This is a genomic window from Glycomyces harbinensis (assembly GCF_900101745.1).
GTDB lineage: Bacteria > Actinomycetota > Actinomycetes > Mycobacteriales > Micromonosporaceae > Glycomyces > Glycomyces harbinensis.
Map to the genome: position 1 here is coordinate 1 of NZ_FNAD01000005.1, position 55,334 is coordinate 55,334.

The 55,334-nt window shown below is 69.5% G+C and carries 57 protein-coding genes, 1 tRNA gene and 1 pseudogene (1 of these 59 running past the window's edge); 26 read left to right on the forward strand and 33 right to left on the reverse strand.

Annotated features, from left to right (window positions below):
• The first annotated feature begins 887 nt into the window (after positions 1–887).
• Positions 888–1,187, forward strand: coding sequence for a hypothetical protein (locus BLQ63_RS09910; RefSeq protein WP_091032814.1), 300 nt, complete (start codon positions 888–890; stop codon positions 1,185–1,187).
• 105 nt (positions 1,188–1,292) lie between these two features.
• A complete protein-coding gene (locus tag BLQ63_RS09915) occupies positions 1,293–2,372 on the forward strand; it encodes an NAD-dependent epimerase/dehydratase family protein (protein WP_091032817.1) in 1,080 nt (359 codons plus the stop codon).
• Between the two features lie 90 nt (positions 2,373–2,462).
• Here the strand turns inward: BLQ63_RS09915 and BLQ63_RS09920 are convergent, their stop codons facing one another.
• Both BLQ63_RS09920 and BLQ63_RS09925 read right to left on the reverse strand, forming a co-directional pair.
• Positions 2,463–4,676, reverse strand: coding sequence for a tyrosine-type recombinase/integrase (locus BLQ63_RS09920; protein WP_218125183.1), 2,214 nt, complete (start codon positions 4,674–4,676; stop codon positions 2,463–2,465).
• Between the two features lie 238 nt (positions 4,677–4,914).
• The gene (locus BLQ63_RS09925) at positions 4,915–6,132 is read right to left on the reverse strand and encodes a tyrosine-type recombinase/integrase (RefSeq protein ID WP_205327064.1); all 1,218 of its coding nucleotides are present in this window, start codon (positions 6,130–6,132) and stop codon (positions 4,915–4,917) included.
• Positions 6,133–6,200: 68 nt separating this feature from the next.
• On the opposite strand from BLQ63_RS09925, the gene BLQ63_RS09930 reads away from it, so the two are divergent.
• A complete protein-coding gene (locus BLQ63_RS09930; protein ID WP_218125184.1) occupies positions 6,201–6,620 on the forward strand; it encodes an HNH endonuclease family protein in 420 nt (139 codons plus the stop codon).
• A gap of 145 nt (positions 6,621–6,765) precedes the next feature.
• Complete coding sequence (locus BLQ63_RS09935; protein WP_143014832.1) at positions 6,766–8,238, forward strand: pentapeptide repeat-containing protein; 1,473 nt, start codon at positions 6,766–6,768, stop codon at positions 8,236–8,238.
• Here the strand turns inward: BLQ63_RS09935 and BLQ63_RS29615 are convergent.
• The 3 genes from BLQ63_RS29615 to BLQ63_RS09945 form a co-directional block, all read right to left on the reverse strand.
• On the reverse strand, positions 8,235–8,540 hold the full coding sequence (locus BLQ63_RS29615; RefSeq protein ID WP_091032824.1) for a S1 RNA-binding domain-containing protein: 306 nt from the start codon (positions 8,538–8,540) through the stop codon (positions 8,235–8,237). The genes BLQ63_RS09935 and BLQ63_RS29615 overlap by 4 nt on opposite strands.
• Positions 8,541–9,119: 579 nt before the next feature.
• Positions 9,120–9,266, reverse strand: a complete 147-nt coding sequence (locus BLQ63_RS28335) for a hypothetical protein (RefSeq protein WP_177154862.1) — start codon at positions 9,264–9,266, stop codon at positions 9,120–9,122.
• Between the two features lie 484 nt (positions 9,267–9,750).
• A complete protein-coding gene (locus BLQ63_RS09945) occupies positions 9,751–11,970 on the reverse strand; it encodes a BTAD domain-containing putative transcriptional regulator (protein WP_091032825.1) in 2,220 nt (739 codons plus the stop codon).
• A 396-nt stretch (positions 11,971–12,366) separates the two neighbouring features.
• Here BLQ63_RS09945 and BLQ63_RS09950 point away from each other — a divergent pair, with 396 nt between their 5' ends.
• Together BLQ63_RS09950 and BLQ63_RS09955 are read left to right on the forward strand one after the other, a co-directional pair.
• Entirely contained in the window at positions 12,367–12,828 is a 462-nt protein-coding gene (locus tag BLQ63_RS09950; protein WP_143014833.1) for a hypothetical protein, read from the forward strand.
• A 155-nt stretch (positions 12,829–12,983) separates the two neighbouring features.
• Positions 12,984–13,232: a hypothetical protein gene (locus BLQ63_RS09955; RefSeq protein ID WP_091032827.1), complete on the forward strand. Its 249-nt coding sequence runs from the start codon at positions 12,984–12,986 to the stop codon at positions 13,230–13,232.
• A 292-nt stretch (positions 13,233–13,524) separates the two neighbouring features.
• On the opposite strand, the pseudogene BLQ63_RS09960 reads toward BLQ63_RS09955, so the two are convergent.
• The 6 genes and pseudogenes from BLQ63_RS09960 to BLQ63_RS28800 form a co-directional block, all read right to left on the reverse strand.
• Positions 13,525–13,917 (reverse strand): annotated as a pseudogene (locus BLQ63_RS09960) (HNH endonuclease family protein); the annotation flags it as partial.
• Positions 13,918–14,336: 419 nt separating this feature from the next.
• Positions 14,337–14,810, reverse strand: coding sequence for a hypothetical protein (locus tag BLQ63_RS09965; protein WP_091032828.1), 474 nt, complete (start codon positions 14,808–14,810; stop codon positions 14,337–14,339).
• A gap of 351 nt (positions 14,811–15,161) precedes the next feature.
• Positions 15,162–15,317 (reverse strand): hypothetical protein, encoded by a 156-nt coding sequence (locus BLQ63_RS28340; protein ID WP_177154863.1) that lies wholly within the window; start codon positions 15,315–15,317, stop codon positions 15,162–15,164.
• Between the two features lie 134 nt (positions 15,318–15,451).
• Positions 15,452–15,895, reverse strand: coding sequence for a hypothetical protein (locus BLQ63_RS09970; protein WP_091032829.1), 444 nt, complete (start codon positions 15,893–15,895; stop codon positions 15,452–15,454).
• A 251-nt stretch (positions 15,896–16,146) separates the two neighbouring features.
• Positions 16,147–17,312 (reverse strand): IS3 family transposase gene (locus BLQ63_RS09975; protein ID WP_091032830.1). Its coding sequence is split into 2 segments (ribosomal slippage): positions 16,147–17,060 and positions 17,060–17,312, totalling 1,167 coding nucleotides; the frame shifts between segments, so codons are not numbered across the junction.
• A gap of 121 nt (positions 17,313–17,433) precedes the next feature.
• On the reverse strand, positions 17,434–17,823 hold the full coding sequence (locus tag BLQ63_RS28800; RefSeq protein WP_218125186.1) for a hypothetical protein: 390 nt from the start codon (positions 17,821–17,823) through the stop codon (positions 17,434–17,436).
• 9 nt (positions 17,824–17,832) lie between these two features.
• Between BLQ63_RS28800 and BLQ63_RS28805 the strand changes: the two genes are divergently transcribed.
• Positions 17,833–18,102 carry an HNH endonuclease family protein gene (locus BLQ63_RS28805; RefSeq protein ID WP_218125187.1) on the forward strand — a complete coding sequence of 90 codons (270 nt, stop codon included), beginning with the start codon at positions 17,833–17,835 and terminating at the stop codon, positions 18,100–18,102.
• Positions 18,103–18,404: 302 nt separating this feature from the next.
• Here the strand turns inward: BLQ63_RS28805 and BLQ63_RS28350 are convergent, their stop codons facing one another.
• The 6 genes from BLQ63_RS28350 to BLQ63_RS10015 all read right to left on the reverse strand — a co-directional run bounded on the left by BLQ63_RS28350 (position 18,405) and on the right by BLQ63_RS10015 (position 23,267).
• Positions 18,405–18,557 (reverse strand): hypothetical protein, encoded by a 153-nt coding sequence (locus tag BLQ63_RS28350; protein WP_177154864.1) that lies wholly within the window; start codon positions 18,555–18,557, stop codon positions 18,405–18,407.
• A gap of 101 nt (positions 18,558–18,658) precedes the next feature.
• Positions 18,659–19,069: a hypothetical protein gene (locus BLQ63_RS09990; protein ID WP_091032833.1), complete on the reverse strand. Its 411-nt coding sequence runs from the start codon at positions 19,067–19,069 to the stop codon at positions 18,659–18,661.
• A gap of 300 nt (positions 19,070–19,369) precedes the next feature.
• On the reverse strand, positions 19,370–19,801 hold the full coding sequence (locus tag BLQ63_RS09995) for a sigma-70 RNA polymerase sigma factor region 4 domain-containing protein (protein ID WP_091032834.1): 432 nt from the start codon (positions 19,799–19,801) through the stop codon (positions 19,370–19,372).
• 1,144 nt (positions 19,802–20,945) lie between these two features.
• Positions 20,946–21,695, reverse strand: a complete 750-nt coding sequence (locus BLQ63_RS10005) for an alpha/beta hydrolase (RefSeq protein ID WP_091032839.1) — start codon at positions 21,693–21,695, stop codon at positions 20,946–20,948.
• A 471-nt stretch (positions 21,696–22,166) separates the two neighbouring features.
• Positions 22,167–22,243 (reverse strand) — tRNA-Pro (locus BLQ63_RS10010).
• A gap of 127 nt (positions 22,244–22,370) precedes the next feature.
• A complete protein-coding gene (locus tag BLQ63_RS10015; protein WP_091032842.1) occupies positions 22,371–23,267 on the reverse strand; it encodes a metallophosphoesterase in 897 nt (298 codons plus the stop codon).
• Positions 23,268–23,292: 25 nt separating this feature from the next.
• On the opposite strand from BLQ63_RS10015, the gene BLQ63_RS10020 reads away from it, so the two are divergent.
• From BLQ63_RS10020 to BLQ63_RS10065, 10 genes are all read left to right on the forward strand, one after another.
• Positions 23,293–23,748 carry a GatB/YqeY domain-containing protein gene (locus tag BLQ63_RS10020; protein WP_091032846.1) on the forward strand — a complete coding sequence of 152 codons (456 nt, stop codon included), beginning with the start codon at positions 23,293–23,295 and terminating at the stop codon, positions 23,746–23,748.
• A gap of 283 nt (positions 23,749–24,031) precedes the next feature.
• Positions 24,032–25,693 carry a peptide chain release factor 3 gene (locus tag BLQ63_RS10025; protein WP_091032850.1) on the forward strand — a complete coding sequence of 554 codons (1,662 nt, stop codon included), beginning with the start codon at positions 24,032–24,034 and terminating at the stop codon, positions 25,691–25,693.
• Positions 25,693–26,562: a 16S rRNA (adenine(1518)-N(6)/adenine(1519)-N(6))-dimethyltransferase RsmA gene (gene rsmA / locus BLQ63_RS10030; protein ID WP_091032856.1), complete on the forward strand. Its 870-nt coding sequence runs from the start codon at positions 25,693–25,695 to the stop codon at positions 26,560–26,562. Before BLQ63_RS10025 ends, rsmA begins: the two co-directional genes overlap by 1 nt.
• Positions 26,563–27,495 (forward strand): 4-(cytidine 5'-diphospho)-2-C-methyl-D-erythritol kinase, encoded by a 933-nt coding sequence (locus BLQ63_RS10035; protein WP_091032861.1) that lies wholly within the window; start codon positions 26,563–26,565, stop codon positions 27,493–27,495. It begins immediately after the preceding gene.
• A gap of 254 nt (positions 27,496–27,749) precedes the next feature.
• Positions 27,750–28,175 (forward strand): YbaB/EbfC family nucleoid-associated protein, encoded by a 426-nt coding sequence (locus BLQ63_RS10040; RefSeq protein WP_177154865.1) that lies wholly within the window; start codon positions 27,750–27,752, stop codon positions 28,173–28,175.
• Positions 28,172–28,504 (forward strand): hypothetical protein, encoded by a 333-nt coding sequence (locus BLQ63_RS10045; RefSeq protein ID WP_091032867.1) that lies wholly within the window; start codon positions 28,172–28,174, stop codon positions 28,502–28,504. Before BLQ63_RS10040 ends, BLQ63_RS10045 begins: the two co-directional genes overlap by 4 nt.
• Positions 28,501–30,210 (forward strand): methyl-accepting chemotaxis protein, encoded by a 1,710-nt coding sequence (locus tag BLQ63_RS28355; protein WP_091032871.1) that lies wholly within the window; start codon positions 28,501–28,503, stop codon positions 30,208–30,210. Before BLQ63_RS10045 ends, BLQ63_RS28355 begins: the two co-directional genes overlap by 4 nt.
• Positions 30,211–30,430: 220 nt before the next feature.
• A complete protein-coding gene (locus tag BLQ63_RS10055; RefSeq protein ID WP_177154866.1) occupies positions 30,431–30,757 on the forward strand; it encodes a YbaB/EbfC family nucleoid-associated protein in 327 nt (108 codons plus the stop codon).
• A 4-nt stretch (positions 30,758–30,761) separates the two neighbouring features.
• Positions 30,762–31,094, forward strand: coding sequence for a hypothetical protein (locus BLQ63_RS10060; RefSeq protein ID WP_091032879.1), 333 nt, complete (start codon positions 30,762–30,764; stop codon positions 31,092–31,094).
• A complete protein-coding gene (locus tag BLQ63_RS10065; RefSeq protein ID WP_091032884.1) occupies positions 31,091–32,227 on the forward strand; it encodes a hypothetical protein in 1,137 nt (378 codons plus the stop codon). The genes BLQ63_RS10060 and BLQ63_RS10065 overlap by 4 nt, the downstream gene beginning before the upstream one ends.
• Positions 32,228–32,256: 29 nt before the next feature.
• Here the strand turns inward: BLQ63_RS10065 and BLQ63_RS10070 are convergent, their stop codons facing one another.
• The 7 genes from BLQ63_RS10070 to BLQ63_RS10100 all read right to left on the reverse strand — a co-directional run bounded on the left by BLQ63_RS10070 (position 32,257) and on the right by BLQ63_RS10100 (position 39,561).
• A complete protein-coding gene (locus BLQ63_RS10070) occupies positions 32,257–33,018 on the reverse strand; it encodes a type III pantothenate kinase (protein WP_091032888.1) in 762 nt (253 codons plus the stop codon).
• Positions 33,019–33,020: 2 nt separating this feature from the next.
• Complete coding sequence (gene nadC / locus BLQ63_RS10075; protein ID WP_091032891.1) at positions 33,021–33,920, reverse strand: carboxylating nicotinate-nucleotide diphosphorylase; 900 nt, start codon at positions 33,918–33,920, stop codon at positions 33,021–33,023.
• Positions 33,917–35,710 carry an L-aspartate oxidase gene (locus BLQ63_RS29200; protein ID WP_143014836.1) on the reverse strand — a complete coding sequence of 598 codons (1,794 nt, stop codon included), beginning with the start codon at positions 35,708–35,710 and terminating at the stop codon, positions 33,917–33,919. Before BLQ63_RS29200 ends, nadC begins: the two co-directional genes overlap by 4 nt.
• A 200-nt stretch (positions 35,711–35,910) precedes the next feature.
• On the reverse strand, positions 35,911–37,392 hold the full coding sequence (locus BLQ63_RS10085; RefSeq protein ID WP_091032895.1) for a S10 family peptidase: 1,482 nt from the start codon (positions 37,390–37,392) through the stop codon (positions 35,911–35,913).
• An 11-nt stretch (positions 37,393–37,403) separates the two neighbouring features.
• A complete protein-coding gene (panD, locus tag BLQ63_RS10090) occupies positions 37,404–37,826 on the reverse strand; it encodes an aspartate 1-decarboxylase (RefSeq protein WP_091032898.1) in 423 nt (140 codons plus the stop codon).
• Positions 37,823–38,665, reverse strand: coding sequence for a pantoate--beta-alanine ligase (gene panC / locus BLQ63_RS10095; protein WP_091032901.1), 843 nt, complete (start codon positions 38,663–38,665; stop codon positions 37,823–37,825). The genes panD and panC overlap by 4 nt, the downstream gene beginning before the upstream one ends.
• Entirely contained in the window at positions 38,662–39,561 is a 900-nt protein-coding gene (locus tag BLQ63_RS10100) for a Rossmann-like and DUF2520 domain-containing protein (protein WP_091032907.1), read from the reverse strand. Before BLQ63_RS10100 ends, panC begins: the two co-directional genes overlap by 4 nt.
• A 127-nt stretch (positions 39,562–39,688) precedes the next feature.
• Here BLQ63_RS10100 and BLQ63_RS10105 point away from each other — a divergent pair, with 127 nt between their 5' ends.
• A complete protein-coding gene (locus BLQ63_RS10105; protein ID WP_091032911.1) occupies positions 39,689–40,615 on the forward strand; it encodes an SAM-dependent methyltransferase in 927 nt (308 codons plus the stop codon).
• Here the strand turns inward: BLQ63_RS10105 and BLQ63_RS10110 are convergent, their stop codons facing one another.
• Entirely contained in the window at positions 40,616–41,479 is an 864-nt protein-coding gene (locus BLQ63_RS10110; protein WP_143014837.1) for a hypothetical protein, read from the reverse strand. It lies immediately after the preceding gene.
• 62 nt (positions 41,480–41,541) lie between these two features.
• Positions 41,542–42,477 carry an AraC family transcriptional regulator gene (locus BLQ63_RS10115; RefSeq protein ID WP_091032919.1) on the reverse strand — a complete coding sequence of 312 codons (936 nt, stop codon included), beginning with the start codon at positions 42,475–42,477 and terminating at the stop codon, positions 41,542–41,544.
• Between the two features lie 108 nt (positions 42,478–42,585).
• Here BLQ63_RS10115 and BLQ63_RS10120 point away from each other — a divergent pair, with 108 nt between their 5' ends.
• Complete coding sequence (locus tag BLQ63_RS10120) at positions 42,586–43,236, forward strand: NAD(P)H oxidoreductase (protein ID WP_091032924.1); 651 nt, start codon at positions 42,586–42,588, stop codon at positions 43,234–43,236.
• Positions 43,237–43,281: 45 nt separating this feature from the next.
• On the opposite strand, the gene BLQ63_RS28360 is transcribed toward BLQ63_RS10120, so the two are convergent.
• Complete coding sequence (locus BLQ63_RS28360) at positions 43,282–43,437, reverse strand: hypothetical protein (RefSeq protein ID WP_177154867.1); 156 nt, start codon at positions 43,435–43,437, stop codon at positions 43,282–43,284.
• An 85-nt stretch (positions 43,438–43,522) separates the two neighbouring features.
• Here BLQ63_RS28360 and BLQ63_RS10125 point away from each other — a divergent pair, with 85 nt between their 5' ends.
• Positions 43,523–45,166: an ABC-F family ATP-binding cassette domain-containing protein gene (locus BLQ63_RS10125; protein ID WP_091032927.1), complete on the forward strand. Its 1,644-nt coding sequence runs from the start codon at positions 43,523–43,525 to the stop codon at positions 45,164–45,166.
• 12 nt (positions 45,167–45,178) lie between these two features.
• Here the strand turns inward: BLQ63_RS10125 and BLQ63_RS10130 are convergent, their stop codons facing one another.
• From BLQ63_RS10130 to BLQ63_RS10145, 4 genes are all read right to left on the reverse strand, one after another.
• Complete coding sequence (locus BLQ63_RS10130; protein WP_091032929.1) at positions 45,179–45,367, reverse strand: ferredoxin; 189 nt, start codon at positions 45,365–45,367, stop codon at positions 45,179–45,181.
• A gap of 11 nt (positions 45,368–45,378) precedes the next feature.
• Complete coding sequence (locus BLQ63_RS10135; protein WP_091032933.1) at positions 45,379–46,599, reverse strand: cytochrome P450; 1,221 nt, start codon at positions 46,597–46,599, stop codon at positions 45,379–45,381.
• A gap of 140 nt (positions 46,600–46,739) precedes the next feature.
• Complete coding sequence (locus BLQ63_RS10140) at positions 46,740–47,567, reverse strand: HAD family hydrolase (RefSeq protein ID WP_091032941.1); 828 nt, start codon at positions 47,565–47,567, stop codon at positions 46,740–46,742.
• A 55-nt stretch (positions 47,568–47,622) separates the two neighbouring features.
• Positions 47,623–48,477 carry an HAD family hydrolase gene (locus BLQ63_RS10145; protein ID WP_091032946.1) on the reverse strand — a complete coding sequence of 285 codons (855 nt, stop codon included), beginning with the start codon at positions 48,475–48,477 and terminating at the stop codon, positions 47,623–47,625.
• Between the two features lie 130 nt (positions 48,478–48,607).
• On the opposite strand from BLQ63_RS10145, the gene BLQ63_RS10150 reads away from it, so the two are divergent.
• Entirely contained in the window at positions 48,608–48,973 is a 366-nt protein-coding gene (locus BLQ63_RS10150; RefSeq protein ID WP_091032949.1) for a DUF488 domain-containing protein, read from the forward strand.
• Between the two features lie 297 nt (positions 48,974–49,270).
• Here the strand turns inward: BLQ63_RS10150 and serS are convergent, their stop codons facing one another.
• Entirely contained in the window at positions 49,271–50,533 is a 1,263-nt protein-coding gene (serS, locus tag BLQ63_RS10155) for a serine--tRNA ligase (protein ID WP_091033860.1), read from the reverse strand.
• A gap of 66 nt (positions 50,534–50,599) precedes the next feature.
• Between serS and BLQ63_RS10160 the strand changes: the two genes are divergently transcribed.
• The 5 genes from BLQ63_RS10160 (at position 50,600) to BLQ63_RS10180 (ending at position 54,412) form a co-directional block, all read left to right on the forward strand.
• Complete coding sequence (locus BLQ63_RS10160) at positions 50,600–50,941, forward strand: metallopeptidase family protein (RefSeq protein WP_091032952.1); 342 nt, start codon at positions 50,600–50,602, stop codon at positions 50,939–50,941.
• A gap of 345 nt (positions 50,942–51,286) precedes the next feature.
• Positions 51,287–51,676 (forward strand): TOBE domain-containing protein, encoded by a 390-nt coding sequence (locus tag BLQ63_RS10165; protein ID WP_091032957.1) that lies wholly within the window; start codon positions 51,287–51,289, stop codon positions 51,674–51,676.
• Between the two features lie 25 nt (positions 51,677–51,701).
• Positions 51,702–52,460, forward strand: a complete 759-nt coding sequence (modA, locus tag BLQ63_RS10170) for a molybdate ABC transporter substrate-binding protein (protein ID WP_091032961.1) — start codon at positions 51,702–51,704, stop codon at positions 52,458–52,460.
• A gap of 15 nt (positions 52,461–52,475) precedes the next feature.
• The gene (locus tag BLQ63_RS10175; RefSeq protein WP_218125188.1) at positions 52,476–53,306 is read left to right on the forward strand and encodes an ABC transporter permease; all 831 of its coding nucleotides are present in this window, start codon (positions 52,476–52,478) and stop codon (positions 53,304–53,306) included.
• Positions 53,303–54,412, forward strand: a complete 1,110-nt coding sequence (locus tag BLQ63_RS10180) for an ABC transporter ATP-binding protein (protein ID WP_091032968.1) — start codon at positions 53,303–53,305, stop codon at positions 54,410–54,412. Before BLQ63_RS10175 ends, BLQ63_RS10180 begins: the two co-directional genes overlap by 4 nt.
• 398 nt (positions 54,413–54,810) lie before the next feature.
• Here BLQ63_RS10180 and BLQ63_RS10190 read toward each other — a convergent pair whose 3' ends face one another.
• A protein-coding gene (locus tag BLQ63_RS10190) for an MFS transporter (protein WP_091032972.1) crosses the window boundary here: on the reverse strand, positions 54,811–55,334 show its end. The gene runs 772 nt beyond the window's last position; the window shows 524 of its 1,296 coding nt (coding positions 773–1,296); its start codon lies off the right edge, out of view; it ends in the stop codon at positions 54,811–54,813.

Here is a 55,334-nt window from a genome sequence, read left to right on the forward strand (position 1 = left end):
TGCCTGAATTCCCCACCCGTGCGGGGGTGGACCGGCTCGCGCCGACGCGGTCCTCGCCTCGGATGCGAATTCCCCGCCCATGCGGGGGTGGACCGGTCCAGCCCGAGTCGCTGTGCGATTGTCGTTTGAATTCCCCGCCCATGCGGGGGTGGACCGATCGACTTTCTACCTGTTCAGCCGTGGACGGTGAATTCCCCGCCCATGCGGGGGTGGACCGTCGCGGCCGCAGTTCTCGCCTGCCGCAAGTCCCAATTCCCCGCCCATGCGGGGGTGGACCGGACACGAACCTGATGGAGTTGACTGCGGCTGCGAATTCCCCGCCCATGCGGGGGCTTCTCGCAACCTCGGCGCACAACCGGAGCCTGTAGCAAGCTGGTGCCCCTCAGTGTAGGGACACATGACCCCGATCCGGTTTGTGAGCCGCCATCGCCGTGGAAGGGCCACTTCCACATTTCCATCCCGGCGCGAATCTCCCCATCGATCGCCATGGTGCGGTGGTGATTGATGGAACGGTTCATTGGATGCTCCCTTGGCTGGTGTTGCCGGGGACGGGCCCCGGAGTGCCGCCGTCCGTGCTGCGGGACGGGTCGACACCTGTACGGGTCCAGTGAATTCGTTCAAGGCGCTGCAGTGAAGTTCTGGTTGGGATCGGTAGAAAACCATGCCTGCCCTGGGATCGGACTTGCCCCGGAAGAGACGACCATCCAGGGGCCTCCTTTGAGAAGGCGCCCGGCTGGGTCGACCCGGCATCGCCCTGCGTCCTCGGCTGAGCCGTCGACGCTTTCAACATATTCGTACATAGTGGATGGTTTCTGGTTAGGGTCGGTGCCGAATCGGCGGCCCGCGCGGGAGCGGGCCGCCGCACCCGCACTACCGCGAGGAGCGCCGTGACCCGTACTCATCTGCCCCACCGTCTGATTCGCGCCTTCGGCGTCATCGCTACCGCAGCGCTCGCCGCCGGCCTGGCCGCGCCGGGCGCCGTCCACGCCGAGCCCACCACCGGACCGACCCTCACCGAGGCGCTCGCCGCGCTACCGGTAGCGGCCGAACACCGGGACGGCTACGACCGGGACCTGTTCCACCACTGGATCGACCAGGATAAGGACTCCTGCTCGACCCGGCAAGAGGTCCTGATCGCCGAGGCTTCTCTGCACTTGTCAAGTCCCGCCTGCATTCCTTGTTGCTGAGAGCGCTGTGGCGAACTCTCACTGTTGCCTTCCACTCCGAGCAGGCCGGGCTGCTGTGGGCTAACGCTCCTTGCGAGCTGTCTGGTTGGCGGCCATGCTAAGTGGATGAGCACACAACCGAAGCGGGTCCTCGTCCTCGGCGGGACCGCCTATCTCTCCCGGACCATCGCGAGGACGGCGGTCGAGCGTGGCCACCGCGTCACCGTCGCGGCGCGCGGCACCAGCGGTGAGCCGCCCGAAGGCGTCGAGTTCGTCAAGATCGACCGCAGCTCACCGGAGGGGGTGGAGGCGCTGCGGGGCAGGGAGTTCGACGCGGTCTTCGACGTCGCACGCATCCCCGCGCATGTCGGGCCGGTCCTGGACGTCCTCGCCGAGGGCGCCGGGTACTGGTCGTTCATCTCCTCGATCTCGGTGTACGCCAAGAACGACGTCGTCTCGGACGAGGTGCACGAGCCGACCGCGCCCGACTCGACGGACCCGTCGGGGAAGGTCTACGGCGTGAGCAAGGTCGCCTGCGAGAACCTCGTGCGCGAGCGCCTTGGCGATAGGGCGCTGGTTACCCGGCCCGGGCTGATTGTGGGCCCCGGGGACACGAGCGATCGGCTCGGCTACTGGCCGCTGCGTTTCAGCGAGGGTGGCGAGATCCTGGCACCGGGTGCGAAGGACCGGCCGGTGCAGTGGATCGACGTGCAGGACTACGCGAACTGGCTGCTCGACGCGGCGGACGCGAAGCTCACCGGGACGTTCGACGCGATCGGCGACCACGTCGGCATGGGCGCGTTCCTCGACGGGATTGCCGAAGCGCTCCTGGAGGAGGGAGTCATCGATGAGCTGCCGCGGTTGACGTGGGTGTCGCAGGAGCTCCTGCTCGAACAAAAGGTGGCCCCGTGGACGGGGCATGAATCGCTCGGTTTCTGGGTGGTCTCGCCCGATTACGACGGGCACGGCTGTCGGCCGGCGGGCCCGGCCGTCGCGGCGGGGCTGCGCCTGTCTTCGCTGCAGGAGACGGTGAAGCGGTGGTGGCGGGCGAACGCGGCGTCGCCGATGCTGCGGGCGGGCCTGAGCCGGGTGCGGGAGGGCGAGGTGCTGGCGGCCTGGCACGGGACCGAGCCGGATCCTGAGCTGGCGCGGTACGACCGCGAGCGGGCCTTCAGGGTGCCGCCGGCGACGGCGTCTCCCGCTTAAGAACGCGACGGGCGGCCCCGCCCGGAGGTGGGGCCGGTCGTGCAGCGCGGGGCGCTACGCACCTGGCCCGCCCAGCCAAGCAGCGCCCGGTTACCGGCCGTCCGCGCCCTTTCGGGACTGCCTGATGGTGGGCAGGCCGAGGTTGATGGCGCGGCGGGCCTGGTGGCGTTTGCTGCGCAGGAAGGTCAGGGTCAGGTCGATGCCCTCGATCTCGCCGCGCCAGTGCTCCTCAACTGCGCGACGGCGTCGGTCCAGGAGATCATCCTCAAGCTCATCGAGGCGGGGCAGCATTTTGGGGTCGATCGAGAGCATCGGACAGCGGACGCAAGCGTGCTCATGGGCGCAAGGCGTCCCGTACGGGCGGCCGCAAGAGCCCAACTCGACGCGGCGCTTGTCGAAGTGCTCTTGGAAGTCAGCCCATTCCTCCGTCGTTGGATCGCGGTACTCGTCCTGCGGGCGAAGTTCCCGGCGCCGGTCGAGGAATTGCTGGTAGTGGGTGACGACGTCCTCGTCGAATACGGCAACATATCCGCGGGTAGTCTGTATGTTCATGTGCCCCAGCAGCTTCGCACCGATGTGGATGGGTAGTCCGCTGTTGACCACTTCGGTGGCGAACAGGCGTCGGAAGTCGTGCGGGGAGAACGTGATCCCCTCCAGCTTTGGTTGGGTCTTGGCCAGATCGGCGACTGCCTTGTTGATCGTCCGGTTGATCGTGGTCGCCGACAAGGCACGCCGACTGCCGACGTGACCGCCTTGGAACAGGTAGGGAAGTTCGGGGCTCCAAACCTTCTCGAGCAGGTCGTAGCGGGCGCACACCGGGACGGTGCCGTGCTGGTCAATGTGGCGGCGGATCACCTGGGCGATCACGTGGAACAACTCAGCTGACATGGGGACAACCCGCTCGCGGTCGGTCTTAGAAGGGCTGATGACCAGCAGGGCCACAACTTCGCCGTTCGGCCGCCGATAGTTGCGGACGCTCAAGTGGGTCAGCTCGACGAGTTCTTCGCAGCGGACACCGGACAGCCGCAAGGTTTCGATGAGCGCCCATCGCCAGAACGCCAGGTTTTCCTGGTTGGTGATCGCGATGATCTCACCGGTCAGACAGTTCTGCACCCGGACCGGGGCGTGCCGGCTCTGGTACCAAGTGGCGTTCCGGGCGCTGATGAGTCGCTTCCACGTCCGGCCGTGCAGTTCGAACTCCTCGCCCCTGCCGCGAGCACTCGCGGCCTTCAGCAGCTCTCGGTGCCAATGCCACCGCTCGGTGACGTGATCGACCAGCAGCGGCAGGATCGGCTGGAGTTCTCTGGTACGCCCATCCATCCGCTCTTTGACCCGCTTACGCAAGACCTTGGCCCATCGCAGGTCCGCGTCACGGATCGGGCAGGGCACCGCCCAGTGGCCCCACCGTGCGGGCTCGGCGACCGCCCACGACTGGAGGTCCAAGTAGAGCGCTCGAACGCTGAGGAGCTCGCGCTCAAGGTCCTTCCGGGGTGTGCCGTCGGGTCGAGTGGCCGCGCGTCGCTTCCATTCGGTGACCGTCGCCTCGTCGAGCCGCAGGTCTTCCTGGTCGGGACTGATCGCCTCGATGGCCTGCCAGAAGTGCTTGGCCAACGATACGGTGAGCCCGTTGACGCTCGAGTAGTCCAAGCTGACCGCTCGCCGCTGGATGTAGTTGATGAGCAGCTCGCGGACCGCAGCGTTGCGGATCGGGTAGCGGTCGACCAGCTCGGGGATGCTGCGTTGCCCTTTGACCACGGCCGCTCGTAGTGTCTTCGGCGCCGAGGCCGGGAAGATGCCCATCTCGTAGAGCACCGGCCAGACTCCGATTGCGGCGTAGCAGCCATCTCGGCCCCGGCTGCCGCGGGACGCTCCGAGTTGACGGGAAGCAACCGAGTAGTGCAGGAGGGCTTCGGGAGTCATTTCGGCGATGTCGATGCCAAAGACGGTCAAGGCGACGGCCAGGTCAGATCGAGCAAGATTTCGTCGGCTCGGAGGGATCGTCGGGTCTTGGAGCCGACGGAAGTACTCATGCAGTTGCGGATCGTCGCTGACCTGTTCGAACGAGGCCGCATACTTGTTGAAACGGTAGGAGCGGAACGCCGCGAGCGACGGCTGCACCACCCGCATCGCGAACAGGCGTCCCAGCCCCGCGTTGAGCGAGTAGTAGGCGGCCGACTTGTCCTCGACCGCATCCAGCAGCGGTGTCGATCCGCTGTTACTGCCCGACGCCTGCCACCGCTCCTGCCACGTCTCACCGTCGAAAACGGCAAGCGCCTTGAGCGCCTGGTGGACGCCTTCAGCCATCCGAACATGCAGGCTCGTATTCCTGATACCAAAGGTGCGACAAGCGATGTCGACGATGACTTCAGCGTCAGTGCCTCCCAGTTCCCCCAGCGGCCGTGGGGGTTTGGCCGGTGGTGGGGGCGGCGCAGGTGTCACCGCGGTGGGTTCGAAGAACACAGTCGGAGCGGTCTGCTCCAGTGCATGACGGCGGACGCGACTGGTCGTGGAGCTTTGGAAGCTGGCGTTCTTGCCAGGAGGGCTACTGGGCACCGAACACCGCCTCGATATCGGCCGGGTCGTAGCTCGGATTCCACCGGGTTTCGGGGGCCGGACGCTGGTAGTGCTCGGCAAGTTTATCGATCAGGTCGTCCAGGCCGACCGCGGTATAGAGGGCAGTAGTCGTGATGTGAGCGTGCCGCAGGATCGTCTGGACTTCGACCAGCGTCATATTCGGATCCCGCGCCATGCGCTGTGCGGCGGTATGGCGGAAGTCGTGGAGCGTCCAATTGGTGCCCAGAAGTTCCTGGGCGCGTTGCAGGATGCGGCGGGCCGCCCAATAGGTCAGCGGCCGGGGGGCGCCACGGCGAGTACGCCAGATCGGGCCGACGTCAGGGACACCAGCCTCGTCCAAGTAGCCGGCGAGCCAAGCCAGAGCTTCCGGTGCGACCGGGACCGGCTGACGATTCCTGCTTCCCTTGGAGATCACCCAGAGTTGCCCCTTCATCCAATCGACGTCCCCAGCCTCGATTCCCAGTAGCTCCGAGGCGCGCGCCCCGGAAGACACGTAGCAGGCCAGCAGCGCCCGGTCGCGGTTGCAGCGCATCTGAGCGAAAAGCTCGCTCCAGTGGTCGTCCGGGATCGCCCGCAGCCGCCGATCCTGCAGCTTCGGTCGCAGCCGCGCTCTGGCGAACTGCTGCCGCTGCTCGATCGGCGAGCGATGGGCCAATGCCTTGCGGCGGGCTTTATTCTCGGGAACCGGGTTGACCAGTGGACCGCGGCCGAAGTGCAGATGGAAGTCGTAGAAGCCGTGAACCACGGACAGGTTGTGCGCAACCGTTGCCGACGCGTAGCCCGAGGCCAGCACCGCCTTACCAGTCTTCGGATTGACAGTGCCAGCAGGAAAGCCTTCCGAAGTGCTCCGGCGCCGCTGCGGGTTCCGGGCGTTCCGAAACCAGCCGACCAGGGCCGCCGCCTCCGCCTCGGTGGCCTCCTCCCAGCCAACATCGACCGTCCACAGCAGTCGAAACCATCGCAGCAGGTCATATGCATAGCTGCGGCAGGTCAGCGGGCTGACATCGCCCAGAAGCCGATCCCTCAAGTAGTTCGAGACGGCCTCGACCTCACGGTCCACCCCGTCGAACACGACCCACGGCAGCGTCACCTCGTCACCGGCAACTACCGAGCCCAGACCCGAAAGAGCACAACGACCCTCGATCACATCCCGAAAGGCACGCGAGACCTCATGCGAAACATCCACGCACCGATCATCAACAACCAGGTCGCGAAATGCAAACTCAGGCGCCTGTTAGTGCAGTCAACGGTGCCGTGGTCGCGCCGACGGTTGATGAGGACTGCAAGGTCACCGGCGGCAGGTGGTACTCCTACTACGACGACACCTATGTCGACAGCGCCCGAGCGATCGACATCGACCACATGGTCCCTCTGGCCGAGGCCTGGGATTCTGGCGCGCGCGACTGGGACAGTGCCAGGCGGGAGTCCTACGCCAACGACCTCGGCGCGGATGCCCCGCTGATCGCGGTCACCGCGAAGGCGAACCGGTCGAAGTCCGACCAGGACCCGGCCGAGTGGATGCCGCCGAACGCCAGTGCCGCATGCCGATACGCGTACGAGTGGGTCAGCGTGAAGACTCGCTGGGATCTCACGGTCGACCAGGACGAAGCTGATGCGCTGAGGGCGATCGTCGCCGATTGCCCCGACGCGATCGTCGACATCGAAACGCCCTAACCGGTCCCCGGGCCGCGCCCGCAAGCGCGGCCCGGGCGTCATCTGCGGCAGTGCAATGGGGACGCGTCGCCTCGATCAAAAACTGCATGCGCATAAAGGGCACCCGGTACCGTGGCTGTGAGTGATCTCAGCGAGACTGTTTCTCATGAAGGAGGAGCAGGGCGCAGCGTGGCCGCGCTGGCGCCGATGGATCGGTGCCGGGGCCGGGTTCGTCGCTGCCTGCGGTGTGCTCGTGTTCGCGGTGCTGCTACCCCCCGCATGGGGCGACCCCCTCGCCCGCACCGAAGCGATCAAGACCGCATGGACCGTCACCGGAGGTATCGCCACGCTGGTGGGCAGCACCCTGTTCATTTTCAAGCTGCGCCTGGACCGCGAAGTCCATGACCACCAGGTCGAGAAGGACGTCTTCGACCAGCTCGACAAAGCCATCGCGCAGCTCGACGGCGACACCTCCGCCTCCCAGACCACCGGGCTGCGCGCGCTCGACCGACTCGGCACCGCCCACCCCGAACTGCGCGAACAGGTCGCCGAAACCTGGTGCAACTTCCTGCGCAGCCCTCTCGCCGACCCGGATGGGCACCACGACGCCCGTGCACTCGCGCAGCGCCTGCTCCTGGACCACCTGCGCGTCCCTTACGAGTCGGGGCCGCCCTCCGCACACGTGCGAGTACCCGAGGACGCTGACCACTACTGGGACCTGCGTCGCCTCGACCTCCGCACGGCCGTCCTGATCGATGCGGACTTCACCGACTGCCTCCTGCCGGCCTTCGACGCCCAAGCGGCGGTCTTCCACGGCCACACCCGGTTCACCAGGGCCCGGTTCCTCGGCTCGGCAACCTTCGCCCGCGCCGACGTCAAAGGACCGCTCGACTGCTCGGACACCTTCTTCGCCGCCGAATGCAACCTGGACCGCCTCACGGCCGCAGGCGCCGCCGACTTCACCCGCGCGAACTTCCGCGGCCCGCTCGAGTGCCAGTCCGCCGACTTCAGCGACGCTGCCAGTTTCACGTCCGCGCTCTTCGAGGCCCCGGTGCGCTTCTGGCAGAGCCGGTTCGCCGGCACCGCCGACTTCTCCGGTGCAACCTGGATCTTCGAGGCCGGATTCACCCTGGCCGTCTTCGAAGGCTTCGCCGGATTCGCGAAGACCCGGTTCCTGCGCCGGGCCGTGTTCGGACGAGCAACGTTCGGCGGCCAGGCCTCCTTCGAAAGCGTCCAGTTCGGTCACAGAGCGACCTTTACCGGGGTGACATTCTGCGATGCTGCGCTCTTCGCCGACGGCTACTTCGATCAGGACGTCGCCTTCGACGACGCCGCGTTCGGGTCCATCGCCCGATTCCGCGAAGCGCAGTTCCACGGGCAGGTCACCTGCTGCGGCGCACGCTTCGAAGCACTGCTGAGCTTCCAAGGCGCCCAGTTCAAAGACCGGGCCGACTTCTCCATGACCGTGCTGACCGGGGACGCGGTAGTCGACTGCACCGACGCCACAGCCACCGTGGGCGAGTTCGCGCCATCGGACCGCATCTGGCCCCGCGGCTGGACCGCCCTCCGCCACCGGAGCGAGCTGCGCCTCGTCCCTATCCCGGACATGTCTATCGAGTTCCAGATCCCACCGAACTAGACCAGCCCTCCAGACAGCGCGAGCCGGATCCGACGCTGGACCAGGTCCACCGCCACCAGGCGAACCCGCACCTGCCGGCCTGCCTCGAACGCCTGCGACGCATCGGCCTCGGATTCGACCTGCAGAGCTTCGAGAGCGATCAGCCCTTCCACGCAGTCGCTGATGCGCACGAACACGCCGAACGGGGTCACCCTCGTGACCGTCCCCGTGCGGGCTTGCCCGACGGCATCGGCATAGGACGGCCAATCGGCCGGATGGTGCGCCCAGGCCTCGAGTTGTGTTACCCCCGATTTTCCGGACAGTGTTTACGCGGGCCATTCCCGACCAGGAATGGGACGCGCTGTTCGCGGGTCTGCACTGCGACCGGGACCGGGCGCTGAGGGCGCCGCCGATCAGTGCGAGTGCGGTCATCCGCTTGCGTCGCATGGGACCTCCAAGATGACGATGGTCTGGTGCCGCCGGTGATGACGGTCTGCGACGAGTGCGGACCGGGGGCTGCACGGATGCTGCAGGGCCCCGGCACGCCGTGGAGGACCTGTCTGCAGCCCGGCCGCATTCCCCCGGGGTGGGGACGTGCTGGCGAGGCGGCAACCGCGCCCGCTGGCGCCCTGCTCGCGGTTCGCGGCGTGACCGACGCCGACACCGTGCCCCCCTCTTTGGAACCCTCCCCCGGTCGGCCGCGGCAGGGACGTGCAAGCCGGCCCGCGAGCGGCCCGTCCGGGCTGGTTGTTCCCCGGGCCCGGTGGCGGTGCCTGGCCTGCGGTGCTGTCCCGTCGACGGGGGACGCCGATGCCCCCGGCCCACAGGTTGCGTCCGTGGTCCGAGGGCATCCCGGTCCCGCCCGCCGGCAATGCAGTGCCCGAGGCAGGCCATTGCCTTGATCAGCCGCTGCCCCTGGGCCAGGGCTCTTCCCCGTTGGTGGTGTAGCCGGCGGGTGCGGCGGTGTGGGCGCTGGCGGGTGCGGCCGCGAGGGCGGCCAGCAGGGCGCCGCCGATCAGCGCGAGCGCAGTGATCCGCTTCAATCGCATGGAAACCTCCATTCCTGATGCTTGGAACTCATGTCGCCAGTGCTGGCGACCTACGGCGAGCGTGACGCCGGGCTGCACGAATCCTGCACGGATTCGGCACGGGCACCGAGACCGATGCGCATGAGGAAGCGGCACCGCGCCGCCGCACTCACGGCTATGACGCGTTCGAGCACCAGATGCGCGAAGCAGGTGTCCGCCCGCGGGGCCACCGCAGCTATCCACAGGCCTGGAGGTTCTTCAGGGTCTCGGGCGTTTTCAGGGGTAGAACGGAGGGATGGACATCGACTTGCTCTCTCACCCTGGGAACAAGCGACTCACCCACAGTCGCTATTGCCGCACTGGTAGCTGACGTGTTGCCCGCCTCCGCAGGCGGGCCGTGCTCCTGCTCGCTCTGGCCGCACTCGTCACCGCACGCATGCCTTGGCGCCGAACGCCTCAGGCAGCCAGCACCGGCCGTGCTGAGGCCGAGGAGCGCTGATGTCGGCTAGAACTCGGCCCACAGGTCGATCGGCCAGATCTGCAACCTGCCGTTGTACCTGATCACCACGGCGTAGTCGTCGATGAACTCCAGTGAACCAGAGAGGCAGATCGAGTCGCCTGAGTGGAAGTCGTAGCTGATGAGGCCGCCGCAGTCCGCGTCGATCGCCGACTCGTCCATCACCCAGAGCGTCGAGCCGTGCGCCCACATCTGCTCACCATCGTGAGCAGACCAGAGTTTCTCGTGCGTTTCCATGCTCCATATGTCGATGCCGCCCGACCTCTCGTCACCGGTCACCACCAGGTCGCCATGGACGAGAAGGGCTGAGGAGGGTTCCGGGGCGCTCCATCGGATCTCGCCGCTCGGTATCCAGAGCAGGGCAGCTGTCTGCCCGATCGTGGCAGGGTAGTGGTAGCCCGAACCTTGCAGCGAGGGGAACGGCCGGCACTGTTCGATGTTCTTCGGCGTCGTCACTGCTTGGCTCCATTGCCGCACGCCTGTATCGAGCCGGTAGGTCTCGATGGTCGCCTCGCAGCGGTCGTCGGCGATGACGGTGGTCTGCTTCCGGACCATGAGGTAGTCGCCGTTGACCTGGTAGTCCTCGACATCGGTGTAGTCGAAATCGCTCAGCACCGCACCGGAGCCGATATCGAATGCGACCAGTCTGGGCCTCGCGTCGCCCGCGGTGCCGAAATCCGCACGGACCAGCAGGTAATCGGTCGGGAGGTTCTGCCTCCAGGGATTGTCGTAGCGGTCCGAGGGCTTCGCCGGCAACACCTGGAAGTCGAGTTCGACCTGCCAGCGCACTGACCTTTTCGTTGGTCGAACGGACGTCATTGTGCAGGTCGCCGCTTCACCGCTGTCCTTGCAGCCGACGGTGATGACCGTGTTGTCGACGATCCCCATCAGCCATTGGTTTTCGGCTCGCCAGAGCTCGACTCCCGTGTTGAGGTCGATGCCCATGACCGTGCCGGTGCTCGGTGACCGGTCGCCGGGGTCGTTGAAGGAGAGAATGATCGTCTCGCCTGCGAGTGCTGCGTCCGGTATCGATTGGAAATCGAGGCGCTTCGCCCAGATCTCCACATTCTGTGATTCAAGGCGGAGGCTGCCCTGGTCGAGAATGAGGGCGCTGGCGCCGAACAGTTTTATTGACGCCTCGCCCTCGAGCGTCGGGTAGCTCAAGTCCGAGTTGCCGGGGTCGCGGATCCAATCGATCGCAGTGGGCTCGCTTGGCTTCTCCATCGGTTCAAGGCGGCCGGTGCCGTCGCTTGCGGTCGCCCATGCGATGAGCAGCACCGCTATTGTCAGGGCCAGTCTGCGAGCCCTGTGGGGCCGAGCTGGTCTCGGCGGTTCGTCGTTGCCGGTCTCGGTCGGCGCGGTCAGGCTGGCAGCCGTGAGAGGTTCGACCTCCTCCGGCGGCGGCGTGGCTTTTTTCAGGTCGAGGCTCGGGTCTTCGCGGAGGATGGCGACGTATAGGTCTCGCAGCTGGCGGTCCGGTTCGATGCCGAGTTCTTCGCCCAATCGGGCGCCGAGATCGTTGTAGGCCTGGAGTGCCCTCGCGCTGTTGCCTGACCGGTAGAACGCGAGCATCAACTGGCCGGCCAGGCGGCGCCGGTACGGGTGCTCGGCGGCGAGCGCCCCGACCTCACCCAGGATCTCCTGGTGCAGGCCCAGGGCGATTGCCGTCTCGTAGTAGTCCTCGCAGGCGGCCAGGCGCTGCTCCTCCATACGCACGAGGGCCGGGCCGATCAGCGCGCAGTCGAGTCCGGCCAGGACCGGTCCCCGCCACCGCTGGAGCGCCTGGTGCAGGAGGCGGTGCGCCACCGCATCTGCGCCGGCGGCCTCGGCCTTGGCGACCTCGGCGCGGAAGTCGTGCCAGTCGGTCGCTTCCGTAGTAAGCCGGTAGCCGTCTCCGGAGCGCTCGATCGGGTCGTCCTCGGCCAGGCTCCGCCGCAGGGCCGCGACGATGTTGCGTACTTGGCGCCGGGCCGTGGCCGGAGGCTCACCCTCCCAGAGTGCCTCGATGAGCCGCTGCACCGACACCGTGCGGCCTGCGTCGAGCAGCAGGATCGCCAGTGCTTTGCGCTGGTGCGCGCCGCGGATGGGCACCTCGCTGCCCTCGTGTCGTACTTCGAGGGCACCCAGGATGTGAAACTCCACAGTGATCCCTTCGAAGGATTGGGGCGCAACGGTTTCTGATGCCAGGGTATCGAAGGTCGCGCGCATGGAGGTCCCGCGCGTTCGGGACCCGACCGATGATCGGGGTTTTTCGCAAGGTGGCGGCCAGGGCGGGTTCGATGCAGCGAAGGAGCCTCGGCGTCACATCCGCACCGAAGGGGAGCACTCCGTGCGCTGCAAGGTCGGCGGTGAGGCTCCACCGGCCAGTGGGCAACCAAGGAGGGCCGCTGACTGCACTAGCTCGGAAGAAGGAGCGCCGTGCATGATCCGTGCACCATCCGTGCAAGCGCACGAGAGGCTTTGGCGCAGCGAGGCTCACGCGCTGAGCGGGCAAGGTCGCGACATCGAGGCGGCCCCACTCCAGTGCGAACCCGCTGCAAGCCAGACAGCCAGACTGGTGAAGTGCGCCCCTGGCTGGACACCGATCGTCATCTCGGAGGATGCATGAGACCAACCGCAATATCCAGAATTCTGCGCCGCGCGCTCGCACTCGCTGCGGTGCTGACCCTCGCCGCCGGTTTCACCGGCCTGATGAGCTCGCCCGCCCAAGCCGCCGCATGGCTGTGCCACTCCGGGTTCAGGGACGACAACGGCGACGCGAACAGCCGCGACATCGATGCCGTCTGCTACACCGCGGGAAGCACCGACGACAACGAGGTCTACGCCGACTTCCGCGCACTGGGCGAGCACTTCATCGTCTGCGACCACTTCCCCAACGGGCACGCCACATTCGCCCAACTGACCGTCGAGGGCAACGGCACCGCAACGTTCTACACCGCCGGAGGCGGCGATCCCTGCGACGACTTCAACCTGAGCTACAGCGAGGGCCTGTCGGTAAGCCTCAAGGTCTGCACCTCCGACACCGCCGGAGCGACCTGCACCCGCGCCACCGGCGGCATCACCTGATCAGCGCCGCCCGCTGGAGTAACCCTTATGCAGCGGGCTGCTCCAGCACCGCAGCCACGGTGCTTCCTGCTCGGATCGCAGCACATCCAGATCCCGGACTGTCATGCCTCGGCAAACCCTGCTGCCCCGCAGCACTATCTCGTCCCACTATTCGCATGCGCAGACGGTTCGAAGCCCTGCTGAGCTTCCAGGGCGCCCAGTTCAAGGACCGGGCCGACTTCTCCATGACCCTGCTGACCAGGAACGCGGTAGTGGACTGCACCGACGCGACGGCCACCATCGACGAGTTCACCCCTTCGCAACGCATCTGGCCCCGGGGCTGGACCGCGCTCGACCACCGGAACGAACTGCGCCTGGTCCCCATCCCCGACCCGTCGCTGGAGTTCCACGACCCACCGGAATAGACGGTGCCCCCACCGGCGGGTGCCGCATCGCAGGCGACGACAGCGAAAGCGCGCGAGAATCTGGGGCGCCGTTCGAAGGACGGTGAGACGTGGGAGTTCGCGTGAGCAACCGTCCGGGCCCGAGCGGGCCCGTTCCGATAGGTCAAGGCCAGCACCCGACCGGCCAGCGACCACGGGCCCGAATGCGGACAGAACAGCGGCAATGGCAGCGGTCCCCCGTGTCCCGGGTACGTGCCTCATCGAGGCACCGCACCGCGGGCTCGGGCCGCTCTGTCCGCTCCCGGCGCACCGGTCAGGGGGCAGCGGCGGTGACGACCGCGTCAGGGCAGGCGGCCACGATCGCTTCCAGCGCATCAGCTTCGACCTGGTCGACCGACAGGCCCCACCGCGTTTTCATGCTGACCCACTCGTAGACATACCGGCACGCCGCGCTCGCGGAGGGCGGCATCCATTCGGCGGGGTCCTGATCGGCTTTCGACCGGTTGGATCGGGCGGTGACCGCGATCAGCGCGACCCCCTCGCCCAGGTCGTTCGCATACGCCTCCCGCCGGCCGGGGTCCCAGCCGCGGGCCCCCGAGTCCCACGCCTCGGCCAGAGGCACCATGTGGTCGATGTCCAACCCGCGAGGACCCTCGACGTTCACCTCGTCGTAGTAGGAGAACCAGCGCCCGCCGGTGATCTTGCAGTCGCGAGCGCTTCAGCGAGGGTCGGGCCGTCGGTGGGGGTGGGCGCGGCGTGGGCGATGCCCGGAGCAGCAAGGCCCACGGCGAGCACGGCCACGGCGATGAAACCGAGGGTTCGAGTGCGTAGCTTGGGCAGGCGGTGGTCGATCACGGCACTCCTCGATGTGGTGCGGCAACGGCGGGCCGCTCCCGCGCGGGCCGCCGGTTCGGCACCGACCCTAGCCGGATCAGCTCCACTATGTACACCATTCCGAGCTAGGAACCCCTCGCTCGCCCCAGGCCCGGCCGCGCGCGAGTCAGTCCCGAATCCGTTGAGATTGCACGGAACAACACGGGCGCAGGCGGTGCCGTGGGCCAGCACCGCACTCGCCCAACTCAACGCCTGATGCCGGGCCCGGCCGAACCCAGCACCAGGGTTGGATCACTCCATGACGACATCTTCTTTCTTAAAGCCGGGGCAGCCGCCATTGAGCGCCCCGTCGCGGGCGCTGACCCACCCGCTGTAGGTCGGGTAGATATATTGAATAGCGTTGCCTTCCACGATCATCGCGGCGTAGCAGATGTGGCTGTCCTCGGGCATGTTGAAGTCCCTGGTCCTGCACGTGAGGTAGCCGCCGTAGGCGCCGACCTCGAACCAGTGGTCGTCGGCCGAGCCGCGCACGGCGGCTGAGGCGTGGTGACCGTCCGGTTCGGTGTCGCAGACCTTCAACAACTCATCCTCGGGCTCAAAGCAGACCCATGCGCCCTCGATCCTCCATTCAGTGGCCGTCAAGCCGACGCAGTTGCCGTACTCGGCCTGCGCAGGGGCGGCGACCAGACCGGAGAGGCCGATGCCGGCCATGACCGCCAGCAGCAGCGCCGCGAGGCGGGTTCGGGTCGCTTTCCTCGATGTCATACGTCCTCCTTGGAGTTGATCTGGAAGGAGCGTGCGCCGCTGTTGCACGGAAACTGCACGGCCGCTGCACGAGCAGCTACATTGATAGGCCCGGCATCCGGGATGCCTTGTCCATGAAGGTTGGTTTCGAGCCCAAGCTCAGACGTCTCTTGCGGCCGTCTGGCAGGGGCGGGGAGGTGTTCTTGGTGGCCATCCGCCTGGCGCCGCCGCTCAAGCGGGATGCGGGGCCGGGCATTGGCATAGATCGCCCGATCCGGCAGTCTCGAACGGTCGGGCGGGGTACTGCCTCGGCTGAGATTCATGGACGTGGATGCGCCCTGCGCAGGCGCCGCGCGATCAGGACGTGCAGGGTCACGCGACGATGAGCTGCAGCGCCAACGGCGGCATGAAGAAGATGCCGGTGATGGCCATGATCGCGAGCCCGCACGGAATCATGGCGACATACGGAATGAAGATCCAGCTGTCGGAGTGGCGCGCGAACCGCTGGTCGCCACTCTTGGGCATCACCACAATGTTGTACGTGGCGCTCCTCGCAATCGGTGAGTATGGCGGGGTCGGCACACGTGACACCGGGAGTCTCCAGCTAGTTTGCCGTGTTGCTGCAGAACTAGCTGGAGACTCCATCAATTCCCAATCACCGTTTAGGCGACACCCTGGCGCCCGATTCTGGTCCCGTTGGAGGCATACATGTCGACGAGGATGTACCGTCCTTCGGGGAAGTCGAGGTTGTAGGGGCTCGCGCCGTTGGCGGCGTATGTTGTTCCATTCACCGTGACGTTAATGACGATGCCGTCGGCGAGCGTGTCGTAGACGTACAGGAATTCGCCCTGGGGATGGAACTCGACCTTGCCCGCCAGGCGGGAGTATTCGTTGAACATCCAGAGCTTCACGGCGTATCCGCCTGCGTCGTGCTCGAAGTACGTCCCATCCCAACTGTCGGGGAGGGAGCAAGGGCAGGAGTCGGTGTCATAGACGGCGCCCTCGGCGGTGTAGGAGGCCACGGTTACGTCGCCGGGGTCGGCTGCGGCGGTCGAGCCAGCGAGTGAACCGGTGAGCGCGAATGCCGCGACGATCGCCGCGAGCATGGCACAGATCCGTGTACGCATCGAATTGCCCTTCAGGAGGTAGTGGGACGTGCGGTCGCAGCATCCATCGCACCACCGTGAACCGAAGCCGCACGAATTCTGCACGGAAACTGCATCGCACTCGCCGGAGTCGACAAATGTGCGTGACCGTGCGGCGGTCCGGCTCGACTGGAGCCATCCCCCGACGCCTCCGCCGCAGGGGACGGATGCAGTAGTCGGGTGGGGCTTACACCTTTGGTGTTGACACCGTTCTATGCGGCGAGGGCGAGGCTAGCCTGCTGCTGTTCGTAGTCGATCGGTGAGATCTGGCCCAGAGACGAGTGTCTCCGGACGGTGTTGTAGTTGGTGATCCAGGCTTCGACCTGGAAGCGGGCCTCCAACGCGTTCGCAAAGGTCCGGCGTCCTTGCAGGACTTCGCGTTTGAGCGTGGCGTTGAACGCCTCCGCGAGGGCGTTGTCGGCGGAGGAGCCGACCCGCGCCCGGGACTGGAGCACACCGAGTTCCTTGCAGCACTTGGCGAACTGAGCGGATACGTATTGCGAGCCGCGGTCGGTATGCATCAGGGATCCAGCAAGGCCGCCGCGGATGAAGTGCGCGCGGCGCAGCGCCTGCTCGACCAGGCCGGTCCGCATGTGATCAGCGATCGCCCACCCGGTCAAACGGCGGCTGAACAGGTCGATGACCGTGGCCAGGTAGAGAAACGAGCCGTCCGCGATCGGCAGGTAAGTGATGTCGCCGACGTAGCGCGTGTTCGGCTCCGGCGAGGTGAAGTCGCGGCCGAGCCGGTCGGGTACGGCGGCCGCGTCGGCGTCCTCGGGCGGCGGGGCCGGGCGTCGACGCATGAGCCGGACGCCCTCGATCCCGGCGACGCGCATCAAGCGGGCCACGCGTTTGCGGTTGACCTGCTCGCCGGCCTCGCGCAGGTCGACGGTGATTCGGGGCGACCCGTAAGTGCCCTTGCTGGCCAGATGGGCGGCCTTGATCCGCGCGGTCGCCGCCTTGTCCGAGGCGGCCTTCGCCGCCCGAGCCGGGGCGCGGTCCCTCCACTGGTAGTAGCCCTGCCGGGAGACCCCGAGCGTCTCGCACAGCCGCTTCACGGTGAACTCGTGGCGGTACTCGTCAACGAACTGGAAGCGGCTCACCAGTTCGTCTCGCCCGCGAAAAACTTCGCGGCCTTGCGCAGGATGTCGCGTTCCTGGCGCAGCCGCTCGTTCTCGGCACGGAGCTTGCGGTTCTCTTCGGCGATCACGGCGTCGTACCCTACGAGGCCTTCGTTCTCGCTGGTCGGCGCCTGGTAGCGGGGTGATTCGCCTTGCTTCTTGCGGTGCTGTTTCACCCAATTGCGCAGCGTCTCGGACGAGACGCCCAGATTCTTCGCGACCGCCGTGTAGGTGGTCGCGGGGTCATCGAGGTACATCCGGACCGCTTCGGCCTTGAACTCCTCGGGAAAACAGCGCTGAAACTTCGAGGTAGACACTCTCACTCCTTGCACCCCGAACCCTACCGGCCCAGAGCATCAGGGTGTCAACACCAAGGAATCAAGCCCCGAACAACTCAGCCGACATAGGGACCACCCGCTCGAGGTCGGTCTTGGACGGACTGATGACCAGCAGGGCCACCACTTCGCCGTTCGGCCGCCGATAGTTGCGGACGCTTAAGTGAGTCGTCAGCTTGACGAGCTCTTCACAGCGGACGCCCGACAGCCGAAGTGTCTCGATGAGGGCCCACCGCCTGAAGGCCAGGTTCCACGCACCGATCCTCAACAACCAGGCCGCGAAATGCAACCTCAGGCCCCTCTGGGTGCAGTCAACAGAGCCGTCACCGCACCTGCGGTCGTTGCCGAGCGGTGCACCGTCACCGGTGGCCGCTGGTACTCCTACTTCGACTACATCTACGTCGATGGTCCCCGCGGGCTGGACATCGACCACCTTGTCCCTTTGGCCGAGGCCTGGGATTCCGGTGCCCGGGAATGGGACCCGAAGCGCCGGGAGGCGTACGCGAACGACCTCGGCGACAGCACCTCCTTGATCGCGGTCACCACCCGCTCGAACTGCTCCAAGTCCGAGCAGGACCCCGCCGAATGGATGCCGCCCTCTGGGAGCGCCGCATGCAGGTACACCTGTGAGTGGACCAGCGTGAAAACCCGCTGGGGCCTGGCGGTCGACCAGGCCGAGCTCGAGGTACTGGACGCGATCGTGGCAGACTGACCGACTGCGACGGTCACCATCGCGCCGGCCTGACGAGAGGACGGGCCCGCGCAAGCGGGGCCCGTCACTGAATCCAGGTGAACAAGACGCTCGATTCGATGCCTGTCCCAACGTCAGATATCACCGGTCGCACTCGGTGAGGGCGGCGGTCCTTTAGTGGTCCGGGCATTCCCGCGTCGGCATCAAGAGTCAGTTGGCGAGTCCGGCCTTCGCGGTCGGTGGCGCGGGTGCGAGGTAAAGCCTCCTCCCGGCAGCGGCTGCAAGATCACAGCGCCGGGAGGAGGCTTCACCTTGGGTCGGGCCTACGGGAAGGGGCACTTCTCGGGCGGGCAGTCCTCGGCGGGGCGGTAGTCGTCCGCGACCACTGCCGCCGAGGCCGCGGCGGCCCCGGTGCCGGAGAGGACGAGGCCGAGGAGCACCGCGGCCATCAGCTTGCGCATCTTGTCGATCTTCACTTCAGGTCTCCGTTCTAGGGATTCGCTGGGCGGTGGGCCCGGCTTTCTGTCATGTTCCGGCCTACCGGCACGGATGCTGCACGGATTCGGCATGCGACTGGCTAACACTCACCGCCCCAGAACGATTCGGTCTTGACATTGGTGGCCGTGCCGAAGGTGAAGGTGGCCGGGCCAGTGTTGGTGGAGCCGTCGTAGTAGTGGAGGCACGCCTTGCCGTTGGTGCCGTAGCGGAGGTGGACGTGGTCCGAGCCGGTCTGCTGGTTTCCGTTGTTGAAGACGGACTTGACCCCGTTGACCGCGGGGATGTCGCCAGCGGTGGTGTAGAAGGGGTTGCTCGAGGTGACGGCGCCTTTGTAGAAGCAGACGTGCCCGGAAGGGCATCCGTACGTGGCCGGTCCGGCTTGCGCCGGAGCGGCGGCCAAGCCCGACACACCGATCGCTGAGACGAGTGCCAGCAACAGAGCCGCGATGCGGGTCCGGCGCCGGTCTCGGACGGGATGGTTCGAATTCATGCATCCTCCTTGGATTCTGGAGCGAGCATGCGGTGCCCCGGCACGGATGCTGCACGGATTCGGCACGAACCCCGTAGCCCAGAGGGGGCCTCATCGCCGGGGGGCTCGGTTTGGGCTGCGGCGACGAGGAGATCGGCGAGCGCTTGGAGGTTGAGTCGCGCTCGTCGTTCTCCGAAGACGCGGATGTGTTGCTCGTTGGTCATGAGGCGATCTTGGCACTTGAGGCACTTGAGGCACTTGAGGCACTTGAGGCACTTGGGGCGCTTTCAGCGCTGGAGGCGGGGTTGCGCCGTCTCAGGTTCAGGCGAACGTGTCGCCTGGCTCGCTGCTTTGGGTCAGCCGGAGGAGTCGTTTGATGGTGCTGATGGCGACGCCGTATTGGCTGGCGAGTTCGGCCTGCGTGATGCCGCCTGTTGTGTAGGTGCGGATGACGGCGGCCTGCTGGTCGGGGGATAGTCGGTTGGCTGCTGCTTGGGGCCGGTTCGAGGTCCCTTGGACGAGGCGTTTGATGCTGCGGATGCTGATGCCGTATTTGGTGGCGAGCTCTTTCTGGCGGGCGTCGGCGTTGAAGGCGGCGATGAGGCCTTCTCGTTCGGCGGGAGAGAGGCGTTTCTCGAGCGCCCGTGGGAGTGTTGGCGGGTAGGCGGTCGGGGGCTGGGTTTCGGGGGAGCCGGGAGTTGAGGGGCCGGTTTCGGGGCCGCGGGTGGGCGATGGGCCCGACAGGCGTTCCAATAGGCCGTCTAGCTGGGGGTTTGGGTTCGAATAAGCGAGCGTTAGGCCGGCAACTATATATACAGGCATGAATATGACTCATATTCGTTGTGCGGCAAGGAAACTCATGCGAGATGGACTCATCTTGCGCAGGTTCCCTTGTGGTACTCGCGGCGAGATCGCCTGGTGCTCAGACGGATCCGCCCTGGGGCATGAAGGTCCTAGTCGATGTTTCGGGAGCGTTGGTGGGCGCGAGTTGCGAACAGGATGACCGGAATTGGCTAGCGTCGGGCGGGTCGTATTGTTCCCGGTGGTCTTGCGCCCGTTGAGGGTTCGGTCGAGATCTGTCTGCTCTGTGTTCCCGCCCTACCACGTCGGGCTGCATCCTGAGGTGGGCTCGGGCTTGCTACGGTGTGCTCTCTTCTTGCCAGCAAGCTGGGCAGGTGGTGTCAGCGGCGCCGGATAGGAAGCTCTCGAATAGGGTGCGTTGGGATTCGATCTCGTCTCGGCGCACATACACCTGGATGAGGAGGTGTTCGCCGACCTGGAACGGGTCTTTCTCGTCGGCCACGGCGGGTCGACGATGTCGAATTCCACGGTGCCCTCGGCCTCAGCGGGCTTGAGGGGGTCTTGCACGGTGAAGACGAGGATGTTACGTCCGTTGGTATCGGCCGCGCGTACTTAGGCGACCTCGCCTTCAGCGATGAACTGGGAGCAGGAGATCGTTTCGGCGTGGGAGAGTCCCTGGCCGCCTTCCTCAGCGCTGGGATCTTCGTTTCGGAACGTGTCTTGGCAGACGGTAAGCGCGACGACTGCGATGACTGCGGAGGCGAAAAGGGCCATGCCAACAACGGGTCCTGAAAGTCGCCGAGGCCGTCTGGGGAAGCGGGTCGGAGGGTCTTCGCGCCCGGCACCCTCTGTGCGGTAACAGGCGGCGAGCTCGGAGACCCAGCCTTTCGAGACGCCGCAGGCGAGCGCGACCTCGGCTCGGGGCCAGCCTTCGAGGATGGCCGCAGTGATGGTCAGTCGCGACATGCCCGCGATCAGACACCGAAACGTTTCCTATGACTTGAGAGATGCGTTTCCTATGTCCTGAACGAGGGCACCGGAGCGCCCGGAGAAGGTCTCGCGATCGGTGACCATTACGGGGACGAGGAAGGTGGCGTCAGGGGGATGTCGGCTCAGCGCGCTGGAGCAGACCGTGCATCCTCATCCAGCTCACGAAGGAGTCGAACCAGTCGGTGCTGGTCGTCTCCTTCGGATACATACCGAACCCGTGCCCGCCCTGCTCGTAGAAGTGGAGCTCCACGGGCCGTCCGGCAGCGCGCCAGCTCTCGACAAGGGGGAACCCGCTCGGGTCCATCAGCCCATCGTCTGCGGCAAGCGCGATGAACAGCGGCGGCGCGTCCTCGGGTACCTCGAACGCCGCGAGCGGACCGTAGACATCGCCGATGAATGCCGGGGTCGCATCCTCACCGACAAGGGCGGTGGCGACGGTGAGCATGGCACCGGCGGAGAAGCCGACCATGCCGACGCGCTCGGGATCGATCGTCCACTCGGTCGCTCGGCTGCGCACGAGCGCGAACGCTGCGCGGGCGTCGGCGATCTGAAGGTCCAGGGCGCGGAGCGCGGTGGCTGGGTCATGCCGGTCCGATGGGCGCGGTCCGGCCAGCATCGTCCTGATCGCCGCGGCGAAGTCGTCAAGACCCTCCGGGGTCGGCTTGAGCCGGTACTTCAGCACAAAGGCGGCGACGCCGCGGTTCGCGAGCGCGCGCGCAACGTCCCAGCCCTCGTTCTCCATGGACAGGGACATGAATCCACCGCCCGGAGCCACGATCACGGCGGTACCCGTGGCCTTGGCCGGATCCGGCAGGAAAGGGGTGAGCGTGGCGGTGCTGACATTGCGAGCGAACATGCTGCCGTACTCGCTGTGCCATGCCTCTGGTGCCGAAGCCTCCTGCAGCTGCCCGGTCCCGAGCTCGATCGCGGTCTGCCCTGCGCCGCCGAACAGAGATGCGGCGAATGCAACCCACTACCGAGACCGCAGCCGCAGTCGATCATCCGAACGTCAGCTCCGCGACACCGTGGAAGCCACCGGGGCACCGTGGCTGGCGGCAATGGCTGAACCAGGAGCTGAGTTATTGCCCCGCAACGAAACACACTCAAGATGAGAAAAGCTCACTGACTTTGAGGGAAGGCCATTGCGGCCGAACATCTTCCTCGACATGAAAAGAGCTCTCGAACATCGTGACTAAGACCACAATGATCACGACTGTTCTCCCTGAGTATCCCAGGGCATCCTGGAACGTCTAGACCAGCGAGAGACTAGCGAGAGCAAATAAGGAAAGCTCCCAGGCCAGGGAGCAAGTCCTTGACCTGGGAGTTCTGGTCGGGTTGACAGGATTTGAACCTGCGACCCCCTCGTCCCGAACGAGGTGCGCTACCAAGCTGCGCCACAACCCGATGTTCTCTTTTCCGGTGCGCACGCTGGGCATCCGCACCGGGTTGAAATGCTACCCGAGGCTCCCGGCACCCGTCGAACGGGGTCGGGGACGGTCGGGGCCCGGTCACATCCGGGCCCCGCCCCCGGCTAGAAGACCTTCGGCACGAACGTCAGCAGGCTCGCCTCCGGGGCGCACGCGAACCGCACCGGCGCGTACGGGCTCGTGCCCAGTCCGGCCGACACGTGCAGCCACATGTCCTCCCACGGGTGCAGCCCCTTGACCCGCTCGCGGTCGATCCCGCAGTTGGTCACGAGCGCGCCGTAGCCCGGCACGCAGACCTGCCCGCCGTGGGTGTGCCCGGCCGCCACGAAGTCGTAGCCGTCGCGAGCGAACTCGTCGAGCACGCGCGGCTCCGGCGAGTGCGTGAGCCCGATCGACAGGTCGGCGCTCTTGGGCACCGGCCCGGCCACCAGCTCGTAATCGTCGAGGTCGAAGTGCGGGTCGTCGACGCCCGCGAAGTGGACGTTGAGCCCGGCCACGACCTTGTCGGCCGCGTGGTTGTTCAGGTCGAGCCAGTCGCCGTCGGTGAGGACCTTCCGCAGCTCCTCGGTCGGCAGCGCCTCCCCGTACCGGTGCTCGTGGTTGGGGTTGAAGTACTGGAGCGGGTTCTTGAACACCGGCGCGTAGTAGTCGTTCGAGCCGAACACGAACGCCCCCGGGGCGTTCAGGAGCGGCCGGAGCGTCTTGGCGACCAGGTCCACCGCGTCCGGGTGGGCCAGGTTGTCGCCGGTGAGCAGCACCAGGTCCGGGTCGAGCGCGGACAGGGACGCGACCCAGTGGGCCTTGCGCACCTGCCCGGGCGTCATGTGCAGGTCGGAGATGTGCAGGACCCGGATAGGCTCGGCGCCTTCGGGAAGCGCCGGCACCGCGAAGTGCCGGAGCGTGTACTGGACGCGCTCGTATAGAGAGGCGTAGGCGAGCGCCAGCGCGCCCGCGCCGACCCCGATCCCGGCTGCTGCGGCAAGTCCACGGCTGATCTTCATACCCCCAACGGTAGATTGTCGAGATATGAACGAGCTGAAGACCCAGTTGGAAACCGATATGCGAGCCGCCCTCAAGGCCCAGGACAAGGTGACGCTGGGCACGCTGCGCATGGTCCTCACCGCGGTCAAGAACGAAGAGGTCGCGGGGAGTACCCCGCGTGAACTCGACGACGCCGACGTGGTGAAAGTCCTGGTCAAGCAGGCGAAACAGCGCCGTGAGGCGGCCGAGGCGTTCCGCGCCGGCGGGCGCGAGGAGTCGGCCGACACCGAGCTCGCCGAGGAGGCCGTGATCAAGCGGTACCTGCCGAGCGAACTCACTGAGGCCGAAGTCACCCAGTTGGTGCGCGACGCCATCGCCGAGGGCGGATTCGCCGGACCCCGCGACATGGGCAAGGTCATGAAGGCCATCGGGCCCAAGACCGCGGGCCGCGCCGACGGCAAGCTCGTGGCCGGCATCGTCAAGGCCGAACTGGCCGATTAGGCGCCTCGCGCGCGTCACCGTCCCAAACCCCCACCCACCCAGGGGACCGAAGTCTGCGGCGATCATGGCAGCCGGGTCCGACAGGAAACGCCCCTCGGGCACCGCCGCCGCACGGGGTTCACCCGAAGGCGTGAAACCCGGGGACGGCGGCGCGTGCGGCCCGGGTCGCGCCGCGGGGCGCCCGCCCGCGCGGGCGCACGGGTCGTGTCGCTGTTCACGGCTATTGTTGAAGGTCGGGCCCGCTCCGTCCGACGACGCTGATACGCAGAACCTTGAGGAACCCATGTCCAGCCACATCGCGGCCGAGGCCGCGCGCCGCCGCACCTTCGCGGTGATCTCCCACCCCGACGCCGGAAAGTCGACGATCACCGAGGCCCTGGCGCTGTACGGCCGCGCCATCTCCTCGGCCGGCGCCGTCCACGGCAAGGGCGACCGCAAGGGCGTGGTCTCCGACTGGATGTCCATGGAGCAGGACCGCGGCATCTCCATCACCTCCGCGGCGCTCCAGTTCGAATACCGCGACTGCGTCGTGAACCTCCTCGACACCCCCGGCCACGCCGACTTCTCCGAGGACACCTACCGCGTCCTCACCGCCGTCGACGCCGCCGTCATGCTCCTGGACGCCGCCAAGGGCCTGGAGCCGCAGACCCTCAAGCTCTTCGAGGTGTGCCGGGCCCGGCGCATCCCCGTCATCACCTTCGTCAACAAGTGGGACCGCCCCGCCAAGGACGCCCTGGAGCTCATCGAGGAGATCGAGACCCGCATCGGCATCAAGCCGACCCCGGTGACCTGGCCCGTCGGCGTCGGCGGCGAGTTCCGCGGCGTCATCGAGCGCGTCGGGTTCGTCGAGGGGGGCGAGGCGGACGGGAAGCGCGGCGAAGCGACCGGCGGACGCCGCCTCGCGGGCCCGCAGGTCCCCGGCATGGTCCGCTACGAGCGCTCCCCCGGCGGCCAGCAGCTGGCCGTCTCGGAGTTCCTCGACGAGGACGCCGCGCTGGCCGCGTTCGGCCCCGACTACGAGCGCGCCCGCGAGGAGTCCGAGCTGCTGTCGGCGGTCGAGGCCGACTTCGACCCGAAGACCTTCGAGGCCGGGCACACCACCCCGACCCTGTTCGGGGCCGCGCTCGTGCACTTCGGCGTGGGCCAGCTCCTGGACCTCCTCGTGGACATCGCGCCCTCGCCGTTCGCGCGCGAGGACGCCGCCGGGGCGCCGCGCGAACTGGAGACCGGCTTCTCGGGGTTCGTCTTCAAGTCCCAGGCGAACATGAACGCCTCCCATCGCGACCAGCTCGCGTTCATCCGCGTCTGCTCGGGCAAGTTCGAGCGCGGCATGCAGGTCACGCAGGCCCAGGGCGGGCGCACCATGTCCACCAAGTACGCGCAGACGCTCTTCGGGGCCTCGCGCGACACCGTCGAGGAGGCCTGGCCGGGCGACATCGTCGGCCTGGTCAACGCCACCGGCCTGTCCGTGGGCGACACGATCTACGCGGGCAGGTCCGTGGAGTACCCGCCGCTGCCGGCGTTCGCCCCCGAGCACTTCGGGGCCCTCCAGATGCACGACACGTCCAAGGCGAAGCGGTTCCGCCGCGGCATCGCACAGCTCGACGCCGAGGGCGTCGTGCAGGTCCTCTACTCCGAGCGCCGCGGCGAGGCCACGCCCGTGCTCGCCGCCGTCGGCCCCCTCCAGTTCGAGGTCACCGTCGCGCGCCTGGCCGCCGAGTTCGACGTCCCGGCCACCATCGACAACCTGCCCTACCAGCTCGCCCGCGTCACCGACGCCGAAGGCGCGGCCCGCCTGCGCACCTCCCCGGGCGTCGAGGTGTTCACCCGCCCGCGCGACGGCGCGCACCTGGTGGCCCTGCCGAACAAGTACCGGATCCAGACGCTCCTCAACGACCACCCGGGCCTGTCGCTCGAGCCGCTCCTGGCCGGGGGCCAGGGCTGATGGCGCGCCTGCTGACCTCGAGCGCCATCCGGTCCCTGTCACGGGGCCTGGCGATCTCGCCGACGAAGAAGTGGGGCCAGAACTTCGTCGTCGACGCCAACACGGTGCGCCGCATCGTCAAGGTCGCGAACCTCGACGCCGACGACGTCGTCATGGAGGTCGGCCCGGGCCTGGGCTCGCTCACCTTGGCGCTCATCGAGGTCGCCCGACACGTGATCGCCGTCGAGATCGACCCGAAACTCGCCCTCGCCCTGCCCACCACGGTCGCGCACCGCGCCCCCGAGGAGCACCGGCGGCTCACCGTCGTCGAGGCCGACGCCGCCCGCATCAAGCCCGAGCAGATGCCCGAGGCCCCCACGGCGCTCGTGGCGAACCTGCCCTACAACGTGGCCGTGCCCGTCGTCCTCCACGCCCTGGAGACCTTCCCGAGCCTGCGCAAGGGCCTCGTGATGGTCCAGGCCGAGGTCGGGGACCGGCTCACCGCCGGGCCGGGTTCCAAGATCTACGGCGTCCCCAGCGTCAAGATGGCCTGGTACGCCAAGTCGAGGCGCGCCGGGTCCGTGTCCGCGAAGGTGTTCTGGCCCGAGCCCAACGTCGCCAGCGGCCTGGTCGCCTTCGAGCGCATCGAGAGTCCGAAGGCGAACCGCGTCGAGGTCTTCGGCGCCGTCGACGCCGCGTTCGGCCAGCGGCGCAAGATGCTGCGCCAGTCGCTCAAGTCGTGGGCGGGCGAATCCGCGGACGCCGTGCTCGAACGCGCCGGGATCGAACCCACAAGGCGGGGTGAATCGTTGGACATAGCGGAGTTCGTCGCCCTCGCCGACGCCAAGGAGGCGCTGGGCGATGCCGCACCGCCACCGCAGGAGGCCTGAATGACCGGACAGACCGCACCAGCCCAGCCCGGGGCCGCGATCAGCGTCGACGTGCCCGCCAAGATCAACCCGCACCTGGGCGTCGGGGACCCCCGCGCCGACGGGTACCACGCGCTGTCCACCGTGTACCAGGCGATCAGCCTGCACGACACCGTCACCGCCGAGCGCCTGGGAGAGCCGGGCATCAAGCTCACCATCTCCGGCGAGGGCGCCGGAACGCTCCCCCACGACGAAACGAACCTCGCCCACAAGGCCGCGAAGCTCGTCGCCCTGTACGCCGGGATCGAGCCCGACGTGCGCCTGCACCTGAACAAGCGCATCCCCGTCGCCGGGGGCCTCGCGGGCGGCTCGGCGGACGCGGCCGGGGCGCTCATCGCGTGCGCGCGGCTGTGGGAGGTCGAGATCGGCGACGCCGAACTGCACCGGCTCGCGGCCGGGCTCGGCTCCGACGTCCCGTTCTGCCTCAAGGGCGGCACCGCGATCGGCACCGGGCGCGGCGAGGAGCTGACCCCCGTCGCGGCCAAGGGCGGCTGGCACTGGGTCGTGGCCACCACGGACACGCAGATCGCCACGCCCGAGTGCTACAAGGAGGTCGACCGGCTCCGCGAGGACGGCATCGGCCGCTACTCGTCGGACGTGAACGCGATCGTGCAGGCCTTCGAGCGCGGCGCGAGCGCCGACGAACTCGCCCGGCTCCTGGTCAACGACATGGAGGCCGCCGCGGTGAGCCTGCGCCCGCAGCTGGCCTCGCTCATGCACGGCGGCCTCGAAGAGAGCGCCCTCGCCGCGCACGTCTCCGGTTCGGGGCCGACGGTCCTGTTCCTGGCCACGGACGTCAAGCACGCCGTGGCCCTGGCCCGGCGCATCCGCATGCGGGGCGGCGCCCGGAGCGTCCACCTGGCGCACGGCCCGGTCGCCGGACCCGCCGCGTAGCCGCCCGGTTCCTCAGCCGCGCAGCCGTTCAGCGGCTCGACGGCGAAGGCTCGTAGACGCATCGTGTCGCAAGTGGACAGAACTTCCCGGTTCTGTCTACTTGCTACTCGAGCTTCCCGCTGCGTAGACAAATCGGCACATAAGTGCAGGTCGAGCCGTAGCGCCGTGATCACCGGACCGTGCACGTGGCACGGATCTGCCACACTGGAGTGACCATGCTCACCCCCCCCTGTGGCGATCCCCGAGGAGTCCACATGAGCGACACGCCCCTGCCCTCCACCGCGCCGAGCCCGGACGCCGAGCGCCCCGACGCGCGCACCGACCTGCGCGGCTACCTCGCCGACTTCGGGGCCCGGATGACCCGGCTCCAGGAGCGGGCCGCGGACTCCCAGGACCGCCTCGCCGCCGTCAGCGCCACCGGCGCCAGCTCCGGCGGCGAGGTCACCGTCACCGTCGGCGCCGGCGGCGCCCTCACCGACATCGCCTTCACCTCCGAAGTGCGTCGCACCAGCCCCGAATCCCTGTCCGACATGGTCAAAGAGGCCTACGGCAAGGCCGTCACCGCCGCCTCGGCGCAGTCCACCGCGGCCGTCACCGGCCTCCTCGGCGAGGGCACGCCCGCACTCGCCGACTTCGAAGCGTCGCTGCGGCGGCGCACCGGGGGCGGTGAGGAGCAGTGAGCGGCGGCTGGGACGTCTTCCTCGAGCCGATCGCGGAGCTCATCGCCGCCACCCGCGGCGACGTCGCCCACCCGCTCAAGGAGATCGCGCAGCGCGCCGCCTCCGCCGAACTGGGCGACCAGAACGCGTTCAGCGAACTCCTGTCCGGGCAGGTCCCCGAGGCCGTCGAGCGGTTCGACACCGCCGCCGAGGGCGCGCTGCGGGCCGCCGCCGACTTCGCGGACGCCCTCGCCGAGGCCGTCGGGGCCTCCAGCCGGGCCTACGAGGACGCCGACCGCCGCGGCGCCGAGGAGCTGCTGCGGCTCACCGGGGAGCTGAGGTCGTCATGAGCTGGATCTCCGACATCGCCGGCGACGTCATCGGCGCCGCCGGGGACCTCGCCGAGGACGCGCTCGACGTCGCCGGCGACGCGGCCTCCGCGCTGGCCGACGGGATCGTCGCCACCGCCGAGGGCGCCTACGAGGTCGCCGAGAGCGTCTTCGACGGCGTCCAGTCCGTAGGCGACTTCATCGGCGAGTACCAGGACCTGCTGGGCATGGCCGTCAACCCCCTGGGGTACCTGTCCGGCGCGGTCGCCGGGTACATCGCCGGGAACATCGATTGGATCGAGGAGCCGATCGACCTGCTCCAAGGCGACACCGACCCGATCAAGACGTTCGTGGAGGAGTGGAAGGCCCTGTCCGACGAGCTCGCCGGGGTGGCCGCGATCCTCGCGGCCGGCTCGAAGAGCTCGGCGGACGTGTGGAAGGGCGACGCGGGCGAGCGGTACCGGAAGGTCGCCGGCGCGTTCGCGAAGCTCCTCACCAGGTCGGCCTCGTTGGCGCGCACCGCGGCCGACCGGATCAACACCATCGGCAACCTCGTCTCGGAGGCGCGCGGCGAGGTCGTCGAGATGGTCTTCGACTGCCTTGAGCGGTGCGTCCAGATCATGTGGATGGCGCTGGCCGCCAGCGTGTTCAGCCTGGGCGGGTCGATCGCGGCGGGCATCGCCATGATCGTGCAGGAGGCCGCGGGCTGCATCCGGGAGGTCGAGCAGCGCCTGGAGCGCCTCGACACCGACGTGAGCGCGGCCCTCGAAGGCCTCGCCGAGGTCGAGGCCGCGTTCGGGCAGATCCAGCAGACCCTGGCGCAGTCGGCCCAGAACGTCCGCAACCCGCGGGCGACGGCGCCGACGCCGGTGTCGGGCAGGCGGCCCCGCGGGAGCAGGCTCCCCGCAGCGCCGAAGCGGCGCACCCCGGACTCGGACCCCTACCGGCCCGGCGCGGACGGCGCCGGACCGGGATCGGTCGGCGACCACGCGGGCGGCGGCCCCGCCGGGGGCGGGCCCTCCGGCGGAGGCGGCCCGTCGGGCGGCGGCGGACCCTCGGGAGGCGGCGGAGGCGGCGGCCCCGAGGAGCCGACCGAGGAGGAGCCCGCCGAGGACAAGCCGAAGAAAGACGACCCCCAGACCGGCGTGACCGACCTGCCGGACGGCTCGAAGGTCCTGCACCCCTACCTGGTCGCGTCGATCCCCGACGCGCTGTGGGCGGCCATGGCCCAGAACATCCCGCGCGAGATGTGGGAGGCGATGGCCGCCGACCCCGACGCGATCCCGCCCGAACTCGCCAAGTACGCACCCGACGACCTCAGGAAGCAGTTCCCCAGCAACGACCCCGAATGGGAAGCGCCCGTGGGCGAGGACGGCCGACCCAAACCCATCGGGGCGACCCTGCCGCCCGACCTCGTCCAGCACCTGACGCCCGAGATCCGCCAGATCATCGACGGCTTCGACATGAAGGCGGGCGAAGAGGCCTGGGAGCAGGAGCACCTCACCGAGGAGCAGCGGCTGCGCGACGACCTCGCCGAGGCGACCACGCCCGAGGAGAAGGTCGCGATCCTGGAACGGCTCGACCAGATCCACGAGGACGAGGAGTCCCAGTGGCGCGCGACCGAATCGCGCGAGCGGGCCGAACGCGCCGCCGAGGACTTCAGCGAGACGGCGGGAAGGCTCGCCGAGGAGGTCCGGCAGACCTTCGGCCCGGCCACGCCCCTGTAGCGCCCCACTGGGCCCGTTGCGGCGCAGCAGTGCGCCGCAACGGGTCCGAACACGCGCGGAAGGTGACGCCGCACCATCTTGGACACTTCGGCGCCTTCTGGGAGGGGCGCAAAATGCACCGACTTTTAACCATGGGTGGATACGTTCACGCCGTCGCATGCCCGTTTCCAGAAAGGCGCGTGGAACCATGCCCTCCGTGTTCGAAGATCCAGAAGGATTCATGCGGGATTTCGAGAGCCGCATCACCACCATGGTCGAGAAGGCGTCCTCCCTGGACGAGGCGCTGGGGGCGGCCACCGCCACCGCCAGATCCGCGGACGGCGAGGTGCGCGTCACCGTCGGCCTCGGCGGCGCCCTCCAGGAGATCCACCTCAGCAGCAAGTCGCAGACCCTGACCCCCAGGACCCTCGCCGCCATGATCAAGGAGACCTACGACCAGGCGGCGCTCCAAGCCGGCAACAACTCCACCCGGGCGCTCGCCGACGTGTTCGGCGAGGACAGCGAGATCGTCCAGCAGGTCAAAGCGAACCGTCCGCCCGAGGAGTAGCCGCGTGCAGAACAACAACGACATCCCCTCCGCGGACGCGTTCGAGGCCCACGCCGAAGGCATCAAGACCAAGGTGACCGACCGCGTCTCGCAGGCCTTCGACGCCGCACAGCAGAAGGGCTTCGGCGACCTCCTCGACTTCGGCATCGTCAACCTGCCCTTCGCGGGCGGCGCCGCCGACCTGGCGAACAAGGCCACCGCGGCCATCGGCAGCGCCCGCGAGGGCACCGAAGAGCTCGCCGCCCAGATCAAGGAGACCGGCGCGGCCTACCACGACAACGACGGCGCGGTCGCGGCCGAGTTCAACAGGTTCACCAGCGAGACGGAGCAGCAATGAACGACCTCATCGTCGACCCCAACAAGGCCGTCCCCGGCGCCGACAACTTCGCCGGCGCGAAGGCCCTGCACAGCGCGCAGCTCCTCGCGAACTCCGAGACCGACCTGGAGAAGGGCCTCAACGGCACGGTCATGGCGCTCGACGTTCTCGGCATGGTCCTCAACCCGCTCATGGGGTTCATGAAGGCCGGCGTCGGATTCCTCATCGAACACGTCGGACCGCTCCGCGACTTCCTCGAACTCCTGGCCGGCGACCCCACCTCCATCAACGCCACCAAGGACACCTGGAAGAACATCGAGGCCGCCCTGGACCAGGCCGCCACCGACCTGATCGGCGACGCGGGCGCGGTGGCCGACTGGACCGGCGACGCCGCCGACGCCTACCGGGACCGGATCACCGACTTCGAGGCCGCGATCCGGGCCGGAAGCTCCGCCTCGGGAAGCCTCGCGAAGTACATGGAGGTCATGGGCATCTGGACCGCGGTCACCCGCGCGCTGGTCCTGGAGCTCATCTGCGAGTTCGTGTCCCGCGCCATCATGTACGCGCTCGCGGCGCTGGCGGCCTCGTGGTTCACCTTCGGCGGGTCGTTCGCGGCCATGGTCTCGGGGGTCATCGCCGACGCCCTGATCCTCATCGCCAAGATCTCGACGCACTTCGCCAAGCTCGGCAACGCCATGTCGAAGCTCGCGGGCCGGTTCCCCAAGCTCGCCGGCTCGCTCGACGACGCGGGCAAGGCGGTGTCGAACTTCGGCATGAAGGGGTACGTCAAGAGCGGCAAGGGGAACATCGCCTACAACAACAAGATGCTCGACCAGCAGGAAGCGGCGATCAACGCGGGCAAGAACGTCAAGGGGATCGGCGGCCGGATGCCGCACACGCAGGGCGCCAACCAGAAGACCATCTACGACACGCTGCGCAGCCCGTTCGGCTCCGGCAACATCCCCGGCACCGGCGCTCTCAAGCCGATCTACAAGGACAAGGTCATCCCGGAGTCGTCCTTCACCGGTGGCGGCAGAAGCGTCTCCGAGATCATCGGCGGCTACCCGATGACCGGTATCAAGGGCGGCATGAAGGGCACCCCCGCCGCGGTGCAGGACCCCCAGCCGCCGCAGGACAACCCGCCGCAGCAGTGACGGGGGCCGGATCCCCTGCCGCGCCTGGATCAGACGTTGCGGTCCCAGATGATCCTGAGGCCGTGCAGGGTGAGGTCCGGTTCGTAGTGGGTCACGGTCTCGCACTGCTCGATCACGACCGGTGCGAGGCCGCCGGTGGCGACCACCGCGGTCGGCTCGGCGCCCAGTTCGACGCCGATGCGCCGGACCAGGCCGTCGACCTGCGCGGCCGTGCCGTAGACCATGCCCGACTGGAGGCATTCGACGGTGTTCTTGCCGATCACGCTGCGCGGCTTGACGAGCGGGATCTTCAGCAGGTTCGCGGCCCGCGAGGCCAGGGCGTCGATGGAGATCTCGATGCCCGGCGCGAAGGCCCCGCCGAGGAAGTCGCCCGTCCCGGAGATCACGTCGATGTTCGTCGAGGTGCCGAAGTCCACGGTGATGCACGGCCCGCCGTAGAGCGCGAAGGCCGCCACGGTGTTCGCGATCCGGTCGGGCCCGGCCTCGCGCGGGTTGTCGATGCTCAGGCGCACACCGGTCTTGATGCCCGGCGCGATCTGCACCAGGTGCGCGTGCGGGTAGTACCGCTGCGCCATCTTGGACACTTCGGCGCCCTGCTGGGGCACGGTTGAGGACAGGGCGATCCCGCTCAGGTCGACCCCGTCGCCGTCGAGCAGGGCCCGGAACGTCAGGCCCAGTTCGTCGGCGGTCGCGTGCGGGTCGGTGCGGATGCGCCACGAGTGCTTCAGGGCCTCGCCCTCGAACACGGCCAGCACCGTGTTGGTGTTCCCGATGTCCACGCACAGCAGCACGACTACTCCTCGAAGTCCAGTCCGATGTCGAGAATGGGCGAGGAGTGCGTCAGCGCGCCGACCGAGAGGTAGTCGACGCCGGTGGCCGCGTAGTCCACCGCGGTGTCGAGGGTGATCGTGCCGGTCGCCTCCAGTTCGGCCCGGTCGCCGACGGCCTCCACGACCTCGCCGAGCTCCTTGGGGCTCATGTTGTCGCACAGGAGGAACAGGGCCCCGGCGGCGACCGCTTCGAGCGCCTCCTCGAAGGTCTCGACCTCGACCTGGATGTCGATCTCGGGTTCGGCGGCGCGGACGGCGGCGTAGGCCTCGCTGATGGACCCGGCCGCCTCCTTGTGGTTGTCCTTGATCATCGCCACGTCGTACAGGCCCATGCGCTTGTTGTCGCCGCCGCCGCAGCGCACCGCGTACTTCTCGAACGCGCGCAGGCCCGGCGTGGTCTTGCGCGTGTCCAGGACGGTGGTGTGCCAGTCGGCGAGGACGTCGGCGAAGCGGCGGGTGTGGGTGGCGACCCCGCACATGCGGCACAGCAGGTTCAGGGCGGTGCGCTCGGCGGCCAGGAGGGAGCGGGTGGGGCCGGTGACGCGGGCGAGTACCTGCCCGGCGCGGATGCGCGCGCCCTCCTTCGCGAGGTACGTGAAGTCGACGTCGCCGGGCATCGCGTGGAAGACCGCGTGCGCCACCGGGAGTCCGGCCAGGAGGCCGTCGGCGCGGGCGGTGACGGCCACGGTGGACGTGTGCTCGGGGCCGAAGATCGACTCGGAGGTGACGTCGCGGCGCTCGTGCGAGAGGTCCTCGTCGAGGTAGTCCTGGACGGCGACGTACACGTCCTCGGGGTCGAGGCGGCAGGCGAGCAGCCGCTCGTCCAGTCCGGCCCCGCCGGGATGTTCGGCGAATCGGCTCATGCTGTGGGCTCCCAAGTGGTCTCGAGCTCCCCGTCGGAGCTGATGGAAAGTCGCAGGTGCCCGAGCCAGGCGTCGCTCGCGTCGGGGTGGTCCTCGCGCCAGTGGCTGCCTCGGGTCTCGCGCCGCCGGTGGGCGGCGGCGGTGACGGCGGCCGCGACGGTGAGCAGGTTCGTGGCCTCCCATGTGGCCGGTCGCGGACGTCCGGACACATTGTCCCCCAAAGCCGTCAGCGACGCAGCGGTGGCCTCCAGTGACGCAGCGGAGCGCAGGACGCCGGCGCCGGCGGTCATGGCCTCCTGGAGGGGGGCGCGGGAGGTCGTGGAGCAGACGTCGCCTTCGCCTTCGGGCGCTTCGGGAACGCCCGGGCCGGGCTTGCGCTCGGCGAGGTCGTCGGCGATCCGCTGGGCGAACACGAGCGCTTCGACCAGGGAGTTCGAGGCGAGGCGGTTGGCACCGTGCAGGCCCGTGCAGGCGGCCTCCCCGGCGGCGTAGAGGCCCGGGACGTCGGTGCGCCCGAACAGGTCGGTGCGCACGCCGCCGGAGGAGTAGTGGGCGGCGGGGGCGACGGGGATCAGGTCGGCCACCGGGTCGACGCCGATCGCCCGGCACGACGCGGTGACCGTCGGGAAGCGCTCTTCGAGCATCCGGCGGCCCAGATGGCGGGCGTCGAGCCACATGTGCGGCTTGCCCTCCGCGATCATCCTGGCGGTGATGGCCTTGGCGACGACGTCCCGCGGGGCGAGCTCGGCGAGGTCGTGGACGCCGGTCATGAACCGGTCGCCGGAGAAGTCGAGGAGGTGCGCGCCCTCGCCGCGGATCGCCTCGGTGATGAGCGGCTGCCGGTCCCCGCCTGCGGCGGCGGTCACACCGGCGGCCGCGCCGGATTGTCGTACCTCCCGGATACCGTCGGAGTCCAGTTCGGAGCCCCCGGCCTCGGAGCCGCCGCCGGGGCCGGGGGTCCCGGGCGCGCCGAAGCGCAGGGCGCCTGCGGCGCCGACGTACAGCGACGTCGGGTGGAACTGGACGAATTCGAGATCGGTCACGGTCGCACCGGCCCGCAGGGCCAGCGCCACGCCGTCGCCGATGGACACCGAGGGGTTGGTGGTCGACTGGAAGATCTGGCCGAGACCGCCCGTGGCGAGCACGACCGCGCGGGCCTCGACGCCGCCGACGCCGTACTCGACGCCTTCGCCGAGCACGTGCAGGCTCACCCCGGCCGCATGGCCGCGTGAGTCGGTGAGCAGGTCGAGGACCATGGCGTTCTCGATGATGCGGATCCACGGGTCGCGCAGGACCGCCGCGTGCAGGGCCCGCTGGATCTCGGCGCCGGTGGCGTCGCCGCCGGCGTGCACGATGCGCCGGGCCCGGTGGCCGCCTTCGCGGGTGAGCTGCAGCGAGCCGTCGGGGTCGCGGTCGAACTCGGTGCCGAGGTGGATGAGGTCGCTGACGCGCGCGGGGCCCTCGGTGACGGTGACGTCGACCGCGGCCGGGTCGCACAGGCCGACCCCGGCGACCAGGGTGTCGCGGGCGTGGGCCTCGGGGGTGTCGTGGGGGTCGAGGACGGCGGCGACGCCGCCCTGGGCCCAGCGGGTGGAGCCGTCGTCGATGTGGACCTTCGTGACGACGGTGACGTGGAATCCGGCCCGGCGCAGGTTGAGGGCGCAGGTGAGGCCGGCGACACCGGAGCCGATGACGCACACGTCGGTGGTCTCGGTCCAGGACGGCGCCTCGGCCCGCAGCCGCCGCGGCAGTCGCGGCAGGTGCGGCAGTGGCTCGAATGCGGGTGGCAAGTGCCCGTGGCCCTTCTAGCCCGCGGGCCCCGGTCGCCCGGGGTCCCGCTCGGTGGGTGCGCCGCAGCGGCGCGGTGCGGTCGGGTCAACTGTGCCCGCCGGCGGCGCGCCGCCGCCAGTGCCGGTCCGGTGGCGCACCCGGGCCCGGACGGCACCGACGGCGGCGGCGTCCGGGCCCGGGTACGCGGAGGTCACGGTGTTCAGCCCCGGTTCGAGGCGCGCTGGACGAACGCGGCGAGGTCGGCGGACTGCTGGACGCGCGACTCGGGGTGCACGTACATCATGTGCCCGGCCGGGTAGGTCTTCGTCTCGATGCCCTCGCGGGCCTCGAGCGGGATCTCGAGGTGGTCGAGGGTGTACTCGATGGCCTCGACCGGGACGCCGCCGTCGTAGCGGCCCATGGCGATGTGGACGCGCATGTGCGGGTTCAGGCGCATGGCGTTGCCCAGCTTGCCGATGACGTCGACGGCCTCGCCTTCGAACTCCTTGTACGACCACGGGTGGACCGCGCGCGAGAGCCGCTCGTAGACATGGTCGTTCTCGTACTCGAGTTCGCTGCGCAGGTAGTGCTGGAGCGCGGCCGTGTAGGGCCCGTCGGTGCCGACCAGGAACGGGTCGTACGGCATCTGCTCGTACGTGTAGTGGTCGGCCGGGCCGGTGAAGCGGGTGTCGAGGCGGCCGGTGATCAGGCGCTTGTGCCGCAGGAGCTCCGCGTAGAAGCGGGTGTGCTCCAGGCGCAGGTTGGCACGGTCGACGTAGTCCTCGGAGACGCCCGTGAGCGCGGCGACCTTGGCGACGGCGGCGGCGCGCACCTCGGGGTCGAGGTTCTGGCCCTTGGCGAGGACGGAGCGGAACTCGTCGCCGTAGGCGCGGGCCTCGGCGACGAGGTCGTCGAGCTCGCGGTCGGGGTGGAGCCCGTGGTAGTGCGCGGTGGCCGCGTACAGCGGCAGGAACAGCGGGTCGGGCAGCTCCGAGCGCGTGGTGTGGTAGAGCGTCTCCATGTTGAACGCCGGGGCGATGAACATGACGCCGTTGAGCGCCAGGCCGAACCGAGTGAGGAGGTACTCGGCGATGCCGGCGCCGCGGGTGCCGCCGTAGGACTCGCCGATGAGGAACTTCGGCGAGAGCCAGCGGTTGTTGCGGGTCGTCCACAGCCGGATGATCTCGCTGACGGACTCGATGTCCTTGGTGAAGCCGTGGTAGTCGCGGGGGTTGCCGCCCTCGACGGCGCGCGACCAGCCGGTGGAGATCGGGTCGATGAAGACCAGGTCGGAGTGGCGCAGGAGGGTCTCCTCGTTGTCGAGGAGGCCGTACGGCGGCGGGGTGAGGTTCCCGGCGTCGCCGGAGTCGACGCGGCGCGGGCCGAGCAGGCCCATGTGCAGCCAGATCGAGGACGATCCGGGTCCGCCGTTGAAGGCGAAGGTGACCGGCCGCTCGGTGACGTCGGCGTCGTCGAGGGTGTAGTAGGTGATGGAGACCTCGGCCTTGGGTTTGCGGCCGTTGAACTTCTCGTCCTCGGTGACCTCCTCGTGGAACACGATGCGCCCGGTGGTGGCGGTGTAGGAGAGGTCCCCGACGGTGTGGCGGGTGGTCTTCAGGTCGTCGGCGGGCTCGGGCTTGTCGGCCTTCTTGCCCTCGTCGGTGCCTTTGTCCGCGGTCTCGTTCTTGGGTTCTTCGCTCATGAGTCTGTAACTTACCGCTCGGCTAGTGGCGATGCCACCGCGTTGCCCGCGGTGCCCGGCGCGGGGTGGGCCTTGTCGGCGTTGACCTCGATGATCTCGTTGCGCTCGTTCACATGGACGACCGTGGGGACGAACGCCCGCGCCTCGGCGTCCTCCATCTGCGCGTATGAGATGAGGATCACCAGATCGCCGGGGGCGACGAGGCGGGCGGCGGCGCCGTTGATGCCGATGACGCCCGATCCGCGCTCACCCGCGATCGTGTAGGTCTCCAGGCGGGCGCCGTTGGTGATGTCCACGATCGCGACCTGCTCGCCGTCGAGGATGTCGGCGGCGTCGAGCAGGTCCGCGTCCACGGTCACCGAGCCGACGTAGTGGAGGTCGGCCTGCGTGACATGGGCGCGGTGGATCTTGGACTTGAACATGGTCCGGATCATCGGGCGTCTCCAATTGCGGTGTCTCCCACGACAACGGGGGCGTTGTCGATCAAACGGGTGGTGCCGGCCCTCGCGGCGATGAGGAGCCTCGCGGGACCGGCGGCGGGGGCCTCGCCGAGGTCGGGGGCGCGGACGGCGACGTAGTCGACGTCCAGGGCCGGCTCGGCCCCGAGGATCCGCCGGGCGGCCGCGAGCGGGTCGGGCGAGGCCTGGGCGGCGCCGATCGCGGCCGGGATGGCCAGGGCGGCGGCGCGCTCGGCCTCCGAGAGGAACACGTTGCGGCTGGAGCGGGCCAGGCCGTCCGACTCGCGCACCGTCGGCACGCCCTCGACCGCGATGCCCAGGTCGAGGTCGGCGACCATGCGCCGGACCATCGCCAGCTGCTGGAAGTCCTTCTCCCCGAAGCACGCCGCGTCCGGCCGCGTCAGATGGAAGAGCTTCGCGACCACGGTGAGCACCCCGGTGAAGAACCCCGGGCGGGACGCGCCCTCCAGGACCTCCCCCAAGGGCCCGGCGTGGACCGAGGTGAGGCCCTCGCGCCCGTCGGGGTACATCTCGTTCACGCTCGGCGCGAACACCACGTCGGCGCCCTCGGCCTCGCACATCGCGAGGTCGGCGTCCAGGCTCCGCGGGTACGTGTCGAGGTCCTCGTTCGGACGGAACTGGAGCGGGTTGACGAACACCGTCACGACCACCGCGTCGGCGATCTCCTTCGCGCGGCGCAGCAGCGCGCGGTGGCCGTCGTGGAGGGCGCCCATGGTGGGCACCACCGCGACGCGGCCCGGCAGGCCCGCGCGGGCCTTCGCCAGATCCGCCTTCGTGTGGACGAGGATCGTCATCGGTCTTCCTCCGTGGAGCGTGCGAGGACCTCGAGCAGACCCTCGGCGTCGGAACTCTTGAGCCGGCCCGATTCCAGCGCCCGCTCGGCGGTGCGCCGGGCCAGCACCCGGTACGTCTCGGCGATGCCGGTGCCCGCCAGCGCCTCCAGATGGCGGGCCACGGTGCCGGCGTCGCCGCGCGAGACCGGCCCGGTCAAGGCGGCGTCGCCGTGGCGCAGGGCGTTGTCGAGCGACGCCGACACCAGCGGCGACATCAGCCGCTCGGGATTGGCGACGCCGATCGCGCGCAGCTGGTCGGCCGCGTCGTTCACCAGCGTCGTCACATGGTTGGCGGCGTAGACGAGTGCGGCGTGGTAGCGGGCCCGGTCGGCCTCGTCCACATGCTCGGGCTCCCCGCCCATCTCCAGGGCGAGGGCCTCGCCGACGAACCGGGCCTCGGCCTCGCCGGTGACCGCCCACGAGATCCCCTCGAGGCGCTGCAGGTCCTCGTCGCGGCCCGTGAACGTCATCGCGGGCGCCAGGGCGACCGTCAGCGCACCCGCGTCGCGCGCCGGGCGCAGCACCTCCGCGCCGAGCGCGCCGGAAGTGTGGACCCACAGCTGCCCGGGCCGCACCGGCAGCGATGCGGCGAGCGCGGCAATGGCGTCGTCGGGAACGGCGATGAGCAGCAGGTCCGCGGCGGCCGCGACATCGGGCGGCGCCAGGATCTCGGCCCCGGGAAGATGGCGGGCGGCGCGCTCGCGCGAGGCGTCGGAGACGGCCGAGGCGGCCACGACCCGGTGGCCGGCGCGGGTGAGCGCGGCCCCGACGACGGAGCCGACCCTGCCCGCGGAGACCACGCCGACGGCGAGACGGGAGGCGGGCCGCTGCGACGCGCCGCTGCGCTGCTGATCCATGGTGCTGATCCAGTCCTTCTCGAGGTACCGGTCGTTGCTTACGCGTTAATTGTGCGTCGCAGGATCGTGTCCGCCAGCCCGGGAGGCTCCGAGTGGCAATTCTCACTCGCGGTCTAGTGTCGGTCACATGACCGGGTTCGAGCCGTGGCGACCGGCGGTGGAGCGGGCCCTGTACGGGCCCGGCGGCTTCTACCGCCGCGAACTGCCGAGCCACCACTTCACCACCAGCGCGCGGGCCCCCGCCTTCGCCGACGCCGTCGCACGCCTCGCCGACGAGGTCGACGAACGGCTCGGCCGCCCCGAGGACTTCACGATCGTCGACGTGGGCGCGGGCGGCGGCGACCTCCTCGCCGGACTCGCGGGCCTGCTCGACGAACGCGTGCGCCTGGTCGCGGTCGAACTGCGCCCCCGGCCCCGCGGCCTGCCCGAGCGGATCGCATGGCGCCACGACCTCCCCGAACGGGTCGAAGGCCTCCTGATCGCCTGCGAACTGCTCGACAACGTCCCGTGCGACATCGCCGTGGTCGACGACGAGGGCCGCCTCCGCTACGAGGAGGTCGACCGCCGGGGCCGGACCCGCCCGGGCGCCGACGTCGGCGACGAGGACGCGAAATGGCTCGCCGAATGGTGGCCGATCCGCCACCCGGGCGAACGCGCCGAGATCGGCGCCCCCCGCGACGCCGTCTGGCGCGACCTGGCCGGGCGCGTGGCGCGCGGCACGGTCCTGGCGGTGGACTACGGGCACCTGAGGGAGGCGCGGCCCGCGGGGGGGACCATGACGGCGTTCCGCGACGGACGCGAGGTCCCGGCCGTCCCCGACGGCTCCTGCGACCTCACCGCGAACGTCGCGGTGGACGCGGTCGGCGCCGATCATCTGGAGTTGCAGGGGGAGGCCCTGCGGGCCCTGGGCGCGAGCGCGGAGCGGCCGCCGCTGGCGCTCGCCTACCGGGCCCCGACCGAGTACGCGATGGCGCTGGCGAGGGCCAGCGCCACCGCGAGGCTCCTGGACCCGGCGGGCCTGGGCGCGCACTGGTGGATGCGCACGGACCGCTGACTAGTACAGCTCCGCGGAATCGGCGACATAGGGCGCCTTCATGACCCAGTTCCGGAGCAGGTCGAGGTCGCTGCAGTTGAGGACTCGTTCCCGGTCGGCGTCGCTGACGGGGACTTCCCTGTCGTCGAGGAACGCCAGGATCGCTTCCGTCAGGGCTTCCGCACGAGCTTCGGCATGCGCTTCGCGGCGGGTCTCGGAGACGTATCCGTAGTTCATGGTCTTCATTATGTTCCTCCAAGTGTCCTGTGTACAACCTTCGCCGAGGCCGCCCTCGGTGAACTCGAACCAGTAGCTCGCGGTCGCCGGTTCGAGCCGGTCAAGTGCGTCCGCGAGGGGCCTGAGGGCCTTCTCGACATCGGGGTTGAGCCGGTGCGAAAGGAGCGCGAGGACGGTGAAGACCACGTCCTCGGCCGCCTGCTCGGGCTCGGTGATGAACGGCATGTTGTCGGGCCCGCACACGTACGGGAAGACCCGCATCGACGGGCGATCGGGCGGGCCGAGGGTGAGCGGCCCGCGGGCCCAACGGGCCGTACCCGCTTTCGGGGCCAGGACCATCAGGGCCGCCGGGATCTCGTACTTGTTCTCGAGGAAGCTGAGGTAGTAGGCCCAGCTTCGGACCTTTGACTCTTTCTTGTCGGTCTGCGGCTCGATGACGAGCAGCACATTGCCCGCGGCGGTCTTCGCCTTCAGCACGGTGTCGGCGCGGCGTTCGATGGCCTCGGTCGTCGTCAGATCGGTGTCGATGACGCTGACCTCCTCGATCTCGGGGAAGTCGGCGGCGAGCACGCGTCGCAGTGTGCGCGTGAACAGTCCGGGGTCGTCTCTGAAGATGCGGTGCATCGCTTCATGGGGGATCTTCGCCATGCCCTGAAGGTACGAGCGGCTACTCCCGTTGCACGGGAGGCGGAACGCGGGTCGTGTGTCGGCTATGCGGCAGTCGCGGCGTGGTCCTTGGCGTTGCGGAACTCGGTGGGGCTCAGGCCCTTCCGGCGTTTGAAGGCGTTGCTGAAGCCGAACTGGTCGGCGTAGCCCACGATGCGGGCCACTTGGGCCACAGTGCGTTCGGGGTCGGCCAGGAGTTCCTCGGCGAGGTCCATGCGCCATTCGGTGAGGTACGTCAGGGGCGGTTCGCCCATGATCTCGTTGAAGCGCTTGGCGAGCAGGGCCCGGGAGACCCCGGCCTCGCCCGCGAGGTCGGCGACGGTCCAAGGGGTGGCGGGCCGGGTGTGGATGGCCTCCAGCGCCGGCCCGGCGACCGGGTCGGCGAAACCGCGGTACCAGGCCGGGGCCTGCCCGCCCTGCTGGTCGAACCAGGTCCGGAGCGTGCACACCAGGCCCCAGTCGCAGAGCCGGTCGATGTAGGCCTGCGTGCCGGGCTTGCGGCCGGCGATGTCGCGGATGCAGGCCTCGAGCATGCCGCACAGCTCGTCGGCGTCCTCGACGACCAGCGCCGTGGGCAGGGCGCGCATGAGCCGTTCGTGGCGCCGCCCCGAGGCCCGGTAGGCGCTGACGAACAGGGAGGTCGTCTCCCCTTCCCCCGCAGCGGAATCCGGGGCGTCCATGGCGCACTCCTCGGGGTCGAAGCAGGTGAGCCAGTAGTCGAGGTGCGGCCGCTCCACGGAGGCGGCCCGGTCGGCCATGCGGAACGGCTCGTTCGAGCGGACCAGCGCGGTCTGCCCGGCCCGGACGGGGATCTCGCGGCCGTCGGCGAGCAGGAGGACGCCGCCGCCGCGCAGGACGGTGACCATCGTGAGCGGGGACCGGTCGTCGAAGCCGACCACCCAGGGGGCGCTCAGCACGACGTCGCTGAGGACCGCGCCTTCCGACCGGATGCCGTTGAGGAGTTCACTGAGCGGGTCCATGCCCCAATCGTAGACGCTCACGCATGAAGTCGAGCGCTGTGGCCATCGTTCGTCCACGGCTTCGCGGCTGTACTGGTCGTAACGCACCGCCACCGACCGGAGGACACCATGGCCCCCACCGCACTCGTCGTCGTCTCGCACCACCGCGCCGACTCGCTCACCGTCCACATCGGCGACGTGGTCGCCGCGCGCCTCAAGGAGGCCGGGTACGGGATCGACCTGCTCGACCTGCGGGCCGAGGGCTTCGACCCGCGCATGACCGAGGCCGACCAGCCCGACTGGAACGACCGCGACAAGGCCTACTCGCCCGAGGTCCGGGCGCACATGGAGCGCGTCCTGGCCGCCGACGTGATCGTCCCGGTCTTCCCGGTGTACTGGAACGGCGCCCCGGCGCTCCTGAAGGGATGGATCGACCGGGTCTGGAACTACGGCTTCGCCTACGGGCGCAGCAGACCGCGCCTGGCCGGGAAGCGGATGCTGTGGCTGGGCCTGGCCGGGACCTCCGAGGGGGACGACTACACCGCGTGGATGAACGAGACGCTCGACCGCGTACTGCGCGAGGGCATCTCGATCTACAACGGCATCACCGAATCGGCGGTGAGGGTCCTCTACGACGCGGAGGCCGAACAGCAGCACGTCGACGCGCACGGCGACTTCGTCAAGGGCGAGGTCCTCACCGGTGCGGCCCGCGAGGCGCACTACGCGGCGATGGACCGCCTGGCGGCCGGGCACGTGGCGGGGTTCCTCGGCCTGGACTGACGTCCGCGGGGCGGGCCCGGCCGGGCCCGCCCCGGCGCCGCGCCCTCACAGGCGCGCCAGGAGCCAGCCGAGGCCGGCCAGGAGCGCGATGAGGCCGAAGAACACGTAGATGGCCAGTTCGACCCAGTCGCTCGCCGACAGGCGCCTCCAGAAGCCCTTGCGGGGCCGCTCCGATCCGTTCGGGTCAGGGGTGTCGTTCATATGTCCAGCGTAAACAGTGGCCGCGAGCACCACCAGGGCGCAAATGGCTTTGACGCGGCACTGTTGCGCCGCGAACAATCGGGGCATGGGATTCGTGGATCTGTCCGGCGTGCGCTACGTCCTCGGCGACGGGAGGGCGCTGTTCGACGACGTGTCCTTCCGCGTCGGCGAGGGCGCGAAGGTCGCGCTCATCGGCGCCAACGGCGCGGGGAAGACCACGCTGCTCAACATCGTCACCGGGGCCCTCGCGCCCGCGGCCGGCACCGTCGCGCACGCCGGGGGCCTGGGCGTCATGCGCCAGCTCGTCGGGATGCGGGAGGGGCTGCGGCCGCTGCGGGACCTCGCGGTGGGCCTGGCGCCGCCGAACGTCCGCGCGGTCGCCGCCCGACTGGCCGGGGCCGAGGCCCGCATGGCCGAGAAGGACGGCGAGCGGGCGCAGCTCGCGTACGCGCAGGCGCTCGCCGACTGGGGCGAGGCGGGCGGCTACGAGTTCGACGTCCTGTGCGACACCGTCGCGGTCCAGATCCTGGGCCTGCCATGGGAGTCCGTGAAGGACCGTCCGCTACGGACGCTGTCGGGCGGCGAGCAGAAGCGGTTCGCGCTCCAGCTGCTCCTGCAGGGGCGCGACGAGGTCCTCGTCCTGGACGAGCCCGACAACTTCCTCGACGTGCCGGCCAAACGCGAACTGGAGCAGGCGATCCGGGACTCGGACAAGTCGATCCTGTTCGTGTCCCACGACCGCGAGGTCCTCGCGAACGCGGCCGGGTCGATCGTCACGCTCGAGGCGGGCTCCACGTGGACCCACGGCGGCGGTTTCGCGACCTGGCACGGCGCCCGCGTCGCCCGCCACGAGCGCTTCGAGGAGCTGCGCCGCCGGTGGGACGAGGAGCACCACAAGCTGCGCGAGCTCATGCTCATGTACAAGAACAAGGCCGCGTTCAACTCCGACATGGCCTCGCGCTACCGGGCCGCGCAGACGCGCCTGCGCAAGTTCGAGGAGGCCGGGCCGCCGCCTTCGCCGCCGCGCGAGCAGCGGCTGCGCGTCAAGCTCGAGGGCGGGCGCACCGGCAAGCGGGCGGTGGTCTGCGAGCAGCTCGAGATGGAGGACCTGACGTTCCCGTTCGACCTGGAGGTCTGGTACGGCGACCGGGTGGCCGTGCTGGGCGCCAACGGGACCGGCAAGAGCCACTTCCTGCGGCTGCTCGCCCGCGGCGGCACCGACCCCGAGGGGGATCTCGGCGATCCCTCCCTGGAGCCGGTGCGCCACAACGGGACCGCGCGCCTGGGCGCGCGGGTCCGGCCCGGCCACTTCTCCCAGACCCACGAGCATCCGGAGTACGACGGGCGGACGCTGCGGGAGATCCTGTGGGACGGCGACCGCGACCGGCCCTCGCTCGACCGCTCCAAGGCCATGAGCGCCTTGAACCGCTACGAGCTCACCGATCAGTCCGAACAGGACTTCAAGACGCTCTCGGGCGGCCAGCAGGCGCGGTTCATGGTGCTCATGCTGGAGCTGTCGGGCGCGACCTGCCTGCTGTTGGACGAACCGACCGACAACCTCGACCTCGCCAGCGCCGAGGCGCTCGAGCAGGGCCTGAACGCCTTCGAGGGCACCGTGATCGCGGTGACCCACGACCGCTGGTTCACGCGCGGCTTCGACCGCTTCGTGGTCTTCCGGAACGACGGCGAGGTCGTGGAGTCGGACGAGCCGGTGTGGGACGTGCGCTGACCGGGGGCCGTTTCAGCGCAGCGTGATCGCGCCGGCCGGGCACAGGGCGGCGGCGTCGGCGATCGCGGTGTCGCAGTCCTCGGCCTCGTCGGCGAGGAGCACGACCCGGCCGTCCTCGTCGTCCTGCTCGAAGTAGTCGGCGGCGGTCAGGACGCACATGCCGGCGCCGACGCAGCGTTCGCGGTCCACTCGGATGCGCATGGTCTGCTCCTTCACCAGGTCACGGGGAGTTCGGCGACGCCGTAGAAGCTCTGGCCGGTGACGAGCGGGACCTCGTGGGCGGGCACGGCCAGCCGCAGGCCGGGGAGGCGCCCGATGAGCCCGGCGAAGGCGATGCGCATCTCCATGCGCGCCAGCTGCTGTCCGAGGCACTGGTGGACGCCGTGGCCGAACGTGAGGTGGCCCTTGGCGTCGGCGGTGACGTCGAGCCGGTCGGGTTCGATGAAGTGCGCCTCGTCGCGGTTGGCCGTCTGCACCGACACGGTGACGTACTCGCGCGCTTTGATCTGGTGCCCTTCGAATTCGAAGTCGGTCTTGACCTGCCGGATCAGTCCGGTGTGGATGATGGTGAGGTAGCGCAGGAGCTCCTCGACGGCGCCGGCCATGAGGTCGGGGCGCCCGCGCAGGAGGTCCCACTGGTCGCGGTTCTCCAGCAGGGCCATGGTGCCCAGGGCGAGCATCTTCGCGGTGGTCTCGTGCCCGGCGATGAGCAGCAGGGCGGCCATGCCGGCGACCTCCGCCTCGGACAGGTCGGGGTCGGCGGCGAGGTCGGAGAGCAGGTCGTCGGTGGGGGCGGCCCGCTTGGCGGCGGCCAGTTCGCCGAGGAAGGCGAAGAGGGCGTTCATGGCGGCCTCTTTGGCTCCGGCGCCGGCATCAATGGTGAACAGGGCGCGGGAGTCGGCTTCGAAGCGGTCGCGCCGCTCGTAGGGGACGCCGAGCAGTTCGCAGATCATCATGGAGGGCACGGGGACGGCGAACTGCGCGACGAGGTCGGCGGGCCGGGGCCCGGCGGCGAGGGCGTCGAGGCGGTCCTGGACGTGCCGTTCGATGCGCGGTTCGAGTGCTTTCATGCGCTTGACGGTGAAGACGCCGGTGAGCTTGCGGCGCAGGCGGGTGTGGTCGGGCGGGTCCATCTCGATGAACATGCCGGGGGTGGCGGGGAAGTCGCCTTCGAAGTCGGCGTAGGCCTCGATGCCGGGCATGGGGATCGGCACCTGGACGGGGCTGCCGAGGCGGGCGCTGAAGCGGGGGTCGGCGAGGACCTTGCGGGCCAGGCGGTGGCTGGTGACGAGCCAGCCCAGGTCGCCGTTGGGGTGGTAGCGCAGGCGCCGCATCTCGGCCCCGCGGTGCAGGGCCATGACGGCGGCGGGCGGGTCGAAGGGGGTCTCGCGGTCGAGCGGGATGCCGTACGGGACGGTTTCGGAAGCGGACATCGGGTCTCCTCTGGCGGGTGTTCGCGCGCGGCGCGGCCGGCGGATATCTACGTATATAGAGACTATACGTATATGCGTAGGCGCGCAATCCTCCCTCGCGAGAACTTGGGAGAACGGCGTCTGAGCTGCGGCGGAACCGGTCAGATGAGTTCGAGGAGCTCCTCGATGTACTGGGCGACCCCGTCGTCGTTGTTGCCGGCGGGGGCGATCTCGCTGGCGGCGGCCTGGACCCACGGGTGCCCGTTGGGCATCGCGACCGAGTGGCCGGCGGCCTTGATCATGGACAGGTCGTTGGTGGCGTCGCCGAAGACGAGCACGTCGCTCCAGTCGATGCCGAACTTGTCGAGCACGATCTGGATGCCGGCGGCCTTGGTGACGCCGACCGGGCAGACCTCGAGCATGCCCACGCCGGACTCGGTGACGGTGACCATGCCCGGGTCGACCACGTCCTGCGCGGCGACCAGGAGCTCGGGGCCGGTGTGGTGGTCGGACACGAAGTAGCCCTTGACCATCGGGCCGGTGAAGGCCTCTTCGCGGGGCGCGGTCTCCAGCACCACTGCGGGCCAGGGCCAGTCGGGCATGGGGTCGCCGGTGAGGTTGCGTTCGGGGTCGGCCGGTTCGGCGATGGCCCGCAGCGGGCCGACCTCGGCCTCGACCAGGCGCAGGGCCTTGTGGAGGATCGCGCCGTCGACGGAGCGGTCGGCGAGCTGGACCACCGAGTCGTCGTAGCGGCATTCGTACACGAACGCGCCCTGGGCGAGGACCAGGAAGTCCGCCGAGGGGACGTCGTTGCGGCACAGGTCGAGCAGCCGCGGCCCGCGGCCGGTCGCGCCGACGAGCATGACGCCCGCGGCGGCCAGGCGCTTGAGCGCGGCCATGGTGCGCGGCGAGACGGACTCGTCGGATCGCACGACGGTGCCGTCGAGGTCCGTGGCGACGAGCCGGGGTGCCCGGGCCAGTTGGATCATGCGTCCTCCTTGGTAGTCGCGCTGCGATCGGCAACCGCGAACCGGTTGCGTCGCTTCAGAACTCGAACCAGCGTGACAGGACCTTCGCCACGCCGTCCTCCCACACGGCGGGGGCCGTCTCGTCGGCGGCGGCCCGCACTTCGGGTTCCGCCTGTCCCATCGCGACGGCGTATCCGGCCCACGCGAACATGGTGAGGTCGTTGTGGGCGTCGCCGAAGACGACGGTGTCGGCCGATGATACGCCGTAGTACTCGGCGATGCGGGCGATGCCGGTGGCCTTGCTGACCCCGGGCGGGCCGACGTCGACCCAACCGTTGTAGCCGACTTCGACGTGGTAGTCGGCGGGGTCGAGCCCGGCGCCGTCGGCCAGGCGCATCGCGTTGGGGCAGCGCATGCCGCCGCCGTAGCGGTTGTCGGAGTCGACGCGGGCGACCAGGCGCGGGGCCGGGCGGGCCGCGAGCGCCTCGAGGGTCACCTCGCCGGCCCACTGGGCGGGGAAGTCGCGGCGGAAGCCCGCGGTGTGCCACCAGCCGTCCAGGTCCCATTCGACCGCGAACTCGACCTTCGGGTCGCTGGCGCGGAAGGCCTCGACGGCGACGCGGGCGTCGACGGTGGCCTGGTGGGAGATCTCGCCCAGGCCCAGGTCGTACTCGCCGGCGCCGTGGGAGGCGGAGACGAACCCGTCGACCAGGCCCAGGTCGGCGGCGGTGCGCACGGCGCCCCAGATGGCGCGGCCGGTGACGACCGCGACGGGGACGCCGGCCTCGCGCACGGCGCGGATCGCGTCGACCACCGCGGCGCTGGGCCTGGTCAGCTGCTGGTCGTGGTAGTCCACGACCGTGCCGTCGAGATCGACGGCGACGAGCTTCGGGGGCGTCTGCCTGAGGGCGGCCGGGGCGATGTCTGACACATGTCAACCGTAACCCCGCCGGGGTGAACGGCAGGGTACCGAGCGGTTGAACTCACGCCGCTGCGCTGGTGACAACCCGCAATCACACCAAACCCACCCATCGCGTCGGCTTCCGGCATACGGTTCGTCTATGGGCGAGATCACGATCGAACGCGTCTACGACTACCGCCGGGACCCGCAGCGGGACGGGACGGTGTTCCTGGTCGACCGGCTGTGGCCGCGAGGGGTCTCCAAGGAGGACCTCGAGGGGGTCACCTGGGCGCAGGACGCCGCGCCGTCGCCGAACCTGCGGATCTGGTTCGGCCACATGGCCGACCGCTTCGAGGAGTTCACCGGCCGATACCGCAGCGAACTCGACGGCCACCCCGAGCGCGCCCAGCCGCTCCTCGAAGCGGCCGAGGCGGGCCCGGTCACCCTCCTCTACGCCGCCAAAGACCCCGAGGTCAACCACGCCCTGGTCCTGAAAGCGTGGCTCGAAGAGCAGCAGACCGCCTAGAGGGCCCGAAACTGTCGGACCCCCGTGGCAGGGTTCTTGAACCGGGGGCCCAACGGACCGCCTCCGTTGGCTCTGCCCCTGCCCGAAAACCAGGCCGAAAGGTGAGCGCCACTTGCTTTGCGCTGTCGGCGATTGCGGCCCGCAGTCTGGCCGAGAATGTCGGACCCCTGTGTCACGGTCGTTGAACCGGGGGCCCATCGGACCGCCACCGCCTGCTCTGACCCTGCCCGAAAACCGGGAGCGGCCCGCCGACTTCGCAGTCGGCGGGCCGCTTCGCGTCTTCGGCAGGTCGGGCGCTTACGCCTTCTTCGGTTCGATGACGTCCTTGCCCAGGAAGGGCTGGAGCGCCTTCGGGACCGCCACCGACCCGTCGGGCTGCTGGTGGTTCTCCAGGATCGCCACCAGCCAGCGCGTGGTGGCGAGGGTCCCGTTCAGGGTCGCGGCCACCGCGTTCTTGCCCTGCTCGTCGCGGTACTTCACGTTCAGGCGGCGGGCCTGGAAGGTGGTGCAGTTCGAGGTCGAGGTCAGCTCCCGGTACCGGCCCTGGGTCGGCACCCACGCCTCGCAGTCGAACTTGCGCGACGCCGACGTCCCGAGGTCGCCCGCGGCGACGTCGATGACCCGGTAGGGCAGCTCCATCTTCTGCAGCATCTGCTCCTCATAGGACAGGAGCTTCTCGTGCTCGGCCGCGGCGTCCTCGGGGCGGCAGAACGCGAACATCTCGACCTTGTCGAACTGGTGGACGCGGATGATCCCCCGCGTGTCCTTCCCGTACGACCCCGCCTCGCGCCGGAAGCACGAGGACCAGGCCGCGTAGCGGCGCGGCTGCATCAGCTCGCCCAGGTTCTCCCCCGAGTGGTACGCCGCCAGCGGCACCTCCGAGGTGCCGACCAGGTACATCTCGTCGCGTTCGAGGTAGTAGATCTCGTCGGCGTGCTCGCCGAGGAAACCCGTGCCCTCCATGGCTTCCGGGCGCACCAGCACCGGCGGGATCATCGGCGTGAAGCCGGTCTCGACGGCCTGCTGGATGGCGAGGTTGAGCATGGCGAGCTGGAGCAGCGCGCCGTCGCCGGTCAGGTAGTAGAAGCGCGCGCCGGAGGTCTTCGCGCCGCGCTCGGTGTCGAGCAGGCCCAGCGCGGTCCCGATCTCGAGGTGGTCGCGGGGGTCGGCGATGTCGCGCTTCTCGCCGACCTCGCGCAGCACGATGTAGTCGTCCTCGCCGCCGGCCGGGGCGCCGTCGGCCACCAGGTTCGGCAGCGACTTCGCGGCGGCGTCGAACGCCGAAGCGGTCGCGGTGACCCGCAGCTCGGCGGCCTTGACCTCCTCCGAGAGGGTCTTGGTGCGCTCCAGTAGCGCCTGCTTCTCCTCGGGGCCGGCCCCGGCGATCCGCTTGCCCAGGCCCTTCTGCTCGGCGCGGAGGGTCTCGAAGGACTGGAGGGCGCTGCGGTGCTCGGCGTCGGCGGACAGCAGGGAGTCGACGGCGTCGGCGGACGCGCCCCTCTTGCGCTGGCTGTCGCGGTAGGCGTCCGGGTCGTCTCGCAGTGCTCGCAGATCAATCACGCCCATCAGATTACCGGCCGGGTCTGTGCGCCTTCGAGCGCATATTGTGGGCGTGTGGCGGTAGATATGGACGAGACGGACTTCGAAGCGGCGGTGGCCGACGCGTTGGACGCGGTACCGGTCGAGTTGATGGCGATGCTCGACAATGTGGCGATTCTGGTCGAGGACGAACCCGAAGGGACCGAGAAGGAACTGCTCGGTCTCTACCAGGGGACGGCGCTGACCGACCGCGGCTGGGAGTACGGCGGAGTCCTGCCGGACACGATCACGATCTACCGCGGCCCGACGCTGCGCATGTGCTCGAGCCCCGAAGAGGTGATCGAGGAGGTCGCGGTGACAGTGGTGCACGAGATCGCCCACCATTTCGGCATCGAGGAGGCCCGCCTCCACGAACTCGGCTGGGGCTGAGCCGGGCCGTATCAGGGGCAGCGCGGAGCGGGCTTTTCGGCCGGGTCTCCCGCCGTATTCGCGGGCCCCCGGTTCAACGACCGTGACACAGGGGTCCGACATTCTCGACCGGGCTGCGGGCCGGAATCGCCGACAGCGCAAAGCAAGTGGCGCTCACCTTTCGGCCTGGTTTTCGGGCAGGGGTCGAGCCAACGGAGGCGGTCCGTTGGGCCCCCGGTTCAAAAACCCTGCCATGGGGGTCCGACATTCCGGTGGCCGCACTCTCGGGGGAAAATCCCCGTCAAGCTCGTAAATACTAGGATTTTCAGGCTTCCATGCTCGCATTCGCGAGGTTACGATGTGTGAGTGACGACCTTTCGGATCGGGGAGGCCGCCGAGTTGCTCGGCGTCTCGGCCGACACCCTGCGGCGCTGGATCGACGGCGGGCGCCTCGACGCCGATCGCGACGAGCACGGCCACCGCACCATCACCGGCGCCGACCTCGCCGCGTTCGCGCGCGAGCGCGCGGCCGCCCCCGACGCCGGGGCCGGGTCCTCCTCGGCCCGCAACCGCCTGCGCGGCATCGTCACCGCGATCGTCAAAGACCAGGTCATGGCCCAAGTCGACCTCCAGGTCGGCCCGTTCAGGGTCGTCTCCCTCATGAGCCGCGAAGCCGTGGACGAACTCGGCCTCGAAGTCGGCTCGCTGGCGACCGCCGTCGTCAAGTCCACCAACGTCGTCGTCGAACGCCCCTGACCGGCCCTCCCCGTTCGGAGTCACCATGCGCGCCAAGCCCGTCCTCGCGACCGCCGCAGCCGCGCTCGCGCTCGCCACCTTCACCGCCTGCGGCGGCGACACCGCGACCGACGACGGGGCCGCCACCCTCACCGTCTTCGCCGCCGCCTCCCTCACCGAATCCTTCACCGAGATCGGCGACCGGTTCGAGTCCGAACACGACGGCGTCACCGTCGAGTTCAACTTCGCCGGATCCTCCGACCTCGCCGCCCAGATCACCGAAGGCGCCCCCGCCGACGTCTTCGCCTCCGCCGACCAGAAGAACATGGACAAGGCCGTCGAAGCGGGCGCCGCCGACGACCCGCAGACGTTCGCGCTCAACCAGCTCGTCATCGCCGTCCCCGAAGGCGACCCCGACGGCGTCACCGGCCTCGCCGACCTGGCCAGCCTCACCTTCGCCGCCTGCGCGCCCGAAGTCCCCTGCGGCGCCGCCGCGCAGACCGCCATCGACGCCTCCGGCACCGACCTCACCCCGGTCACCTACGAAGCCGACGTCAAGGCCACCCTCCAGAAACTCACCCTCGGCGAAGTCGACGCCGCCCTCGTCTACCGCACCGACGCCATCGCCGCCGACGGGGACGTCGACGCCGTCGAGTTCCCCGAATCGGCCGAAGCCGTCAACGCCTACCCGATCGCAGCCCTCACCGACGCCCCGAACGCCGACCTCGCCGCCGACTTCACCGCCTTCGTCCTCGCCGACGACGCCCAGGCGATCCTCGGCGCCGCCGGATTCCAGCAGCCGTAGCCCATGAGGAACGCCATGCCCGCCAAGCAGACCCGGCAGCGCCCACCACGGCGCACCCGGCGGCGCCGCCGCATCCCCGCCGCACTCCTGGTCCCCGCCGTCGCGGGCCTGGCGTTCCTCATCCTGCCGCTCGCCGGCCTCCTCGCCCGCGCCCCCTGGACCGAACTCCCCTCCCGGCTCGCCGAACCCGACATCCTCGCGGCCCTGCGGCTGTCACTGATCACCGCGACCGCCGCGACCGCCCTGTCCCTGCTCTTCGGCGTCCCCATCGCCTGGCTCCTCGCGCGCGGCGACTTCCCCGGCCGGGGCCTCCTGCGCGCCCTGGTCACCGTCCCGCTCGTCCTGCCGCCCGTCGTCGGCGGCGTCGCGCTGCTGCTCGTGTTCGGCCGCAACGGCATCATCGGCGCATGGCTGTACGAGCGGTTCGACATCACGATCCCCTTCACCACGACCGCGGTCATCCTGGCGATGACGTTCGTGTCCATGCCGTTCCTAATCGTCTCCGTCGAAGGCGCGCTCCGCGGCGCCGACGCCCGATTCGAAGAGGCCGCCGCGACCCTCGGCGCCGGGCGATGGACCGTGTTCACGCACGTGACGCTCCCGATGATCGCACCGGGCGTCCTCGCCGGGGCGGTCCTGTGCTGGGCGCGGGCCCTCGGCGAATTCGGGGCCACGATCACCTTCGCCGGCAACTTCCCCGGCCGCACCCAGACGATGCCCCTCGCCGTCTACCTCGCGCTGCAATCCGACCTCGAAGCCGCGATCGTGCTCAGCCTGATCCTCCTGGCGGTGTCGGTCGCGGTGCTCGCGAGCCTGCGCGACCGCTGGACGGGGGCCGTCGCATGAACGAACCGGAACCGGCAGGCGATCGCAGCACCGCGACCGAGGGCCTGGACGCGCACCTCGTGGTCGACCGCGGCGACTTCCGCCTCGACCTGCGCCTGCACGTCGCACCCGGAGAGACCGTGGCCCTACTGGGGCCCAACGGGGCCGGGAAGACCACGGCGCTGCGGGCGCTGGCCGGGCTCCAGATCCTCACCGACGGGCACATCGCCCTCAACGGCGAAAACCTCGACCAGCCCGGCACGCGAGGAGCCCAGCGGCCCCGCTGGGTGCCGCCGGAGCACCGCCGGATCGGCGTGGTCTTCCAGGACTACCTGCTGTTCCCGCACCTGAACGCGATCGACAACGTCGCGTTCGGACCCCGGCGCCGGGGCACGGGCCGGGCCGAGGCGCGAGCGCTCGCCGCGGGCTGGCTCGACCGGGTCGGATTGGGGGAGTTCGGGAAACGCCGTCCCGGACAGCTGTCGGGGGGTCAGGCGCAGCGGGTGGCGCTGGCGCGGGCACTGGCGACCGATCCGGCGCTGCTGCTGCTCGACGAACCGCTCGCGGCACTGGACGCTCGGACCCGGTTGGACACGCGAGTCGAGCTCCACCGGCATCTGGCGGTGCACGCGGGGGCGGCGGTGCTGGTGACGCACGATCCGGTGGACGCGCTGATGCTCGCCGACCGGCTCGTGGTCGTCGAGGAGGGGCGGGCGGTCCAGGAGGGCGACGCCGAAGCGGTCACGGCCCGGCCGCGCACGGACTACATCGCCCGCCTGGTCGGGTTGAACCTGTACCGCGGCACGGCGTCCGGAACGACCGTGCGGTTGGCGTCGGGGGCGGCGCTGACGACCGGCGAGGCCCTGGAAGGCGAGGCCTTCGCGGCGTTCTCCCCGAGCGCGGTGGCCCTGTTCCGTGAGGAACCCGACGGGAGTCCGCGGAACACCTGGCGGGCGACGGTGTCGGGCGTGCACCGCCACGGCGACCACCTGCGGGTCCAGTTGGACGGTCCGCTGCGGACCGCAGCCGACGTGACCCCGGCGGCCGCCGCCCACCTGGGCCTCGAACCGGGCCAGACGGTCTGGGCAGCGGTGAAAGCCACCGAAATCCGCGCCTACCCCGCCTGACCCCGAAGGCGAGACCCAGTCACACCCGCATCGTTCTGTCACACCCTTGTGGCACGGTTATTGAACCGGGGGCCCATCGGGCCGCCTCCGTTGGCTCTCCCCCTGCCCGAAAACCGAGCACTCGCCGCCGAGCCGCCGAGCCGCCGAGCCGCCGAGCCGCCGAGCCGCCGAGCCGCCGAGCCGCCGAGCCGCCGAGCCGCCGAGCGAAAATCTCTCACCTGTTCGCGCCCGTCTACAGGCGACCGCAGGTTCGAGCGAAAATGTCGGACCCCCGTGTCACGGTATTTGAACCGGGGGCCCGTTGGACCGCCTCCGTTGGCTCTCCCCCTGCCCGCCGAAAGGCGCCGCGGCCGGAGCCGGGGCGCCCTGTCGTCGCATCCAGTCAGCACCGCACCGGATCAACGCCACCTCGCGGTAGGCGTTAACACCGCCGCGCCCACGAGGTCGCGCCCGGTCGTCGGCACGGCCCCGGCCCTGTCGGCATCGTCCTCGCGGCCGGCCCGGCGGATGACCGGCAGACACGCGATCACGATCGCGATCGACACCACGCCGACGGCCATGAAGGCCAGCCGCACGTCCATCATCGTCGACACGACCCCGCCGAGCAGGAACCCGATCAGCTGCGCCGCGTTGACCCGGCCGTTGACCGCCGCGTTCGCCCGGCCCCGGAAGGCCTCGGGCACCCGGCGGGCGATCGCGATGCCGAGCGCCGAGTTCTCCCCGGCGTTGAACATGCCGCCGATGAAGTTGAGCGGCACCAGCAGCAGCACCGAGAACAGCGGCAGCCCCTGGCCGAAGCACGCCAGCCCGACCCCGGCGAGGCACGCCATGAGCATCCACGCCAACTGCACGTCCCGTTCCATCCGGCGCACGATCGCGGCCGCGATCCAGGCGCCGGCGACCATGCCGAGGATCCAGCAGG

What these genes read in the sequence shown, in the direction of transcription:
- BLQ63_RS09915 (WP_091032817.1), top strand. Translation starts at nt 1,293, where the DNA reads ATGAGCACACAACCGAAGCGGGTCCTCGTCCTCGGCGGGACCGCCTAT.
- BLQ63_RS09920 (WP_218125183.1), bottom strand. Translation starts at nt 4,676, where the DNA reads ATGGCTGAAGGCGTCCACCAGGCGCTCAAGGCGCTTGCCGTTTTCGAC.
- BLQ63_RS09935 (WP_143014832.1), top strand. Translation starts at nt 6,766, where the DNA reads ATGAAGGAGGAGCAGGGCGCAGCGTGGCCGCGCTGGCGCCGATGGATC.
- BLQ63_RS28335 (WP_177154862.1), bottom strand. Translation starts at nt 9,266, where the DNA reads ATGCGATTGAAGCGGATCACTGCGCTCGCGCTGATCGGCGGCGCCCTG.
- BLQ63_RS09945 (WP_091032825.1), bottom strand. Translation starts at nt 11,970, where the DNA reads ATGCGCGCGACCTTCGATACCCTGGCATCAGAAACCGTTGCGCCCCAA.
- BLQ63_RS09950 (WP_143014833.1), top strand. Translation starts at nt 12,367, where the DNA reads ATGAGACCAACCGCAATATCCAGAATTCTGCGCCGCGCGCTCGCACTC.
- BLQ63_RS09955 (WP_091032827.1), top strand. Translation starts at nt 12,984, where the DNA reads ATGCGCAGACGGTTCGAAGCCCTGCTGAGCTTCCAGGGCGCCCAGTTC.
- BLQ63_RS09965 (WP_091032828.1), bottom strand. Translation starts at nt 14,810, where the DNA reads ATGACATCGAGGAAAGCGACCCGAACCCGCCTCGCGGCGCTGCTGCTG.
- BLQ63_RS09970 (WP_091032829.1), bottom strand. Translation starts at nt 15,895, where the DNA reads ATGCTCGCGGCGATCGTCGCGGCATTCGCGCTCACCGGTTCACTCGCT.
- BLQ63_RS09990 (WP_091032833.1), bottom strand. Translation starts at nt 19,069, where the DNA reads ATGAATTCGAACCATCCCGTCCGAGACCGGCGCCGGACCCGCATCGCG.
- BLQ63_RS10005 (WP_091032839.1), bottom strand. Translation starts at nt 21,695, where the DNA reads ATGTTCGCTCGCAATGTCAGCACCGCCACGCTCACCCCTTTCCTGCCG.
- BLQ63_RS10015 (WP_091032842.1), bottom strand. Translation starts at nt 23,267, where the DNA reads ATGAAGATCAGCCGTGGACTTGCCGCAGCAGCCGGGATCGGGGTCGGC.
- BLQ63_RS10020 (WP_091032846.1), top strand. Translation starts at nt 23,293, where the DNA reads ATGAACGAGCTGAAGACCCAGTTGGAAACCGATATGCGAGCCGCCCTC.
- BLQ63_RS10025 (WP_091032850.1), top strand. Translation starts at nt 24,032, where the DNA reads ATGTCCAGCCACATCGCGGCCGAGGCCGCGCGCCGCCGCACCTTCGCG.
- rsmA (WP_091032856.1), top strand. Translation starts at nt 25,693, where the DNA reads ATGGCGCGCCTGCTGACCTCGAGCGCCATCCGGTCCCTGTCACGGGGC.
- BLQ63_RS10035 (WP_091032861.1), top strand. Translation starts at nt 26,563, where the DNA reads ATGACCGGACAGACCGCACCAGCCCAGCCCGGGGCCGCGATCAGCGTC.
- BLQ63_RS10040 (WP_177154865.1), top strand. Translation starts at nt 27,750, where the DNA reads ATGAGCGACACGCCCCTGCCCTCCACCGCGCCGAGCCCGGACGCCGAG.
- BLQ63_RS28355 (WP_091032871.1), top strand. Translation starts at nt 28,501, where the DNA reads ATGAGCTGGATCTCCGACATCGCCGGCGACGTCATCGGCGCCGCCGGG.
- BLQ63_RS10055 (WP_177154866.1), top strand. Translation starts at nt 30,431, where the DNA reads ATGCGGGATTTCGAGAGCCGCATCACCACCATGGTCGAGAAGGCGTCC.
- BLQ63_RS10065 (WP_091032884.1), top strand. Translation starts at nt 31,091, where the DNA reads ATGAACGACCTCATCGTCGACCCCAACAAGGCCGTCCCCGGCGCCGAC.
- nadC (WP_091032891.1), bottom strand. Translation starts at nt 33,920, where the DNA reads ATGAGCCGATTCGCCGAACATCCCGGCGGGGCCGGACTGGACGAGCGG.
- BLQ63_RS10085 (WP_091032895.1), bottom strand. Translation starts at nt 37,392, where the DNA reads ATGAGCGAAGAACCCAAGAACGAGACCGCGGACAAAGGCACCGACGAG.
- panD (WP_091032898.1), bottom strand. Translation starts at nt 37,826, where the DNA reads ATGATCCGGACCATGTTCAAGTCCAAGATCCACCGCGCCCATGTCACG.
- panC (WP_091032901.1), bottom strand. Translation starts at nt 38,665, where the DNA reads ATGACGATCCTCGTCCACACGAAGGCGGATCTGGCGAAGGCCCGCGCG.
- BLQ63_RS10100 (WP_091032907.1), bottom strand. Translation starts at nt 39,561, where the DNA reads ATGGATCAGCAGCGCAGCGGCGCGTCGCAGCGGCCCGCCTCCCGTCTC.
- BLQ63_RS10105 (WP_091032911.1), top strand. Translation starts at nt 39,689, where the DNA reads ATGACCGGGTTCGAGCCGTGGCGACCGGCGGTGGAGCGGGCCCTGTAC.
- BLQ63_RS10110 (WP_143014837.1), bottom strand. Translation starts at nt 41,479, where the DNA reads ATGGCGAAGATCCCCCATGAAGCGATGCACCGCATCTTCAGAGACGAC.
- BLQ63_RS10115 (WP_091032919.1), bottom strand. Translation starts at nt 42,477, where the DNA reads ATGGACCCGCTCAGTGAACTCCTCAACGGCATCCGGTCGGAAGGCGCG.
- BLQ63_RS10120 (WP_091032924.1), top strand. Translation starts at nt 42,586, where the DNA reads ATGGCCCCCACCGCACTCGTCGTCGTCTCGCACCACCGCGCCGACTCG.
- BLQ63_RS28360 (WP_177154867.1), bottom strand. Translation starts at nt 43,437, where the DNA reads ATGAACGACACCCCTGACCCGAACGGATCGGAGCGGCCCCGCAAGGGC.
- BLQ63_RS10125 (WP_091032927.1), top strand. Translation starts at nt 43,523, where the DNA reads ATGGGATTCGTGGATCTGTCCGGCGTGCGCTACGTCCTCGGCGACGGG.
- BLQ63_RS10130 (WP_091032929.1), bottom strand. Translation starts at nt 45,367, where the DNA reads ATGCGCATCCGAGTGGACCGCGAACGCTGCGTCGGCGCCGGCATGTGC.
- BLQ63_RS10135 (WP_091032933.1), bottom strand. Translation starts at nt 46,599, where the DNA reads ATGTCCGCTTCCGAAACCGTCCCGTACGGCATCCCGCTCGACCGCGAG.
- BLQ63_RS10140 (WP_091032941.1), bottom strand. Translation starts at nt 47,567, where the DNA reads ATGATCCAACTGGCCCGGGCACCCCGGCTCGTCGCCACGGACCTCGAC.
- BLQ63_RS10150 (WP_091032949.1), top strand. Translation starts at nt 48,608, where the DNA reads ATGGGCGAGATCACGATCGAACGCGTCTACGACTACCGCCGGGACCCG.
- BLQ63_RS10160 (WP_091032952.1), top strand. Translation starts at nt 50,600, where the DNA reads ATGGACGAGACGGACTTCGAAGCGGCGGTGGCCGACGCGTTGGACGCG.
- modA (WP_091032961.1), top strand. Translation starts at nt 51,702, where the DNA reads ATGCGCGCCAAGCCCGTCCTCGCGACCGCCGCAGCCGCGCTCGCGCTC.
- BLQ63_RS10175 (WP_218125188.1), top strand. Translation starts at nt 52,476, where the DNA reads ATGCCCGCCAAGCAGACCCGGCAGCGCCCACCACGGCGCACCCGGCGG.
- BLQ63_RS10180 (WP_091032968.1), top strand. Translation starts at nt 53,303, where the DNA reads ATGAACGAACCGGAACCGGCAGGCGATCGCAGCACCGCGACCGAGGGC.